This is a genomic window from Ralstonia sp. RL (assembly GCF_001683835.1).
In the GTDB taxonomy this organism is placed as follows: Bacteria; Pseudomonadota; Gammaproteobacteria; order Burkholderiales; family Burkholderiaceae; genus Ralstonia; species Ralstonia mannitolilytica.
Genome location: NZ_LWRX01000093.1, coordinates 1 through 56610, shown reverse-complemented (window position 1 = coordinate 56610; position 56610 = coordinate 1). Strand labels below are relative to the sequence as shown.

Sequence of the window (56610 nt, the reverse complement as noted above, 5' to 3'; positions counted from 1 at the left end):
CCGTGCCGCCGCGCGCAACGCCATGCAAGCCGGTTTTGACGGCGTCGAGCTGCATGGCGCCAACGGCTATCTCGTAAACCAGTTCATCGATTCGCAGGGCAACGCGCGCACCGATGCCTACGGCGGCTCGCTGCAAAACCGGCTGCGCTTTCTCGACGAAGTCACGCGTGCCCTCATCGAAGGCACGGGCGACGCCTCGCGTGTCGGCATCCGTCTTGCACCGCTGACCACCCTCAACGGCTGCGTGGACGACGACCCCGAGACAACGTACCTCGCCGCCGCCCGGCTGCTGGATGCGCTTGGCGTGGGCTACATCCACATTGCCGAAGCCGACTGGGACGATGCCCCGCTGATGCCCGTCGCCTTCAAGCAGCAACTGCGCGCGGCCTACGCCGGTGTGCTCATCTATGCCGGCAAGTACACCGCGGAACGCGCACGCGAAGCGATTGGCGCGGGCTGGGCAGACCTGATTGCGTTCGGGCGTCCGTTCGTCGCCAATCCGGATCTGCCGGCGCGCCTGCGCACCGGTGCGCCGCTCGCGCTGCACGATCGCGAGACGCTGTTTGGCGGTGGCGCGCGCGGCCTCACGGACTATCCGACGCTGCACGCTGCCTGACCGCAACGGCGCCCGGTGGTGACAAGCGCCCCTTTGGTGGTCTCGCCAAGGGGCGTTTCTGCTGCGTGGTGATCCGCCGGTCAGAACGTGTGCCGCAAGCCCACGCCGCCCAGGATGGTCTTCGCGCCCGGGGCCGTGCCGCCCGCGACGATCGACGTCTTCAGGCCTTCGAGCGGATCGGCCGTGCCCACCGCGCCCGCGTCGGCGTAGACCAGCTGCGCATACAGCGTCGTGCGCTTGGAGAACGCGTAGTCGTTGCTCAGCACGATCGACTTGGTCGAGCTGTCGTGCGCGCTGCTCTTGTACTTGCTGTAGTAGCCAGCGAGCGTGACGGTATTGGCGGCGCTCCACTTGTAGTCCAGGCCCACGCCGATCGATTGCACATCAGACACGCGCGCACCGCTGGGCGCGTTGTTCGTCACGTCCAGATAATTCACGCGGCCGGTGAAGGCGCCGACCGGAACGGCGATGCCAGCGTTCCACAGCCTGCTGAGCGTTTCGCCAGAGCCGCTGTCGGCGATCTGCTGATAGCCGAGGCCGACGGTGACCGGGCCGGTGTACGTGGCGCCCACCGAGAGCTCGTTGCCCTTCCTGAAGCTGCCGGCAGCCTCGCCCAGCGAATAGGCGACGCCGAGCCAGACCGGCCCGAAGTTGTTGGCGTACTGCACCGTGTTCCCCGTGAACACACCAACGTCGTTGCCCGGGTTCGTGCCGGCGCCGAGCGCGTTGCCGGGCGCGGCCAACTGGTTGTACGCCCAGCCGTACAGGTTCGAGAACTGCTCCTTGAAGCCGCGCGGCTCCGTGCCGATGGTGCCGAGCAGGGCCGGGCTGTACTGGCGGCCCAGCGTGATCGCGCCCCATTCGCCGTCGAGCCCGACGTTGGCTTGCCGGCGGAAGAGCTGCGAGCTGAAACCGGGGCCGCTGGTGAGCGTGCCCGTATCGCTGCTGTAGTGTCCTTCGAGGTTGAAGGTCGCCTTCAGCCCATGGCCAAGGTCTTCCACACCGCGCAGGCCCCAGATGCTCGGGCTGATGCCGCCGGTGTGCATCTCGGTGAGGCTCCCCGCGTTGTCGGCGCTGCGGTTGCGGTACTGCACGCCGGCATCGATGGTGCCGTAGATGGTGACGGACGACTGCGCGAAGGCGGCGCTGGCAGCGCAGCCCAGGGTGGCTGCCACGGCGTATCGTCGAAGGCTCTTGTTCTGCATGGTGTCTCCGTATCTTCTCGTTGTGATGGGCCCCGCGGATTGGGCGCGAGCCTGTTCAGGGGGCGGCGTCGGACACAAGGCCTGCGTTCGACGCCGGGCGGGCATTGCAATATGCGTACCACGCGCATCGCGCCGGTTTGCGCGACATTGCAAGGAGTTGCAGTGCGTTGAATAACGTTTGCGCGCGGTAGGTGGGTGTCACGCGTGTGACATCGCGAGACACTCGATGCAACACGTGTCTCGTTGCGTGTTCAGCCATGGAGCAGCGCCTAGCGCAGCGGCGCGTTCTGCGTCCAGCGGTCTTCGAGTTCACGCCAGGCGCGTGCGACATTCAGCGCATGCCGCGGATGGAAGTTGCGCCAATCGCGATACGCGCCGCCCGGTGCATAGGTGAGGGCATGCGCTGCGTCGCCGCCCGCATCGAGCGCATCGGCAATCGCGTCGTTGAGCGCGTCGAGATACGACAGCGTGGGCAGCAGTGTCTGCATCGGTGTGCCGACGGCCGTGCCGACGACGATGCCGGCATCCAGCCGCTCAAGGCCGCGCAGGGCCTGCCGCCACCCGAGCAGCGAGCCGTCCTGCAGTTCGGGCACGCGCTGCCGATACGCCAGGCCGCCCACACACAGCACGCGCTGCTGCGGGGCGTACAGCACCGTGTCGGAGGCGCTGTGCGCGGCGGTGTGGATGTGCACCTGCCACGCGGTCTTGCCGGTGTGCAGCCAGTCGCCGTCGCGCAGGGCCGGCTCGGGGTAGACGATGTGCGTGCCCCGCATGGCCTGCGTGCCGAGCATGGACGCCAGCCGTGCCAGGCAAGCCTGGCAGCGCTCGCGCATCAGGCTGGCCGTGGCCGCAGAAGCCAGGAAGGCTGGGCGAGGCTGCAGCCGTGCAAACGCTGCGTTGGCCAGCACATGCTCGGGGTGCGCGTGTGTGTTGACCACCCAGCGGACCGGCTCCGCCGTGATGTGCCGGATGGCGGTGATGAGCCGGTCGCCCCACGCCGCGTGCGGGCCGGGGTCCACCACGAGCACGCCGTTGCCCGTCACGTGCACGAGCGTGGGAACGACTTCCCCTGCGTTGGCGCGCGCGGCTTCGGCGTTGTTGGCGCGTGCGGCGTACAGGCCGTGCTGCAGCCGCAGGAGCCGCAGCGATACCGGGGGCTGCGGCGCCGCCAGCGTGGCCAACGGTGGTTCGAGCGCGAGTGCGAGCATCAGGCCCATCCAGCGTCGTCGGGCAGGCGTGGGCGCCGCCATGTCATGGCACCAGCGCCGCGCTTTCATAGCGGGGGTAGAAGTGCGTCACGTTGCGTACGTACTCGGCAGGCATGCCGGCCCAGTGGGCATACTCGTCGGCGGCCGGCATGGCCAGCACCTCGGCCAGGTCGCGGCCGTCTTCGGCGGCGCGGCGCAGGCGCGCATCGAGCCAGCGCAGGTACTGGCGCGTCTGCGCAATGGCGTCTGCGTGGTCGAGCGCGGGCCCGTGGCTGGGGATCAACACATACCCGTGGTGGCGTGCAACGATGGCTTGCAGGCGATCGAGGCTGGCGAGCCAGCGCGCGATGTCGGCGTGCGGTGTGGTGGGGATGCGGTTGCGGAAGACCAGACCTCCGGCAAAGATCACGCCGCTCGTGTGGTCGATGACGACGAGGTCATCGTCGGTATGCCCATCGAACCGGATCAGCTCGATGCGGTGACGGCCGAACGTGCGCTCGCCGGGCGCCACTGGCAGCGTGGGCGGCGTCGACACGGTGCTCTGCATCCAGTCGCCGCAGAGGCGGTAGAGGTTGTCGGCATATGCGGCGCCTTCACGCTGGGCGCCGGCCATCGTGCCCGGCAGCGCCTGCGCGCCAACATCGGCATACGCCTGGTTGCCGAAGAAGTAGTCTGGGTGCAGATTCAGGTTGAACACCCAGCGCACCGGCGCACGCGTGACGCGGCTGATGGCCTCACGCTGCTGCTCGCCGTACCGCAATGACGGCCCGGTGTTGATCACCATCACACCGTCGCCCGTATCGATGAAGCCCGTGTTGATGATGTTGCAGCCGTTGGCACGGGCGAAGTCGGCGTTGGCGCCTTGCAGCACCCAGACGTCCGGCGCGACCGGTCGCGGGGCGAGGCGATAGTCGAGGTCCTGAGCCTGTGCGCCACCGGCGAGCATTGCAAGGGCCAGCAGCGCGCCGTGCAGTCGTCTCATGGCGTCACCTGTGCGCGGATGCGGTTGCCGTTGTTGTCGACGCCGGCCACGGTGATGCCGCGCGCGGCCGGGCCGTCCAGATCGAACGAGAAGATCGGGTTTTCGGCCACGGGTTCGTACAGCGCAAGCCGCAGCAACGGCTGGCGCCTGCTGTCGAGCAGTTCGAGCCGTTCGATATGGAACGACGGAATGCCCGCCACCAGACCGGTGTCCATGGGATGCATGACGCGCAGGCGGATGCGGCTGCCTGCGCCGCTGAAGCCCGGGAACACGCGTGATTCCACGCGGTTCAGCGTGGTGCTCCAGGTGGCGTTCGCGCGCGTGGCGCCGGGCAGCGTGCAGCCGCCGCCGGTGGCATCGACGACGAGCGTCGCCACATGCCAGACACCATCCGTGGTGCGCGCAGCCACCCGCACGGGCGACGCCTCCTGAAGCTTGAAGCGGAACGAGAGCGCGGGGCGCGCCTGCATCGGCTCGAACTCCAGCACCTTGCGGATCGGGTTGCGATCGACCACGACGACGATGCGGTCCACCTTGCCCAGCGCCGACGCGTCGAAGGCGATGGGCACCTGCATCGGGTCTTCCGCAAACGCGGGGCCGGTGATCGTGATGCGGGTGTCGAAGGTTGCGGGCGCGGTGCCGAGCGCCTCCTGCCGGACCGTCGGCCAGAGCGGCGAGCCGGCAGGGTCGGCGTTGGCGTCGGCGGCCGCCGGCCATGGCAGGCAGGCGGCCATCAGCACGGCGATGCCTCGCGCGATGGCGCAGGCGTTGGCTTGGAGCCTTCTCATCGAGGGTCTGTCCGGTTCAGGTGAACCGGTGCTCCTGCGAAATGCATGCCATGCGCGAGGCGTGTTCGCACGGCACTGCCAGGCCGATGGCCGTTGCGGTTTGCAACAGCCGCTGTTGCATTCTGGAGCACTCCTGGCAGCGCGCAGCAGCGAGTGGGCGATCGCGGGCCGCGCAAACGTCATTCGCGCAACATGGCCCGGCTCTTGCAGAGAAGGCGCAGACACAGCGCAAGCCAAGACGCTGACGTCATCACTCATCCATCAGGAGACAACCCATGCGTTACGCTCATCCCGGCACGCCGGGCGCCATCGTTTCGTTCAAGTCGCGCTATGGCAACTACATCGGCGGCGAGTTTGTCGCGCCGGTCAAGGGCCAGTACTTCACCAACACCACGCCGGTCACGGGCGAGGTGATTGCCGAGTTCCCGCGTTCCACGGCCGAAGACATCGACCGCGCGCTCGACGCCGCGCATGCCGCAGCCGACGCGTGGGGCCGCACGTCGGTGCAGGACCGCTCGCTGATCCTGCTCAGGATTGCCGACCGCATCGAGCAGAACCTTGAAATGCTGGCCGTGACGGAGACGTGGGACAACGGCAAGCCCGTGCGCGAAACGCTGAACGCCGACATCCCGCTGGCGGCGGACCATTTCCGCTACTTCGCCGGCTGCATCCGCGCGCAGGAAGGTTCGGCGGCCGAAATCAACGAGCACACCGTGGCGTATCACATCCACGAGCCGCTGGGTGTGGTGGGCCAGATCATCCCGTGGAACTTTCCGCTGCTGATGGCCGCGTGGAAGCTGGCGCCCGCGCTGGCTGCCGGCAACTGCATCGTGCTCAAGCCCGCCGAGCAGACGCCGCTGGGCATCTGCGTGCTGCTGGAACTCATCGGCGATCTGCTGCCGCCCGGCGTGCTCAACGTCGTGCACGGCTACGGCAAGGAGGCCGGCGAGGCGCTCGCCACCAGCAAGCGCATCGCCAAGATCGCCTTTACGGGCTCGACGCCGGTCGGCTCGCACATCATGAAGTGCGCGGCGGAGAACATCATTCCGTCGACGGTGGAGCTGGGTGGCAAATCGCCCAACATCTACTTCGAAGACATCATGCAGGCCGAGCCGAGCTTCATCGAAAAGGCCGCCGAAGGCCTGGTGCTGGGCTTCTTCAACCAGGGCGAGGTGTGCACGTGCCCGTCGCGCGCGCTGGTGCAGGAATCGATCTACAGCCGCTTCATGGACGCAGTGATGACCAAGGTGGCCGCCATCAAGCGCGGCGACCCGCTCGACACCGAAACGATGGTCGGCGCGCAGGCTTCGGAGCAGCAGTTCTACAAGATCCGCAGCTACCTCGAGATCGCGCAGGAAGAGGGCGCCGAATGCCTGGTCGGCGGCGATGTGGAAGTGCTGCCCGGCAACCTCGCCAAGGGCTACTACATCAAGCCGACGCTGCTCAAGGGCGACAACAGCATGCGCGTGTTCCAGGAAGAGATCTTCGGCCCGGTGATTGCCGTGACGACCTTCAAGGACGAGGCGCAGGCCATCCACATCGCCAACGACACCGAGTACGGCCTGGGCGCCGGCGTGTGGACGCGCGACATCAACCGCGCCTACCGCGTGGGCCGCGCCATCAAGGCGGGGCGCGTGTGGACGAACTGCTACCACCTGTATCCCGCGCATGCGGCTTTTGGCGGCTACAAGAAGTCGGGCGTGGGCCGCGAGACCCACAAGATGATGCTCGACCACTATCAGCAGACCAAGAATCTGCTGGTGAGCTACGACACCAAGCCGCTGGGCTTCTTCTGATGGTCTAGCAGGACGGCTGGCGCACGGCCATCGACACCCGTGCGCCGGCCGCTGACCTGCCGGGCAACGACCCGCAGGCAGAGACAAGAGCAAGAGAAGAGGAGACACGGCCATGCGCCAACCCAACGCACTGTCGCGTCGCGTGCGCGCACAGGTGTCTGCCCCATCGCTACTGGTGCCTTGCCACCCATAACCCATGCCATGCCGGGTTGCCCGGTGCATCGTCCGCACACGGGGGCACGGCGACGGAACACTTCGGGAGACACACGGTGCATTCGCGTACCAGCCGCCTGTGCAAGGCCGCGCCCCGCCTGAGCGGTGTGGTGCTCGCGCTCGCTGCCGCGGGGCTTCACTCGGGAGCCTGGGCGGAAGACCAGCTTGTTGCGGTGGCATTGCCTGCGGCCGAGGTCGTGGGTGCCACGCCCATCGACAGCATTGGCGTGCCGCTCTCGCAGTTTCCCGCCAACGCCCAGCGCATCAGCGGCAAGGATGTCCGGGAGCAGCGCGCCTCGAACCTGGCGGACGTGCTGAACGAGAACCTCGGCCAGGTCAGCGTCAGCAACGGCTCCGGCAACCCGTACCAGAACGACGTCAACTACCGCGGCTTCCAGGTGTCGTCGCTGCTGGGCGTGCCGATCGGGCTATCGGTCTACTTTGACGGCGTGCGGGTGAACGAGCCGTTCGGCTCGATCGTGAACTGGGATCTCATTCCCATGAACGCCGTGTCGAGCGTCAACATCCTGCCCGGCTCCAACCCGATGTTCGGGCTCAACACACTGGGCGGGGCGCTCGTCGTCAACACCAAGACCGGCAAGGACCACCCAGGAACGTCGATCGACGTGCTGGGCGGCTCGTTCGGCCGCAAGGCCGTGAGCTTCGAGACAGGCGGTGTTGACGCGTCGCGTGGCGTCGACTATTTCGCAGCCGGCAACTTCGACAAGCAGAACGGCTTCCGCGACCACTCCGGCTCGGAAGTGAAGCAGCTGTACGGCAAGGTGCGATGGCGCGGCAACGAGGGCGCGACGCAGCTGGAGCTCTCCGCTGCGCTGGCCGATACGTCGCTGAGCGGCACGCAGTCGTTGCCGATGGACATGATGTCCAACCGCAGCGCCGCCTATACGTGGCCCGACACCATCTCGAACCGGATGGCGCTGCTGAACCTGAAAGGCAGCCACTGGCTGAACGACGACAACCAGATCGCGGGCAGCGCCTACTACCGCAAGGCAAGCCTGCGCAACGTCAACAGCAACGCCGAGCTGGACGACGGCTGCTTCAACGATGACGGATCGCTCGCCACATCCACCACGGCCGGCGTCACGGCCTACAGGTGTGCCAACAGGGCGCCCAACGGCACCGCCGCGAATGCCGTGACGGGTGCGAATGCGCTGGCACTCGGCTATGGGCGTTGGACCAGCGCGATCAACACCAGCGTGGTGGACTCGGCCACGCACGAAGACACGGTCGGCGCGTCCATCCAGTGGTCGAACTTCGACAAGCTGGCCGGGCACAAGAATGCGTTCACGCTGGGCGCGGCGTTCGACCATACGCGCATCACGTATGACCAGACCACGTACCTGGCCCGGCTGATCAACTACGAGACCGTGGTCACGCCCAACCAGCAGTACGGCTTCACGGGCAACGGGCTGGCACCGTCGGCATCGAACCCTGCGTCGTTTACGGGCAGCAACGTCATCGGCGCGGTCAACCTGTCGTCCAGCGTCAACAACTTCAGCGCGTACTTCACCGATACGTTCAGCGTGACGAAGCGGCTGAGCGTGACGGCCTCCGGCAGCTTCAACTACACCACGCTCAACCAGGGCGGCGCGAACCGGCGGTACCTGAACGAAGACGGCGGCTATGCGTGGACGGACGACGTATCGGGCGTGTCGTACTACAACCCCGATTACGCCAACGCCTACCGGTATGCCAACACGGGGTCTGGCAGCGCGTCCGCCCCGAACGGCATCCCCGACGGCGCGGTGGCGGGCCCGGAAACCAACAGCCTGGCCGGCTCGCACCACTATCACCGGTTTAACCCGGCGCTGGGCTTCAACTACGACCTCGGCGGGGGGCAGGGCATCTTCGGCAACTACAGCGAATCGATGCGCGCGCCCACCTCGATCGAACTGTCCTGCGCAGACCCGAACAGCCCATGTTCACTGCCCACCGGCTTCAACGGCGACCCGGACCTCAAGGCCGTCGTGGCCAAGACCATCGAACTGGGCGGACGCGGCAAGATCGGCCAGTCGACCTACTGGAGTGCCTCGTTCTACGACTCGCGCCTGAGCGACGACATCCAGTTCATCGCCACGTCCAACACGTACGGCTACTTCGCCAACGTCGGCAAGACGCAGCGCCGAGGGTTCGAACTGGGCGCCAGCACGAAGCTCGACAAATGGACGCTGTCGGCCAACTTCGGCTATGTCGACGCGGTCTACAAATCGGCATTCACGACGGCGACGGGCCAGCACGTCGTGAGCGGCAACCGGATCCCGGGCATCCCGGACAAGACGCTCAAGCTCGGCGCGTCGTATGCGTTCAGCCCGAGCCTGTCAGTGGGCGGCAGCTTGATCCTGGTCGGCAAGCAGGTGGCGCACGGCAACGAGAGCAACACCGACCCGAACGGCACGGTGGCCGGGTATGGCGTCGTCAACCTGAACCTGCACTACAAGCCGACCAAGCATCTCGAGATCTCGGCGTACATCAACAACCTGTTCAACAAGCGCTATTCCACCTACGGCCTGTCGGGCATCACGAGCATCTACACGCTGACCACGCAGCAGTTCGTGACGCCGGCGCCGCCGCGCGCGATCTGGATCGGCCTGACGTACTCGTTTGGCGGCAAGGCTTCCGGCGTCGACAAGGACTGACCCCACAGCACGAACGACCACCATGACTGCGTTGACCTACTACCTCCGCATCGCCACGCTGCTCGGCGTCGGCTGGGTGTCCATCCTGCAGGCGGGCGCCGAGGTGCCGGACCCCGTTGCCTATGTCACGAACCAGGGCGGGGGCGTCACGGTGCTGAACGCGCGCACGTTCAAGCCCCTGGCCGAGATTGCCGTCGGCAAGGACCCGCGCGGGCTTGCCGTCATGCCCGACGGGCGCTGGCTGCTGACCGCGAACCAGGGCAGTGCCGATGTCTCGGTGGTCGATACGGGCACGCGCAAGGAGGTCAAGCGCATCCCGGTCGGCCGGAACGTCGAGTTCATGCGCATGTCCCCCGATGGCCGGCGGGCCTTCGTGACGTACGAGCCTTCGTCCGGTGGCGGGCCGCCCGGCAAGAGTGCGCCCGCGCACAAGCCGGACGACGACGCACCCGCGGAAGTCGCCGTCATCGACGTCGGTCAATGGACGGTGGTCGGACGCATCAAGGCCGCGCGCGAGACCGAGGCCATCGAGTTCTCGCCCGACGGCAAGCGGCTGCTGGTGGCCAACGAGGGCGACGACACGGTCGGCATCTACAACCTCGCCACGCTCGAGAAGATGCAGTCGATCGACGTGTCGCCGTTCGGCAACCGGCCGCGCGGCATCAAGATCTCGCCCGACGCAAAGGCCTACGTGGTGACGCTCGAGAACTCGAACAACCTGTTGGTGCTCGACGCGGCGCTCAAGCCGGTCAAGACGATACCGACCGAGCGCGGCCCCTACGGTGTCGCGTTTGACCGTGCAGGCCGTTACCTGTGGGTGGCGGCAAGCCGCGCCGATCTGCTGCAGGTGTTCGACGCCCGCACGCTTGCACCCGTGGGCGCGATTCCCGTCGGCAAGCGCTGCTGGCATTTCAGCTTCACGCCGGACGACCGGGCGCTGCTGCTGGCGTGCGGACGCTCGAACAGCGTGCAGGTCATCGACCCGGGCCGGCGGGAGGTGGCCGAGACGCTACAAGGCTACAAGCTGCCCTGGGGCGTGGTGACGTTTCCGAGTTCCATGGGGAGCCTCGATGCGCCGCGCTGACAGACGGACCGGCATGCTGATGCGCGGCGTGACCGGCACCTACACGCACACGCAGATGGTCCTGCACTGGGTGAGCGCGTTGCTGCTGCTGTCCTTGTTTTCGCTCGGCTATTACATGACAGGCCTGCCCAAGGGCGCGCCGGGAAAAGGGCAGTGGGTCAACCTGCATAAATCGCTGGGGCTGACTGCCGCGCTGGTGATCGCATGGCGCGCGGTCGTGCGGCTTCACCGGCCCGCGCCGGCCCCGCTCGCGGGGCTGCGTTGCTGGGAGGCGGAGCTCGCGCGCATCACACATCGCCTGCTCTACATGTGCATGGTGGTCATGCCGCTCTCGGGCTACCTGGGGTCTTCGTTCAACCAGTATGGGACGCGCTTCTGGGGCATCCCGCTGCCGCGCTGGGGCCGGGTCGACAGTGCGTTGCAGCACCTGTTCTACACGCTGCACGGCATGACGGCCTATCTGCTGCTCGGCCTGGTCGTGTTGCACGTGGCGGCGGTGGTCAAGCACCAATGGTTCGACGCACAGCGATGCCTGCAACGCATGCTGCCGCGGCGGCACGAGCATGCGCCATAGGCGGCCGCAACGGTTGCACAGTTGCGCTGTTCCATTTCGCAACAGAACAAACCATGTGTTCAAGCGTGGCACGCAACAGCGCTGCGGCGCGGCTTGCAACACGCGGTTTCCCGGTGTTTCCCGATGGCACGGGATTTGCCCTGGGTTCTGCCGGTGTGACATCACACTGCCGGACCTGGACCACAAAGAAAGAGGTAGAGGAGATAAGAATGAGGACACTACGAGTGATCGCGCTTGCAGCTGCCGTGGTAGCGGCAAGCCTTGCGGCGCATGCGGCGACGCCCCCCGTCACGGACGCCATGATCGACAACGACGCCAAATCCCCCGGCGACGTGCTCAGCTGGGGCATGGGCCCGCAAGGGCAGCGCTACTCGACGCTGACCAAGATCAACACGAAGAACGTCAGCCAGCTCGTGCCGGCGTGGTCGTTCTCGTTTGGCGGCGAAAAGCAGCGCGGGCAGGAAGCGCAGCCGGTCATCCACAACGGCAAGATGTTCGTGACCGCGTCGTACTCGCGCATCTACGCCATTGACCTGAAGACCGGCCAGAAGCTGTGGAAGTACGAGCAGCGCCTGCCCGAGGGCATCATGCCGTGCTGTGACGTGGTCAACCGCGGTGCGGCGCTGTATGACAACCTCGTCATCTTCGGCACCCTCGATGCGCAGCTGATCGCGCTTGACCAGGACACCGGCAAGGTCGTGTGGAAGGAGAAGATCGACGATTATGCGGCCGGCTACTCCTACACCGCCGCCCCGCTCATCGTGAAAGGCATGGTGCTGACCGGCGTCTCGGGCGGCGAGTTCGGCGTGGTGGGCCGCGTGGAAGCGCGCGATGCCAAGACGGGCCGGTTGATCTGGACCCGCCCGACCGTCGAAGGCCACATGGGCTACAAGTACGACAAGGACGGCAACAAGGTCGAGAACGGCATGACCGGCACGCTCAACGCCAGTTGGCCGGGCGAGACCTGGAAGACCGGCGGCGCATCGACGTGGCTGGGCGGCACGTATGACCCGCAGACGGGGCTGGCCTACTTCGGCACCGGCAACCCCGGGCCGTGGAACAGCCACATCCGCAAGGGCGACAACCTGTATTCGTCTTCCACGCTGGCCATCGATCCCGACAGCGGCAAGATCGTCTGGCACTACCAGAACACCCCCAACGACGGCTGGGATTTCGACGGCGTGAACGAGTTCGTGACGTTCGACATGGACGGCCGCCGCGTGGGCGGCAAGGCCGACCGCAACGGCTTCTTCTACGTCAACGACGCGAAGACCGGCAAGCTGCTCAACGCCTTTCCGTTCGTGAAGGTGAACTGGGCCACCGGCATCGACCTCAAGACGGGGCGCCCGAACTACTCGCCCGACCATCGCCCTGGGGATCCGGCTGCCGCCACCGGTGAAGACAAGAAGGGCAAGTCGGTATTCGCCGCACCCGGCTTCCTCGGCGGCAAGAACCAGATGCCGATGGCCTACAGCCCGCAGACCGGCCTCTTCTACGTGCCGGCCAACGAATGGGGCATGGACATCTGGAACGAGCCGATCAGCTACAAGAAGGGCGCGGCGTACCTGGGTGCCGGCTTCACCATCAAGCCGCTCAATGACGATTACATCGGCGCGCTGCGGGCGATCAATCCGAAGACCGGCAAGGTCGAATGGCAGATCAAGAACGGCGCGCCGCTGTGGGGCGGGGTGATGACGACCGCCGGCGGCCTGGTGTTCTGGGGCACGCCCGAGGGCTACCTGAAGGCGGCGGACGCGAAGACCGGCAAGGAGCTGTGGAAATTCCAGACCGGCAGCGGCATCGTGGCGCCGCCCGTCACGTGGGAGGACAACGGCGAACAGTTCGTGGCCGTCGTCTCGGGTTGGGGTGGCGCAGTGCCGCTGTGGGGCGGGGAAGTGGCCAAGCGCGTGAACTTCCTGGAACAGGGCGGTTCGGTCTGGGTATTCAAGCTGCACAAGAGCTGACGTGCATTGCCGATTGCCGCGCGCCCGTAGCGGCGCGCGGCGTCTGCGGCTTCATGGAGTATTCGAACGTGATTACGCGCAATGGAGTGTTTTCGCTGCTCGCCCTCGCGGCTGCAGCCCTCGGTGCGGCGCCCGCGCATGCGGCGCCCGACATGCAGGCCCTGGCGGAGAAGAGCGGCTGCTTTTCGTGCCACAGCATGAACACCAAGGTGGTCGGCCCGGCGTTTGCCGACGTGGCCGCCAAGTACAAGGGCGATGCCGACGCGCCCGCCAAACTCGCGCAGAAAGTGCGTGAAGGCGGCAAGGGGGTGTGGGGCCGCATCCCCATGCCACCGCATCCGAACCTCAAGGACGACGAGGCCAGGCAGCTCGTGGCATGGATTCTGAGCGGGGGTTCCTGACCTGCGTTCGCCAGCACGCTGGGCCGGCGTCACCCGGCCCATTTTTTTCGCTATGCCCGTGTCAGGCGGCGCGAGTTGGCGTCGGTACGGAAGAGGATCGGGACTTCACCGGTGCGGGCGTCGCGCATCTGGCCGAAGCCGTTCACCGCGGCCATCCGGCCTTGCAGTACCACCTTCTGCAGCGCGCCGTGATCGGCGGATTTTCCGCACACCGGATCGGTGCGGGTCGCATCGCCCGTGAGCAGATAGCTCTGGCAGCGGCAGCCGCCGAAGTCTTCTTCGCGCGCGTCGCACGACTGGCAGGGCTCGGGCATCCAATGCGTGCCACGAAAGCGCTGGAAGGCATCGCTGGTCTGCCAGATCTCACGCAGCGGCTGCTGCAGAACGTTGGGCAGCGCGAGCCCCGGCAGCATGCGTGCCGAATGACAGGGCAATGCCACGCCATCAGGCGCAATCCCCAGGAACGTCGTGCCCCAGCCATTCATGCATTTCTTCGGGCGCTGCTCGAAGTAATCGGGCACCACGTAGAGCAACTGGCATCGGTTGCCGATGCGTGTGCGGTAGTCGTTGACCACGGCTTCCGCCTCCCGCAGCTGCTCGAGCGTGGGCATCAGCGCGAGGCGGTTTTCCCACGCCCAGCCGTAGTACTGCGTGTTCGCCAGCTCCAGGTATTCGGCGCCGATCTCCAGCGCCATGTCGATGATGGCGCCCACGTGCGGCAGGTTGTGCCGGTGCATCACGCAGTTCATCACCATCGGGTAGCCGTGCGCCTTGATGAGCCCGGCGATGCGGCGCTTGAGGTCAAACGTGCGCGTGCTCGACAGGAAGTCGTTGAGCTCCCGCGTGGAATCCTGGAACGACAGCTGGATGTGGTCGAGCCCCGCTGCGCGCAACGCACCAAGGCGCTGGTCCGTCAGGCCCACCCCCGAGGTGACGAGGTTCACGTAGAAGCCGAGGCCATGCGCGTGCGCCACCAGCGTCTCCAGGTCCTTGCGCAGGAGCGGCTCGCCGCCGGAGAGGCCCAGCTGCACCGCGCCCAGCGCCCGTGCCTGCGTGAGGACATCGCACCATTGCGCGGTACTCAGCTCAAGGTCGTGCCGCGTGTAGTCGACCGGGTTGGAACAGAACGCGCAATGCAGCGGGCAGCGATAGGTCAGCTCGGCCAGCAGCCACAGCGGCGGCCCCGGCATGGGAGGCGCAGCCGGCATCAGCAGCGATTCGGCCTCAAACGAGCCAGCCGCGTTCGAAGGCATGTTTGACAAAGGCGTGGACCTCCGGCGCGATGCCCTGCACCCCAAAGGCAGACTGCAGGTCATCGATGAGCATGTCGAGGGTGTGGGCGCCGTCGCAGCGCTGCAGGATTGCGGCGGCGCTGTCGTTCAGGGTCACCATGCCCTCGGGATACAGCAGCACCCAGCTCTGCTGCGCGTCTTCCCATTGCAGGCGGAAGGTGCGGTGCAGCGTCGGGCAGAGCGGGTCAGACACGGGCAGCGTCATGGGCGTGGGCTTGTTGAATGGCATCGAGCATCGACCACAGGATGTCGAGCTTGAATTGCAGGATGTCGAGTGCACGCTGCTGTTGCTCGGGCGTGCGGAAATACGCCAGCGTTACGCGCAGGCCATGTTCGACGTCGCGCGAGGCCAGCGGAATGCGCGATCGGAAGTACGCCAGCCCCTCGGGCTGCACCCACGGGTAGTGCTCCGGCCAGCCGGCCAGCCGCTCCTTGTGGATGTCGGGCGCGAACATCTCCGTGAGCGACGAGCACACGGCCTCCTGCCAGGGCGCGCGCCTGGCGAAATTGACGTACGCATCCACGGCAAAGCGCACACCGGGCAGCAGATGCCGGTGGTCCCACAGCGCCTCGCGCGTGAGGCCAACCGCCTCGCCCAGCCGCACCCAGCTCTCGATGCCGCCGGGCTGCGTGTCATTGCCGTCGTGGTCGTGGATGCGCACGATCCACTCGCGGCGCGTTGCGCGGTCGGGGCAGTTCGAGAGGATGGCCGCGTCCTTGAGCGGGATGTTGACCTGGTAGTAGAACCGGTTGGCCACCCAGGTGCGGATCTCTTCAGGCGTGCACTCGCCGCCGCGCATGCGGCGGTTGAACGGATGGTGGATGTGGTAGCCGGCCTGCTTGGCGCGCAGGCGCGCTTCAAATTCTTCGGCGGTCCACGCAACGGGGTGCGTCATAGCCGGATCTCCATGCCGTCGTAGGCCACCTCGATGCCATGCGCCTCCAGCTCGCGGCGTTGCGGCGAGTCTTCGTCGAGGATGGGGTTGGTGTTGTTGATGTGGATGAGGATCTTGCGCGTGGCCGGCAACGTGTCGAGCGTCTCGATCATGCCGCCAGGCCCCGATTGCGCCAGGTGTCCCATGTCGGCCGCCGTCTTGGTGGAGAAGCCGAGCATGCGCATCTCGTCGTCGGTCCAGCACGTGCCGTCCACGAGCACCACGTCGGCGGCGCCGAGTTCATCGAGCACGTGCGGTTCGATGCAGGCCAGGCCCGGCGCATAGAAGGCCCGCTTGCGGCTCTTGCGGTCGACGATGCGCAGGCCGATGTTGTCGCCGGTGCGGCGCGCGTTGCGGCCGGGCGAGTACGGCGGCGCCTTGCTCTGCAGCGGTATGGCGGTCAACGCGACGTCTTCCAGCGGCGGGATGGAGAACGCCGTGCCGTCCAGCGGCAGCACGCGCGTATCGAGCCCGCAGTAGTGCGACAGCATGCGCGTGAGCGGGAACGCGGTGGACAGGTCGCTCAGCACCGCGGCCGAGGCATACACGGGCAGCGCCTGCTGGTGCTCGCGCAGCATCAGCAGACCGGTCACGTGATCGATCTGGGCGTCCATCAGCACGACGCTGACGATGCCGGTGTCGCGCGGCGCGCGCGCCGGCTGCAGCGCGGGGCTGTCGCGCAGCTGCGCGAGGATGTCGGGCGACGCGTTCACCACGATCCAGTGGTGCGCATCGTCGCCGAGCGCGATGGACGATTGCGTGCGCGCCGTCGCGCGGATCGTGCCGCGCCGCACGCCGTCACAGTTGCGGCAGTTGCAGTTCCACTGCGGGAAACCGCCGCCGGCGGCCGAGCCAAGAACCCTGAGTGTCGTCATGATGCAGAACCTGCGTGATGGGCGGATCGAGCAAGAAGCCGGCCAAGTGATGGCGCAGAGAAAAGAAGCCCGCCGTGGAACGTCGGCGGGCCCGCAGAGCGCTGTGTCTTCAGTCGCCTTGCATCAGCGATTGGCGATGTACATCGTGATCTCGAAACCCAGTCGCAGTTCGGTGTAGGCGGGCGTCGTCCAGTTCATGTCTCCTCCTAGAGGGTTGGCATAGTTAGTGAATGCAAGGGCTTGCTGTGCGGCGGGCGCAGGCCTGTTGCCCGACGCCGCCGCAGCGTGTGAAAGGCAACATCCATGCCCGCTTCTGCCTGGCCCGACGAGACGATCCGGTTTGACCTGCGCACCCCGGATGCCCACCGCTTGCACGTGCGGCAATGCGGCCCGCAGCACGGCGAGCCGTGGCTCGTGCTGCATGGCGGGCCGGGCAGTGGCTGCCAGCCCGCCATGGCGGCGTGGTTCGACCCGCTGCGGCATCGCGTCGTGCTGCCGGACCAGCGCGGCGCAGGGCATTCGGCGCCCGCCGGCACGCGCCGCCGCAACACCGTCCCCGCGCTGCTCGCCGACCTGGAGCAGTTGCGCAAGACACTTGGCATCGAGCGCTGGGGCGTGGTCGGCGGGTCGTGGGGCGCGGCGCTTGCCGTGGCCTACGCCGATCGCTTTCCGCAGGCCGTGTCGGCGTTGGTTCTGCGCGGCACGTTCCTCACCGGCTTCGATGATGTGCAGGCGCTGTTCAACGCGCGCGGCGCGGGGCGGGCGCTGCTGCGCGGCACCCGCCGCATGGGGCAGGGCCTGCCGGGGGCGCGCGGGCGGCTCGTTGTTGCGTCCCGACTGTTGCAGCGTGGGACACCTGTTCAGAAATTGAACATTGCCGCGCAGTGGCAGCAGGCGGAGCGCCGTCTGCTGAGGTTGCCGCCCGCGCGGCGGGCCAGGCCGGCACAGCAGAAGCAGATGGACACGCTGCGCAAGTACCAGATCCAGGCGCACTACCTGATGCGCCGTGCCGGCTTGGGCAAACCAGCCCTGCTTGCGGCGGCGGCGCGCATCGGCGCACGCGGGCTTCCGGTGACGCTGCTGCATGGGCAGGACGACAACGTTTGCAGGCCGGCCAACGCGCGGCGCGTGCAGGCCGTCATACCGCAGGCAAGGCTGGTGTGGGTGCCGGGCGGACACCTGGCAGTCGGCAAGATGGTGCAGGCGCTGCGGGCGGCCATCCGCAGCGCGGGCGGTTCAGTCGCTGCGCGCCAAGCCGCCGGCCTCGTCGATCTTGCGGTAGACCGTGTTGCGTGAAATACCCAGCGCCTTGGCCGCCGCCGAGATATTGCCGTTGTGCGCCTTCACTGCCGCCAGGATCGCCATGGTTTCGACATCGGCCAGGCGCGTGGGCTGCGTGCCCGCTTCAGCGACAGGCGCGGGCGATGCCGGCGCCGCGGCGGCATTCGCAGGGGCCGCCGGTGTGCCGTGCCGCGCGTGCCAGTCTTCAAGAAAATCGTCGGGCAGGTGGTCTTCGGTAATTTCCGGCGCCCCCTCGGCCATCAGGCAGGCGGTGCGCAGCAGGTTGCTGAGCTGGCGGATGTTGCCGGGCCAGTGGTAGCTGCGGAACATCTGCGCCACTGATGCGCTGAGCGGCGGCGCGCCGGCCTGCTCCTGCTGCAGCAGCTTGTTGGCCACCGCGTCGAGGTCGCTGCGTTCGCGCAATGCCGGCAGGCGCACCACCAGGCCGTTGAGGCGGTAGTACAGGTCTTCGCGAAACTGTCCGCTGGCGACCATCTCGCGCATGTTGCGGTGGGTCGCGCACACGACCGCCACGTCCACCTGGACGAGCTTGCTGCTGCCCAGCGGCGATACCGCACGCTCCTGCAGCGCGCGCAGCAGCCGGGCCTGCAGGTGCAGCGGCATGTCGCCGATCTCATCGAGGAACAGCGTGCCGCCATTGGCCAGCACCATCTTGCCGATGCCGCCTTTCTTGCGTGCGCCGGTGAAGGCGCCTTCTTCGTAGCCGAACAGTTCCGACTCGATGAGCGCTTCCGGGATCGACGCGCAGTTGACGGCGACGAACGGGCCGGCGTGGCGCGGGCTGTCGGCGTGGATGGCGCGCGCCAGCAGCTCCTTGCCGGTGCCGGTCTCGCCCAGCACCATGATCGTGATGTCCTTGCCGATGACCTTGCGCAGCTTGCCGATGACGCTTTTGATCTGCGCGTCGCCCGTGTCCAGCGCGTCGAGGCTTGCCGCCTGGCGCGCTGGCTCGGCGTAGGCCCGGCGTGCCGAGGCGGTATCGCGCGCACCGGTGGCATCGTTCTCGAGGGCGCCCGTTGCGATCGGGCTGCCCGGCCGTTTCCATTCGACACGGGCGAACACCTTGACGCCGCTGGGCAGCTGCAATTGCACGACACCCGCCGGCGCGCGGCGCGCCGCGTCCATCAACTGCGACATCGACAGCCCGAACAGCGACGAGAAGGTATGCGCGTGCAATGACCGGATCGACAGCCCGAGCTGGAACTCCCCGCTGCGGTTGGCCGACAGGAACCGCCCCGCCGGCGTGAATGCCGCGATGCCCTCGACCAGCGTGCCGATGAACTCCGGACGCGAATGAAAGTGGATGCAGACGACGTCCTGGAACGCGTTGGCAAACAGGTGGTTCTCGATCATCTGGGCCGACATCCGCACCAGCGCCATGGTGTGCTTGTGGAAACCGCGATGGTCGCCCGTGACGTCGAGCGCACCCACCGTCTTGCCGTACGGGTCGAAGATCGGCGCGCACGAGCACGTCAGGAACCGGTTGGCTTCGAGGTAATGCTCGGCGCCGTGGACGAGCGTGGGCTTGCTCTCGGCCAGGGCGGTGCCGATGGCATTGGTGCCGCGGCTTTCTTCCGACCACGACGCGCCGGGCTGCAGGGCGACCTTGCTGGCCTTCGCGAGGAAGTCGTCGTCCCCGAGCGAATGCAGGATCAGGCCCGACGTATCGGTCAGGATCACCATGCTCTGCGTGTTCACGATCTGGCTGTAGAGCGTCTCCATGACCGGCAGCGCGTGCGTGAACAGCGATTGGCTGCGCTCGATCTGCGTCCTCAGCTCGCTTTGCTGGACCGGGCAGAAATCGGGCGATTCATACCGGCGCAGGCCATACGACTTCGAGCGCTCGTGCGCTTGGGCGATCAGCTCGGGCTGATCGTGTTCCGGCGTTTCACCGGGCGTGGCGGGGGCACTGTCGGAGGCGCGCTGGGCGGCTGCCGCGGGGTGGGTCATGGTTGTCTCCTTGAAGTCGCCCGCCATCTGTGAGCGGGTCGCCCGGCTTGCGGTGGTCGGCATGCCGGAAGTGTTGCGCCATGAAGCAAAACGCTTGCCAGCGTGTTGCATTCCTGAGCACCCGTGTCATGCCCGCTGTGGCGTCGGGCGCAAGCCCGTTTGCGATGCCGCCTGTGCGGATCGCCGCGTCAGCACCTTGGTATGGCTTTTGCAGAAATGTCTCCAAAACGCATTTCCACAACACACAGGAGACACTCTTGAAAACGCCACGCAACGTGTTCGCGCTGCTTTCCGCCTGCGCGCTTCTGGCCGGGGGACTGCCCGCCACCGCCACCGCCCACGGCGACGTGACACCGCAGGCCGTGGACACGCACACCTTACCGCAACTCGGCGCCGACTGGCGTCAGGACAATCCATACCGCACGGGGCCCGCGCACGACGAGGCGCAGCGCATCGGTTCGTCTGCGTACAACCAGAACTGCGCGCGCTGCCACGGTCTGGAGGCCATCTCCGGCGGCATCGCCCCCGACCTGCGCAAGCTCGATACCGACTGCATGTCGCTGGCCGACGCCAGGAAGAAGGAGGCCTGCTACGCCGAGGTTTCGCAGTACTTCACGGCGACGGTGCGCAAGGGGCGCACCCGCGACGGCCGCGTCTACATGCCGCCGTTTGAAGGCGTGCTGAGCCAGGAAGCCGTCTGGGCCATCAAGACGTATCTCGAATCGCGCCGCGTCAAAGACTGAGGCCTGGCCGCCCGCCGGCGTGCCCGGCGGTGCACCGGCGCCCACCTGCCAGGAGAAGCCCATGAGCCCCCGTCCGTTGCTGGACATAGGACGCGTCTGCCGCCGCCTTGTCGGCCTGTGCGTTGCCGTGGCCGCCGTTTTCGCGGCCGCCGCGCCGGCGCACGCCGACATGGCGAAGATCCTCGCGAGCGGCAGCCTGAAGGTCGCGCTGTACAAGGGGTTGCCGCCGTTCTCGGGCAACGTCGGCGACCAGTTCGAGGGGATCGACGTAGCGCTGGCCCGTGCGCTGAGCAGGCAGATGGGCTTGTCGACCGCCTTGCTGCCGTTTGACGCCAGCGACGACAGCATGTCGGACGATCTGCGCAACATGGTGTGGCGCGGACACTATCTCGGCTATGGCCCGGCCGACGTCATGCTGCACGTGCCGGTGGACCCCGCCTTCATCCGGGAGAACCCGCAGGTGCTGATCTTCGCGCCGTATCACCGCGAGGAGTTCGTGCTCGCGTACGACCGTGAACGCATCCCGCAGGTCAGCCGGTTCGACGATCTCGTGGGCCAGGCCACCGGTGCCGAGGGCGGCTCGGCCGGCGCCAATGCGTTGCTCTCCACCGGCCAGGGGCTGCTGCGCGACAAGGTGAAGATCTACGCCGACGCCGATGCGGCATTGCGTGCGTTGTTCTCGGGCGAGATCGTCGCAGCCATGGTGACACGCGCGCAGTATGAAAGCGCGCTCAAGGCACAGGGCCAGCCTGCCGCGCGTTTTGCCGTCACGCAGCTTCAGTCGCCGCTGCTGCCTGCGCGCGGGTGGGCGATCGGGATGGCGGTGAAGGCGGATCAGCGCACCCTGGCGCAGGCGCTGGAAGAGGCGCTGAACGCATTGCGCGCGAGTGGCGAACTACAGCGCATCTTTGCGCAGTACGGCGTGTCGATGGTCGCGCCATAGGCGGCACCATGTCGACGTATCCGGCCAATTGGCAGTGCGGACTGCAATCGGCGGCCAGTTCGCGCGCTACAGCTTCTCGGTTGCGGCGTGCTTGGACGGCAACGCACTCACGTTGTCGTCGAACGGGGAGTCGACTGGCAGTTTGGAGAAGTGGTGGATCTTGGGCGCATGCGAGTCGTCGGCCTGCGCGTCGTGCGGCTCGATGAACGACATGGCCGTGCGCCGCTTGATCGCGTGCGGCTCGCGTGCCTGCGATTCACGCCACAGCTCGGCAGTGAACTTCAGCCCTGCGCGCAGCGCATGCGCGCTTTCCTGCTTGCCCTTGCGCTGGTCCGATACGCGCTCGATGCCCTTCTTGACGACGTCTTCCAGGAACGTGATGCGCGCGCGGTAATAGTCGGCGTGCATCTGCGCGTCGAGCACGCGCTGCTCTGCCTGGTACAGCTCCATGCGCAACTCGCTCAGCGCGCGCTCGGCCTGCTTTTCGGGAGAGGGAGCATGGTTCAAGGCCCAGTTTGCAATCCACCGCAACATGGTCAAGCCCTCCTGTCTTGCGGGCGTCTGTCGGTTTCATGACGGACACCGCTCGCCGCCCACGCGCCGATCGGGTTGATCGCCGCTTGCAGAACAGACTATCAAAAAAGCGAGATCACTTGCGCTAGTCCAGGTGCATGCCTGTTGCGAAAAGGAAGCATGGTCCGTTTGGGTGAGATGCACGCTGCGCGACTTCTGGTGTGATGTCCGGATTGGCTCGCGTGAAACCGTTGCCGAGGCAAGCCGCGGCGTGCGTTGCGCAAGCGATTGCGCCGCGTGGGCGCACACGTGCGACGGGGAATTCAGCGGAAGCGGTACGTCAGCGACGCCATCGCCGTGGTCTGCTGGCGGCGCTGCGTGATGGGGCTGCCGGCCGCATCGCCGCGCAGCCGCGCAACCGTCACCGAGCCGTTGGCCGTCCAGCGGTCGTCGAGCTTGCAGCTGACGATGGCGTTGACGTGCAGGTCGCGCACGCCGGCATGCGTCACGAAGACGGGCAAGCCCGAACGCGCGCTCTGCCCATCGTCCACGCCAAAGAACGTGCGCATGTACTGGCCGTTCGTCCAGGACACGCCCGTGCCGAGGCTGAACAGCCAGCGGCCGACCGGCGCACTCGCGTAGGCATCGGCATTGGCGATCAACCCTTGGCGATTGCCAAGAATGTCCTGCTCCGCATCGGTGGACAGCGTGAGGAACGACACTGTGACCTGCGCGAACGCCTTCGCGCGCACCGTGGCGTTGACATTGCCGAGGCCATTCAGCCGCGCGTCGTCATGCGCATGGCGCCACGTCGGGTCGAACTGGAAGTTGCCGCCCACCTGCCACGTGTCGTTGTTGGCGAGGTACACGCCGGCAAAGTCCATCCCCTTGGAAAAGAACCGATGCTTGTACTCGATCTCCTGATCGATCCACGGAAACACGAAGCTCGATTTCGCGCCCGGATATCTGGGCGACACGTAGACCGCCGGGCCGACGGCCACGCTCCAGTCGGATGAAGGCGCATCCGCCACCGAGGCCCGCGCGGATGTCGCGCACAGCGATGCGGTCACGAGGCAGGCAGGCAACGCAGAGGATGCGAGACGACGCAGCATGGGAAGGGCGCGAGCAGAAGTGGAGGGCGCGCCATTGTAGAGCACCGATGCGGCCGCGCGCGCCAATGGAAAACGCCGGGCGAGCCCGGCGTTCCTGACGGCAAAGCGAGCCTTATTGCTTGGCCGGCTCGGCGGCCTTCGGGGCCGATGCTGCGTCGGTCTTGGCTTCCGACTTGGCGGCAGCCTTGGCCTTCTGGTGTGCGTGGTGCTTCTTCTTGGCGTGCTTGGTGTCGGCCTTCGGCGCGGAGGCCGTATCAGCTGCCGCAGCCGTGGCGGCCGGAGCCGAAGCAGGTGCGGCGGCCGGTGCGGACGCGGTGCCAGCTGCGAACACCGGGGCTGCGAAGGCACCGGCAACGATCAGGGCGGCCAGGGATTGAGCGACTTTCATGTGAGACTCCTTGAGCGGAACAAGCGGGATAGTGGCGGGACTCCAGATACATGGATCTCGTCCCATTTGCGATCCATGTCTCCAAAAACGCCCCGCATTGCGGCCGCGATGACCGCCGTTTGTAAGCGTTCTTCCCGCGGTGTAAGCGGGCGTAACGGCGCACTGGCCCTCGGTGCTGCGCAGCGCTTCTCCCGGCGGCCTGAAAATCGCGCTAAAGTGGCTTGACTTAGAGTGCGCTCTAACTCCTAAGCTGCGTTCATGACCACTTTCCTGACCATCGCCCAAGTTGCCGAGGCCACGGGCCTGTCGACGCACACGCTGCGCTATTACGAGCGCATCGGGCTGCTCGACACCGTGCAGCGGCGCGACAACGGCCATCGCGTGTTCCGTGCGCAAGACATGTCGTGGCTCGCGTTCGTGCTGCGCCTGCGCGACACCGGAATGCCGATTGCGCAGATGCGGCAGTACGCGGCGCTGCGGCGGCAGGGCGATACCCTGGAGAGTGTGTCGGCGCGCCGGCGCCTGCTGGAAGAGCATGCGGCGGCGCTGGAAGCGGAGCTGCGTGCCCGGGCCGAAACGTTGGCCGTGCTGCGCGCGAAGCTCGTCGTCTACGACGACATCCGGGCCCGGATCGAAGGCGCGGATGATGTGCGCGGCTCCCCTTCCCCATCTCGCCAACCTAAACGCCAATTGAGAGGAAGCGCATGACCCCGATCACCCGCATCGCAGACGCCGCACCGCAGGCCGCACACCAAGCCAACCCGCAGAACGACCGCTACGCCCGGGGCTGGCAAAAGCTCAAGGAGGTCGATGATGTGGCCGGCGAACGCGTGGTCGAGGCCATGGCCGACATCTCACCCGATCTCGGCCGCTATATCGTCGAATTCGGCTTTGGCGATATCTACAGCCGTGCCGGCCTGACGCTGCGCGAGCGCGAGATCGCCACCATCGCCGCGCTCACGGCGATGGGCAACGCGACGCCGCAGCTGAAGGTGCACATCGCGGCAGGGCTGAACGTGGGCCTCACGCGAAATGAGATCACTGAGACGATCCTGCAGATGGCGCTATATGCCGGCTTTCCGGCGGCGCTCAACGGCATGTTTGCCGCCAAGGAGGTGTTTGCCGATCACGATGCCGATGCCGCCGCGCCGGCGGGGGGGTCGATGCGGCGCGAGACGAGCAGCTGATCGATGCGGTGGTTGTCGATGTCGAGCACTTCAATGTGCAGCGGCCCGATGTCGACCGTCTCGCTCTTCTTCGGAATGCGCTTGAGCGCATAGATGACCAGCCCGGCAAGCGTTTCGACATGATGTTCGCCGGGCAGGTCGTCCAGGTCGAACGCGCGCTTGACGTCGCCCAGCGGCGTGACGCCGTCGATCAGGCACGAGCCGTCGTCGCGGCGCACGATCTGTTCGTCTTCGCCGAGGTAGAGGATGTCGCCCATCACCGCGCCGACGATGTCATCGAGCGTGACCACGCCCACCACCAGCCCGTATTCGTTCACCACCGCGCCAAAGCGCTCGTGCATCTCGCGAAAGCGCGTGAGCGCCTGCGACAGGTTCAGCGTGTCGGGCAGCACCAGCAGGTTCTTGTCATAGTGCTTGCCGAGGTTGCGGATCATGGCCGACGACTCTTCCGAGAGGATTTGCTGCAGGATGTCCTTGGACGCGATGAAGCCGAGCACGGAATCGATATCGTCGCGGCAGACGAGGTATTCCGCGTGCGGCTGCGCGATGATCTTCTTCTTGATGGATTCCAGCGGCTCGTCCACCGTGAAATAGACGACCTCGTCGCGCACCGTCATCACCGAGGTGATGGTGCGCGACTCCAGCTCGAACACGTTCTCGATCACGGCAAGCTCGTGCTTGCGCAGCACGCCAGCCTCGGCCCCCGCGCCCACCATGGCAGTGATGTCTTCCGTGGTGATCTGTTCCACCCGCTGCGTGGGCACCCCCAACAGCTTCAGGAACACGTCGGCCGTGCCGTTAAACAGCCAGACGATGGGCCGCAGCACCCGCAGGCATGTCTGCATGGGACCGATGATGCCCATGGCGCAGCGCTCGGGGTAGAGCACCGCCAGGCGCTTGGGCAGCAGGTCGGCAAACAGGATGAACAGCCCCGTGACGATGATGAAGCCGGCAATGTTGGCAATGCGTTCGGCGCGCCCGGCCGGCAGCCAGTCGCCCAGCCATGCCGCCAGCGGCGCGGACACCTGGCTGTCACCGATGATGCCGGCGAGGATGGCGACGGCATTCACGCCGATCTGCACCACTGTAAAGAAGTTTCCTGGCATGTCCTTCAGCTGCAGCACGCGCAGGGCGCGGTTGTCGCCGTCGTCGGCCAGGGTTTGCAGGCGCGTACGGCGCGAGGCCGTCAGGGCAATCTCGGAGGCAGAGAAGAAGGCGCTGATCAGCATCAGCGCAACAAGCGTGAAGGCAGACATGATGTGGGGGCGGGCGGCGCTGCAGCATGGCCCGCTCGGGCGGAATGTGGCTCCGGCTCATCATGGTGCAGCGCCGATTGGTTTGTCAAACCGCTCCCAACGATGCAGCGCTGGCGACAATGCAAACAATTGTCTATGTCAAAGAGGGGGGTGCGGTCAACAAAAAAGTGGTTTGCCCGGTGCCCGCACCATCGGCGATACTTGCGCTCTCGGACATACTGTCTCGATAAGCCTTGCGGGGCCTGCATCTTGGGCTGGCGGTCGAGAACTCAGCAGATGTTCCGGCAGGCGCAACCATAAGCGTCAATTTTCCGTGCCGGCGTAGACCGGCCCAACCGATGCACACAGTTGCATACCGGAGTCGCAGTTCATGGGGATTCTCAGCCGTCTACAACGGCGCACCGGGGGGAAACGGGGGAATGCAACAAGGATGCTCAAGCGGTGGGCCGTGCTTTGCGCGGCTGCGATCAGCCTGACGCCTTGCGTGTCGATTGCGCAGCAAGCGACCGCCACTTCCGGTTCCGGTGCGCTCAGCGCTGCGTCATCAGCGGTCGCCTCGCCGAATATCGCGTGGTATTACGGGGACAAGCCGCCTGTGGCGCAGCTGCGCGCCTTCGATGTGGTCGTGGTGGAGCCTGACCACGGCTTCGACCCCTCCCGCTGGAACACACCGCACACGCAGTGGTTCGCGTATGTCAGCGTGGGCGAGGTGACGCCGCAGCGGCAGTGGTACAAGGCATTGCCGAAGGCCTGGCTGCTGGGCGACAACGCCGCGTGGGCTTCGCGCGTGGTCGACCAGGCCCAGCCCGAGTGGCCGGCGTTCTATGTCGAGCATGTCATCAAGCCGCTGTGGGACAAGGGTTACCGGGGCTTCTTCCTCGATACCCTCGATTCGTACCAGCTCGTCGCCAAGGACGATGCCGCACGCGCTGCGCAGGAAGCCGGCATGGTGCGCACGATCCGCGCGATCAAGGCGCGCTATCCGGAGGCGAAGCTCATCTTCAACCGCGGCTTCGAGATCCTTCCGCAGGTGCATGGCCAGGCGTACGCCGTGGCGTTCGAGTCGCTGTATCGCGGGTGGGATCAAGGCGCCAAGCAGTACAGGAACGTGAGCGACGCCGACCGTGCATGGCTGATGGGCCAGGCGCGCACGATCCGCGACGAATACCACCTGCCGGTCATCTCCATCGACTATTGCCCCGCCGCCGACCGCGCCTGCGCACGCGAGACGGCCCAGCGCATCAAGGCACAGGGCTTGATTCCGTATGTGACCGATCCGGAGCTGTCGACCATTGGCGTGGGCCGCATCGAGGTACTGCCGCGCAAGGTGCTGATCCTGCAGGAGCGCGACCCCCGCAACACGATCGACACGAGCGAGGGCGTGCGCTTTGTCGCCATGCCGCTCAACTTCCTCGGCTACGACGTCGAATACGCCGACATCAACAAGCCGCTGCCCGCCGACGTGCCGCCCGACCACTACGCTGGCGTGGTCGTGTGGGTCAATACGAGCCCGATCAAGCAGGTGGGGGCGCTGACGTCATGGGTGCGGCAGCGCATCCGAGACGGCGTGCGCATCGCCTTCATGAACCAGTTCGGCATGCCGGCCGATGCGGGCATGGCCAGCCTGCTCAAGCTGCAGCTTGTCTCGGGGCGCGCCACCGGCCCGCTGACCGTGGTGTCGCAAGACAAGATGATCGGCTTCGAGATGGCCCCCCGCCCTGAGCGGCGCGAGGCTCAGCCGATCCAGGTGGGCGCGCATGGGCAGTCGCTGTTGCGCCTGAAGTCGGGCAATTTCGAGTTCGATGCCGCGGCCGTCACCGAGTGGGGCGGTTATGTGCTGAACCCGTACGCGGTGTTTTCGATGGACACCCTCGAGCAGGCGCGCTGGATCGTGCAGCCGCTCGAATTCTTGCGCCGCGCCCTGGCATTGCCCGACATGCCCATCCCCGACGTGACGAGCGAGAATGGCCGCCGGCTGATGCTCGTTCACGTGGATGGCGACGGGTTTGCTTCGCGCGCCGAGTTTCCTGGCCCGGAGTATTCGGGCGAGGTGCTGCTGCAGGACATCTGGGACAAGTACCGCATTCCGACCACGCTGTCGGTGATTGAAGGCGAGGTCGGCTCCACGGGCCTGTATCCGAAGCTCTCGCCGCGCCTGGAGGAGGTTGCGCGCAAGATGTTCGCGCTACCGTACGTCGAGCTCGGCTCGCATACCTACTCGCACCCGTTCGACTGGAGCCGCACGGTGCCGGGCGCTGCATCGGCGGGGCCGGGCAAGGATGCGGGCGGTGGCGACACGGCCTTCGCGCTGACCATTCCGGGCTACAAGTTCAGCCTGGAGCGCGAGATTGCCGGTTCCATCCGCTACATCGACGAACGCCTTGCGCCGCCGGGCAAGCGCGTGAAGATCCTGCAGTGGTCGGGCGACTGCCAGCCGCCGGACGTGGCGGTGCGCATGGCGTGGCAGGCCGGCGTGGTCAACATCAACGGCGGCGACACCGTCATCACGCGCAGCTCTCCGTCGTGGACGGAGATCGCGCCGCTCGGCATCGACAAGGGCGCGGGGGCCTACCAGGTGTTTGCGCCGAACCAGAACGAAAACGTTTACACGAACGACTGGACCGGTCCCTTCTACGGTTTCGACCGGCTGATCGAAACGCTGCAGATGACCGATACGCCGTATCGCTTCAAGCCCATCAACATCTACTACCACATGTATTCGGGCACCAAGCTGGCGTCGCTCAAGGCCTTGAAGAAGGTCTACGACTACGCGTTGTCGCAGCCCGTGCTGCCCCTGTACACCACCGAGTACGTCGCCAAGGTGCTCGACTTTCGCGACATGGCGATCGCGCGTGACGGCGACCAATGGGTCGTGCGCGGCAACGGTGACCTGCGCGAGCTGCGCTGGATGGCGCCCGGCACGCCGCGCCTGGCCGACGCACACGGCGTGACGGGCTATGACAAGGCCGCCGGCGGCCTCTACATCCACCTCGATGACGGTGCCGCGCGCTTTGCCATGACGTCCGCCGCCGAGCCCGCCCGCCTGCCTTACATTGCCGAGGCCGCCGCGTTTGTGCGCAGGTTCGAGCGCACCGGCAACGGCATCTCGTTCGAGGTGGGGGGCTATTACAAGCCGTTCGTGCGCGTTGCCAACGCCGGTGCATGCCGTGTGAAGGTCGACGGCGCACCCGCCCGCGCCGGCCGTGGCCAGGGTGACAGCCTGCGCATCGACTTGCCCGGTGGCGCCGCCCAATCCGTGACTTATCAGCGCGTCGATGTGGTCTGCTGACCTGCCCCCCCGTGAACGGCTGCTGCCGCCCTGGCTGATCGGTGCGCTCGGTGCGCTGATAGGGCTGGCGCTCGCGCTGATGTTCCCGCGCGAGCGGCTGGAGGCGCGCCTGCTGGAGGGCGGCAAGGTCGATGCCCTGTCGGTGGCGTATCTCGAAGCGTGGCTGCGTGTCCGCCCGAACGATGGCGAGTTCCTGAGCGTGCTGGCTGCGCAGTACGTCCGCACCGGGCGCCTGGACGAGGCTGAAGCCATGCTCGTCCGCATGCGTGCGCTGCACGACGCATCGGTCGACCGCGAAGCGCTCTTGCTCGAGATCGCCATCCGCGAACAGCGTGCGTATGCGCTGCAGCCGAACGATCCGCAGCGTCTTGCCATGCTAGATGCGTTGCGCGGGCTCCTGAAGCAGGCACAGGGGTTCCAGTGGACGGCGCCGGAACTGGAGGTACTCGCCGCCAAGGCTCGCGCGCTGGATCAGGGCGCGATCGCGGTGCAGTTCTATCAGCGTCTCGCCAGGCAGGACGTCGCCCGCGCGTCGCAATGGCAGGCGCGCACGGCGGAGATCGCGCTCGGCGTTGGCGAATATCGCGCCGCGGCGGAGGCCAACTTTGCCGCGCAGGCCCAGGCCAAGTCGATCGACGCGCAGCGCCGCTACTTCATCGCCGGCCTGCAGGCCCTGCAGGGCGGCAACCTGCTCGACGACGCCATGGCCGAAGCGCAGCGGCGCGCAGGTCCGCTGCTCGACGATGCCGAAACGCTGCGCTTTCTCACGCGCCTGGCCCTGGCCTGCAACCGGCCGGATCTGGCCGACCAGTACGCGCGACGCCTGCTGCATTTGTCGTGGCGCGGGGCAGAGGGGCAGCCCGCCCTGGTGGCGGGCACGGCGCCGCACGAGTGGACGTTTGCCGGCCGCCCGCAGCCGCTGCCGACGCTGGCGGACGTGGTGTTCATGGATGGCCCGCAAGGCCTCTCGCATCCGCAGCGCCATGCCGCGCGCATCCGCACCGTGGCCGAGAGCGCCGGTCCGGCGGGCGAGGCCATCGCACGTGGCATTGCCCCCTTCAATGCAGACGATTACGACCTCGCGTATCGCGTCTTCCTGAGCAGCGGGAACCTGCGCGACGCCTTGCGCGTGGCAGAAGCGGCCGTGCGCCAGCGCCCCGACCTGAAGATCTGGACCGAGCGCGCCGCGCAGGTGGCCGAATGGGATCGCCAGCCGATGGCGGCGCTCAAGTACTGGCTGGCCTACGCGCAATCGAGCGGCGACGATGCAGCCTGGCAGAACGTCCTGCGCCTGGCGCCGGCGCTCAATGAAGACCACGCCTATCTGGCCGCCCTGCGTTACGAGGCCAGCCGCCAGCCGGGCGACATGAAGCTGCTCGACCAGGTCATCGCGGCGTATGAGCGCTTGGGCGAGCCGGAGCAGGCGCTGGCCTATCTGACCGGCATCGCGCGCGGCGCGCATCGCCAGGCTGTGCTCGAGCGCTATGCCATGCTGGCCGAACGCGCCGGCAAGGACGACGTGGCCTACGATGCCTACGTGCGCCTGCAGAAGGAATTCGGCCCCAACGCCGGGTATGCGCTCAAGCTCGCGAACCTGCTCTACGTGCGGGTGCGGTTCGAGCAGGCGCTTGCCGCCATGCAGGCCGCGCGCAACGTGGCGTCGCCGACGGACGATCTCTACTGGCGCACATTCGCCCAGCTCGCGCGACTGAACCAGCGCGACGACCTCTCGCGCGAGGCCTATCGCCAGCTGCTGATTGGCGGCAACGTGCAGCCGGATGACCTGGCGACGATGATCGACTTCTACGACGGCAGCCCCATCGACGCCGGCCGTCTGGCCGAGCTCGCCTTCCGCAAGGACGGCACGATGACCCAGCTGCAGCAGGCCATCTACTACTACACGCGGGCGCGTGCGTTCCGCCGCATCGACGCGCTGCTGGCGTCGCTCAGGCCGGAACAGCGGCGCGCCGCCGAGCAGTCCGCGGGGGTGCTCGGAGCGCGCGCCGAGTATTACCGCCTGAGCGGCCGCTGGGATGCCGCCATGCGCGATCTGCGCCGCGGTGTTTCGCTGCCCGACGCCGGCAGCGACGTGAAGGCCGCCTACCTGTGGAGCCTGCTGGATTCCGGCCAGAACGGCGAGCTCAGGCGCGCCCTGGCGCGGTGGCGTGGCGAGGCCGAGAACGACTCCGCCTACTGGGCCGCCTATGCGGCAGCCGGCCTGCAGCTGTTCGATGCCAATCTTGCGCTGCATTTCCTGGGCCGCCAGGGCAGGTCGATGCAGACCGATCCGCTGTGGCTGCTAGCCTATGCCGACGCGCGCGACATGGCCGGTCAGGCCGATGCCGCCTGGGGCCTGCGTCGCGAGGCATGGTGGCTGCTGTGGAAGGCGGATGGCGCGCGCGCCGCCAAGCCGTCGGGCGCCGCGCCGGCCGCCCGCCGCACGGGCACGCGCGTCACGGTGGGCGAGGACGATGCCGTGCCGCTGGAACAGGACGCACGCACCGAGCTGCGGGCGCGCCGTGTTGCGCTGGCCCAGACGTTCGCGTCGGGCGACCTGTCGCAGCGTCTGCTGATCGAGCTGCTGCGTGACGATCGCCGCGCCACGAAGCAGGCGCGCGAAGGCGGCCGCTCCGCCATGGCCCAATCCGAACTGGGCGACATCGATACGCTGCCGCCCGAGCCGCCCGAAAGCCCGGCCGACAAGCGCAAGCGCGACACCGTGAGCGACCAGCTCGTTTCCGCCGTCGCCAAGGAGGCCGCGCTGGGCTGGGCACTGTCACAGGAAGCGAACGATCTGGCCCGCGCCTGGCTGCTGCAGCAATACGCCCGCCGCATGACGCGCCCGGCCTATGCCGAAATCTCCATCGCGCTGGCCGAGCGCGATCTGCAGACGCTCAATCGCCTGCTCGACGACACGCCCGATCGCATCCCGCTGTACAACCGTATCGACGCCAATGTGCTGACGGACCGCCTGGGCGAGGCCCAGCGCCTGTCGTTCGAAGGCTTGTCCACGGCACCCGACGACGAGCAGCTCCACCAGCGGGTGCGGGAAACGCTGCTGACCAACGCGCAGGCGCTGGAGCCGCGCGAGACCTGGTTCAAGCAGGCGCCGCTCACGTACTTCGAGACGAGCGCGGCCGCCGGCATCCGTCTGACCGACCACGCCAGCACGCTGCTGCGCGCGACCCAGCGCAACCAGCGCTCGACCGACGACACGCAGCTCACCGGGGTGCCGGCGCAGGACCGCAGCGTCGACTGGATCTCGCAGTACCAGACGCAAGACACGCAATGGAAGGGCACGGTCGGCTGGCGCCAGGGCCTGGCCTCGTTCTATGCATTCCGGGTGGACGGGCTGCTCGGGCAGGCCGGACCGTTCGGTACCGAGCTGTCGGCCGGCCGCAACCAGCCCGCCAACGAAACCACGCAACTGCGTGTGGGCGGCGTGAAAGACCTGGTGGCGATCGGCGGCAACTGGCGCCTCACGCAGCGCGAGTACATCCGCGCGCGTGTGGAGGGCAACCGGTTCTACGGCCAGGATCGCTCGTTCCTCGGCAGTGGCATGGTCTTCGACGCCGAAGCCGGTTACCGCTTCCGCATGGAGTATCCGGACTACACCGTCCGCGTGGTCGGCACCCACGCGCGCTACAACGCTTCGGGCACGCCCAGCGCGCTGCTCGGACGCCTGCTGCCGAGCGGGGCGACGCTGGAGGCCGATGCCTTCATGCCGCGCTCGTTCACGCAATTCGGACTGCTGTTCGGGTTTGGCACCGACTATCTTGAGCGCTATACGCGTGCGTGGCGGCCGTTCATGGACGTCGGGGTGCTGCGTGACAATCGCGAAGGGTGGGGGACGCAGGTGCAGCTCGGCGTGGCCGGCAGCGTCTTCGGCAACGACCATCTGGCGCTGGTGTTCAGCCATGCCTCCATCACGCGCGCGGGCACGTCGCCCATGACGGAGATCGGGCTGCGCTACCGCTGGCTTTACTGACACACAGGAACAGGCATACGGGGAAAGAACGACATGAAGCACACAACGGAGAAAGCAATGACACCCTGGCTCAACAAGATCAAGGCCGGCCGCCGGCGCTGGCTGGGTGCGGTTGCGGGCGTCGGGCTGGCGCTCGCGCTGTCGGCCTGCGCGGTCGTCGACAGCGGGCGCGCGCCGGCGACGAGCGCGTCCGATGCGTGGGTCGTGCTGCCCATCGCCAACTACACCGAAACGCCGCAGGCCGGGCTGCGCGCCGAGACCATCGTCGCCAGCCTGCTGAAGGCGCGCGGCTTCACCAACCTCAAGCAGTATCCGGCCAGCCTGAATAGCGAGTCCCTGTTCGAGCCGGCCGAGCGCGAGGCCGTGGCACGTGCGCTGGAATGGGCGCGTGGCGAAAAGGCCCGCTACGCCGTGACCGGCGCCGTGGACGAGTGGCGCTACAAGGTCGGCGTGGACGGCGAGCCCGCAGTGGGGATCACGCTGCAGGTGATCGACGTGCAGAGCGGCAACGTGATCTGGAGCGCCGCCGGCAGCCGCACGGGCTGGAGCCGCGACGCCGTGTCGGCCGTGGCGCAGAAGCTGCTGCGCGAGTTGCTGTCGCCGCTGGGCCGGAGCTGATGAAGACCGAAGCGGCACAACAGGCACGCGGGCAGGTCGGGTCTAACGAGCGCCGCCGCAACGCGCAGGGCATCGGCGCATCGACCTGGTATGGGCGGCTCATCGCACCGGCGGCTTCGAGCCCGACCGCCGTGCTCGAAACGCTGGGCGCCGCGGTGGCGGCCATCGGCCTGGTCTGGCTGTTCGTTCCGGACAACCCCTTGCTGCTCGGCTACGGTTTTCCGTGGATGTGGCTGGTGCCGCTCATCCTGGCGCTGCGCTACGGCACGCTGCTCGGCGCGATGGCCGCGCTGGTGGTGCTGGGCGCATGGTGGCTGTTCTACGGACACGCGGCCGCTGCCAGCGGCTTCCCGCGGATGTACTTCCTGGGCGGGCTGATGTTGGTGCTCATCGGCGGGCAGTTTGGCGACATCTGGGGCGCGCGGCTTTCGCGCGCACGCACCGTCAACGGTTATCTCAACGATCGGCTGGCCGCGCTCACGAAGAACCACTTCCTGCTGCGCCTGTCGCACGAGCGCCTGGAAAACGATTTGCTGGCCAAGCCCACCACGCTGCGCGACACGCTCACGCACCTGCGCAACATCGCATTGGCCGCGCGCGAGCATGGCGACGGCACAGCGCAGGCCGATGTCGCGCAACTGCCCGGTGCCGTGGCGTTCCTGCAATGGACGGCGCAGGCCTGCCAGCTGGAGGTTGCCGCCATGGCGCGCGTGACGGGCAACCGCATCGAGGCCGAACCGGTGGCGCGCGTGGGTGCACCATTCGAGATCGTGGCGGACGACCCGCTGATCCGCCACTGCATCGAGACGCATACGCTGGCGCATCCGCAGGCGCCCGAACTGCGCCACGAAGGCAGCTCGCGTTATGTGGCGTGCGCGCCCGTGCTCTCGGGCGCCGACGAGCTGATCGGCGTTGTGGTCGTGCAGCAGATGCCGTTCCTCTCGCTGTCGTACGAGAACCTGCAGTTCCTGATGGTGCTGCTCGGCTATTACGCCGATGGCGTGCGCCACCTCACCGTCAGCTCGGAGATTCTCGACCTCGTGCCCGATGCGCCGTACGAGTTTGCGCTCGACCTCGGCCGCCTGGCGCGGCTGCATCGCGATACCGGCATCGATTCGTCGGTGGTGGCGCTCATCTTTGACCAGGACGAAGCCAGCGATGCCTTGTTCGAGAGCGTCGTGCGCAGCCGCCGCGCGCTGGATGTCGTGTGGCAGGCCAGCGGCAAGGCGCGCCGCGCCATCATCACGCTGATGCCGCTGTCTGGCGCGGGCGCCGTGTCGGCGTACCTGGTGCGCATCGAAGACAGCCTGCGCGCGCAGTTCGGCGTGGATTTCGAAGGCGCGCATGTGAGCGTGCAGACGCTGCATGTGACCGGCGAGCACCCGGGCGAAGCGCTGCAGCGCTTCCTCACGCGCTGCCACCTCGACGGCTGAGCCAAGGGGCACATCGACATGTTCAAGCTCACGCTCGGCGGGATCGCGGCGCAGATCGCCGCGGTCACCATGGCACTGCGTGCCGGCAACAGCCTCGCGCTGCTGCTGTCGTGCCTGGTGCTGCAGGCGGGGGCGGCGGCGCTGATCGGGCTGGCTGCCTGGCGCCTGCTGCCGCGCCGCTATCGCGTGCCGTTCGTCTGGACGTACGGCTACCTGGCGGCCCTGTCCTTCTTCGTGCCGGTGGGCGGTGGCGTGGTCGTGCTGGGCGGCCTGCTGTTGGGCAAGCTGTTCCCACGGCCCGAAGACGACAAGGACATCGCCGAGGTGGGGCTGCCCGTTTTCGTGGCGCACCTGGTCTCGCGCGTGACGCACGGCGGCGGGGCCCGGCTGCGGGCCCAGCTCGGCAACGCACGCGCACCGGTGCAGAGCCGCATGACCGCCCTGGTGGCCATGCAGTCGATGCCCACGCGCACCGCCAGCCCCGTGCTGCGCGACCTGCTGGCCGACCCCGTGGACGACATCCGCCTGCTGGCCTACGGCATGCTCGACAACGCCGAGAAGGTGCTCACGCAGAAAATCCTGACCGAGCTGCCGCGCCTGGAAGAGGCCGCCACGCCCGAGGCCCGCTACGAGATCAACAAGCGCCTCGCTGACCTGTACTGGGAGCTGATCTACCAGAACCTCGTGCAGGGCGACGTGTACCGCTATACCGCCGAGCAGGTCGAGCGCTACGCCAGCGCCGCGCTCGACATCCAGCCCGACAACGCCGCGCTGTGGTACATGCGCGGCCGGCTGGCACTGTCGCGCCGCGAGCCGGACGTGGCCGAGGCTCACCTGCGCCGCGCCGAGGCGCTCGGCTTCCCGCGCGACCGCCTGCTGCCGCCCCTGGCCGAGGCCTGCTACCTGCGCCGCGATTACGCGGGCGCGCGCGCGGCGCTGGCGCAATTCTCCAGCCGGTCGCCGCTGCCGTTGCTGCGCCCGCTGTTGCGCTACTGGACATCATGAGCGACGACCAATTCCCACGCGCCCAGTCCGCCGACGTTGCGCTCCTGCTCGAAGGGACGTTCCCCTACGTCAGCGGCGGGGTGTCGAGCTGGGTCAACCAGATGATCCGGGCATTTCCAGACATCCGCTTCGCCGTTGTCTTCATCGGCAGCCGCCGCGAGGATTACGGCAAGCCCGTCTACGCCCTTCCCGACAACGTGGTGCACCTCGAGTGCCACTATCTGTACGACTTCCCGCCGCCGCCGCTGGTGCAGGCCAGCGGCGGCGATGCCGCTGCCTTCGAGCGCTCGCGCAAGCTGCACGATGCCTTGCGCCACGCCACCACTGCCGCGCACAGGGAAGAGACGGCCGAGCTGATCCGTGCCTCCATCGCCGACCTGCGCGACGGCGGACCGCTTGCCGAGGAGCAGTTCCTCTACAGCCACCGCGCCTGGGACATGATGACGGACTACTACCGGCGCTACTGCACCGACCCGTCGTTCACCGATTACTTCTGGACCGTGCGGATCATGCACAAGCCGCTGTGGCAGCTCGTGCGCATTGCCGAGAACCTCATCCCGGTGAAGGTGTTCCACACCGTTTCCACCGGCTATGCGGGCTTCCTGGGCGCGCTGCTGCGCTACCGGCGCGGGCGTCCGCTGCTGGTGTCGGAGCACGGTATCTACACCAAGGAACGCAAGATCGACCTGTTCCAGAGCCAGTGGATCCGCGACAACCGCAGCATCTTCGAAAAGGACATCGCGCAGATCAGCTATTTCCGCGACCTCTGGGTGCGCTTTTTCGAGACCATGGGCCGCGTCTGCTACGACGCCGCCGAAGAGATCGTCGCGCTGTATGAAGGCAACCGCCGGCGTCAGGTGCTCGACGGCGCGCCGGAAGAGAAGACGCGCAGCATCCCGAACGGCATCAACCTGCCGCGCCTGGCCGCGCTGCGCGAGAAGCGCCCGGCAAACGTGCCGCCTGTGATGTGCCTGATCGGCCGGGTGGTGCCCATCAAGGACGTGAAGACCTTCATTCGCGCGATGCTCACCATCACCCGCGAGATGCCCGATGCCGAAGGCTGGATCGCCGGCCCCGAAGACGAAGACCCGGAATACGCGCAGGAATGCCACAGCCTGGCCGAAAGCCTGGGCCTGGGCGATCGCATCAAGTTCCTGGGCTTCCAGAAGATCGACGACATCCTGCCCAAGGTCGGCGTACTGGTGCTGAGCTCCATCAGCGAGGCGCTGCCGCTGGTGGTGCTCGAGGGTTTTGCCGCGGGCGTGCCGGCCGTGACGACGGATGTCGGGTCGTGCCGGCAATTGCTGTTCGGCCTCGACGGCGAAGACGCGGCCCTGGGCGCCGCCGGCGCGGTCGTCCGCATTGCCGACCCCGCCGCATTGGCCGCTGAAGTCCTGACGCTGCTGCGTGATGAAACGCGCTGGCAGCAGGCGCAAGCCGCCGGCATCGCCCGCGTCGAGCGCTACTACACGCAAGAGATGATGGTGGGCGCCTACCGCGGGCTGTACGACCACCTGCGCACGCTGCCGGACCACACCGCAGACACGGGTGCCAAGGCCGCTTCTGCTGCCGCGGCGGCGTGCCCGCACCACGCCCGGCAGAACAAGCCGCACGAGGGAGCCCGCTGATGGCCGGCATTGGTTTCGAGCTGCGCAAGATGCTCAAGCGCGACAGCCTGCTCGGGCTGCTGCGCGCCTACACTTACGCCGGCATCATCAGTTCCGGGCCGTGGATCCTGTCCATCGTCGGAATCTTGCTGATCGGTATTCTCAGCCTGCCGTTCGTGATTCCGGGCTCGCTCATCACGCAGTTCCAGGTGTCGGTCACGTACCTGATTGCGGTGAGCCTGATCCTGACCGGGCCGCTGCAGCTTGCCTTCACGCGCTTCACGTCCGACCGGCTGTTCGAGAAGCGCGACGACCTGATCCTGCCGAACTACCACGCCGTGTCGCTGGTGATGACGCTGGTCGCGGGCGGGCTTGGGCTGTTGGTGATCCTGTTTGCGTTTGCGCAGCAGTCGGCCATCTACCGGCTGCTGATGCTGGCCGGTTTCGTGGTCATGGCCAACATCTGGATCGCGGTGATCTTCCTGTCGGGCATGAAGCAGTACAAGGCGATCGTCTGGATCTTCCTGCTCGGCTACACGCTCACGGTGCTGCTGGCGCTGCTGTTCAACCGGCTGGGGCTGGAAGGGCTGCTGCTGGGCTTCGTCACGGGGCAACTGTGCCTGCTGATCGGCATGGCCGCGCTCATCTACCGCAATTTCAGCGGCCGGCGCTTCCTGTCGTTCGAGGTGTTCGATCGGCGGTTCGCGTACCCGTCGCTCATGCTGATCGGGTTGCTGTACAACCTCGGCATCTGGCTCGACAAGTTCATGTTCTGGTATGCGCCGGGCACGGGGCAGCAGGTGATTGGCCCGCTGAATGCGTCGGTCATCTATGACATTCCGGTGTTCCTGGCGTACCTCGGCATCATTCCCGGCATGGCGGTGTTCCTCGTGCGCATCGAGACGGACTTCGTCGAGTACTACGACGCGTTCTACGACGCCGTGCGGGGCGGGGCATCGCTGGAGCACATCGAAGACATGCGCAACACGATGGTGCAGACCATCCGCGCGGGCCTGTACGAGATCGTGAAGATCCAGGCCATGGCCGCGCTGGTGCTGTTTGCGGTGGGCGCGTCGGTGCTGCGCGTGCTGCAGATTTCGGAGCTGTACCTGCCGCTGCTGTATGTCGACACCATTGCCGCGAGCTTGCAGGTCGTCTTTCTCGGCGTGGTGAACATCTTCTTCTACCTCGACCGGCGGCGCGTCGTGCTCGCCCTGACCGCGGCGTTTGTCGTGCTCAACGGCGTGCTGACGTGGATCACACTCCAGCTTGGGCCGGCCTGGTACGGGTATGGGTTTGCCGTGTCGCTGCTGCTGGTGGTGATGGCGAGCCTGGTGATGCTGGATCGGAAGCTTGGGCGGTTGGAGTACGAGACGTTTATGTTGCAGTGAGGGGATGAAACCGGGGATGCACCGAACACGCCCCGGAATCCCGAGGCAAAGACCCATAGCCGCACAACATCCCCCCCAACAACTCCGCATTTGCGCAACCCCGCCCACGCTCCTTAAGCTGCGCACCATCTCCTCAACTCGCAGCTCCTTCATGCACATCGCAGTCGTCGGCGCAGGCATCATCGGCATCAGCACAGCCTACGCCCTGGCTCAGGACGGCCATCAGGTCACCCTGGTCGAGCGTCATCCCGGGCCGGGCGAGGGCACCAGCTATGCCAATGGCGGCCAGCTGAGCTACAGCTACGTGGCGCCGCTGGCAGGCCCCGGCGTCCTGTCGCATGTGCCCGGCTGGCTGCTGCGCCGCGATTCGCCGTTGCGCCTGCGGCCCTCGCTCGACCCGGCGCTGCTGCGCTGGGGCCTGCGCTTCATTGCCGCGTGCAATCGTGAGCGTGCCGAGCGCACCACGCGCGAGCTGCTGGCCCTGTCGTTCTACAGCCGTACGCGCATGGAAGCGCTGCGCGAGGCGGCGCCGGACCTGGCGTTCAGCTTTGCGCGGCGGGGCAAGCTGGTGGTGCACCGCGATGCGGCGGCGTTTGAATCGGCCCGCGCGCAGGTCGGTTATCAGGCCACGTTGGGTTGTGAGCAGCACGCGCTGTCGCCCGACGAGACCATCGCTCACGAGCCAGCGCTTGCCGGCGTGCGCGACCAGATCGTCGGTGCCATCTACACGCCTGACGAAGATGTGGCCGATTGCCATCAACTCTGCGTCGGCCTGTTCAACCGGCTGCGTGAGATGCCGAACGTGACGCTGCGCTTCAATATCGGCGTGCAATCCTTGTGGACGGAAGGCCGCCGTGTGCGTGGTCTCAAGCTTGAGGATGGCGAACAGGTTGCTGCCGATGCGGTGGTGATGGCAGCGGGCGTGACGAGCGCAAGGCTGCTCAGTCCATTGCGCATCGACCCCGGCCTGTATCCGCTGAAGGGGTACAGCATCAGCCTGCCGTTGGAGGAAGGCGACGTTGCTCCGGTGATCAGCGTGACGGATGCCGCGCGCAAGATCGTCTATGCCCGTATCGGGCAGACGTTGCGTGTGGCGGGCATGGCCGATCTGGTGGGCTGGTCGACAGCGCTGGATACGCGCCGCGCCCGGACGCTGTATGACGAAACGCGCGCGCTGTTTCCGGGCGCCATGCGTGCCAATGACGCGGGTGCCGATGCGGCGCCGTGGGCGGGCATGCGGCCTGCAACGCCAACGGGGGTGCCCGTGGTGGGGGCGTCGCCGGTGGAAGGGTTGTGGTTGAACGTTGGTCACGGAGCGCTGGGCTTTACGCTGGCGCTGGGCAGTGCAGGCTTGTTGGCGGATCTGATTGCCGGCCGCAAGCCCGCGGTTTCCCCAGTGCCGTATGCGCTGGCGTCGTGACACAAGAGCGAGATTCAAAAGACCGAGCGCGCAGGCTCGATGATGCGTATCCGGCCCGCGCCAATTGGTAACCCAAGTAGTCTGGAGCGAACACACCCATAGGAGGGGAAGCATGAAGACCTTGCATTCGACCAAACGTATTCTGTCTGGCCTGACGCTGGTTGCGGCCGGTGCGCTGGCCGCGCTGTCCACCGGTGCGCAGGCGCAGTCGAGCGACACGCTGGCCAAGATCAAGCAATCGGGCGTGATCTCGGTCGGCTATCGCGAGTCGTCCATTCCGTTCTCGTACCAGGCTGACGCAAACACCATCACCGGCTATTCGCAGGAGATCTCCAACATGATCGTTGCCGGCGTGGAAAAGGCGGTGGGCAAGAAGCTGCAGGTCAAGCTCACGCCGATCACGTCGCAGAACCGCATCTCGCTGCTGCAGAACGGGACGATCGACTTTGAGTGCGGCTCGACCACCAACAACCTGGAGCGCCAGAAGCAGGTCGCGTTCTCGAACAACATCTTCATCTACGGCATGCTGATGCTGGTGAAGAAGGACTCGGGCATCAAGGACTTCCCCGACCTGAAGGGCAAGACCGTGGTGACCACCGCCGGCACCACCGAAGACCGCATCCTGCAGAAGATGAATGGCGAGGCCAAGGACGCCGACAAGATGAACCTGATCCTGGCGAAGGATCACGGCCAGGCGTTCCTGACGCTGGAATCGGGCCGCGCCGTGGCATTCGTGATGGACGAGCCGCTGCTGTACGGCGAGCGCACCAAGGCCAAGAACCAGAACGACTGGGTGGTCACGGGCACGCCGCTGCAGACCGAAACCTACGCCTGCATGATGCGCAAGGACGATCCGGCGTTCAAGAAAGTGGCCGACGACGTGATTGCCGACCTGATGAAGTCGGGCAAGGCGAATGACCTGTACAAGAAGTGGTTCCTGTCGCCGATTCCGCCGAAGGGCCTGAACCTGAACTACCCGATGACGGCCGGCATGAAGGAGCTGTACGCGCATCCGAACGACAAGGCCATCCAGTAAGCCTGCCCACGATCCTGCTGCGCGGCCTGTCTCCCGCTACGGATGGTGAACGGGTTTGAAGGCAACAAAAAACGGAGGACATCGTCCTCCGTTTTTCACTGGCCGGCGCGCCGGTTCAGGCGGGCACGTTCCACGGCGAGCGGATGTCGGCCAGGAAGCGCTGCGCACGCGGGTGCTGCGGCCGCAGGAAGAAGTCTTCCGGCGTGGCGCGCTCGAGTACCTGGCCCTGGTCCATGAACAACACGCGGTCGGCCACCTCGCGCGCGAAGCCCATTTCGTGCGTGACGCAGACCATGGTCATGCCGTCGCGGGCGAGGTCCTTCATCACCTGCAGCACCTCGTTGACCATCTCAGGGTCGAGGGCGGAAGTCGGTTCGTCAAACAGCATCACCGGCGGTTTCATCGCCAGCGCGCGGGCAATCGCCACACGCTGTTGCTGGCCGCCCGACAGTTCGCTCGGATAGGCGCCGGCCTTGTGCGGCAGGCCCACGCGCTCCAGCAGCCCCATCGCAAAGTCCTTGGCTTCCTGGGGCTGCATGCGCTTGAGCTGCACCGGGGCCAGCGTGCAGTTCTGCAGGACGGTCAGGTGCGGGAACAGGTTGAACTGCTGGAAGACGAAGCCGATGCCGCTGCGCAGTGCGTTCACGTTCACGCCATGCGCGTGCACGTCTTGCCCGTTGACGGTGATGCGGCCCTTCTGGATCGCTTCGAGCCGGTTCAGCGTGCGGATGAGCGTGGACTTGCCCGAGCCCGACGGCCCGCACACCACCACCACCACTTCGCCCTTGGCGACGGTTTCGTTGACGTCGACCAGGGCGTGGTAATCGCCGTACCACTTGTCGACGTGTTCGATCGTGATCATGTTCATGGTTTGGATGGAGCACGCGCTGCAAGCCGGCGCTCCAGGTAGAACGCCAAGCGCGTCAGGCTGAAGCACATGACGAAGTAGCTGATGCCGAGCAGGCCGTACACCTCGGCGGACTTGACCATCACGGCGGTGCTGATCTGCCCCGCCACGAACGATACCTCGGGCAGGCTGATGATGTAGCCCAGCGACGTCTCCTTGATGGTGGAGACAAGCTGGTTGACCAGCGACGGCAGCATGTTGCGCAGCGCCTGCGGCAGGATCACGAGCCGCATCGCCTGCATGTACGATAGGCCGAGGGAGCGCGCCGTTTCCATCTGGCCGCGCGGCAGGCCCTGGATGCCGGCGCGCACGATCTCCGCCAGGTAGGCGCCGTCGAAGATCACCAGCGCGGTAAGCATGGTGCTGAACTGGTCGGTACGGTGCCCGGTGACGGTGGGCAGCAGGAAGTACGCCCAGAAGATCACCATCAGCAGCGGGGTGCCGCGCACCACGTAGACCAGCGCCGTGGCCGGCACGCGCAGCGCGGCGATCGGGCTCACGCGGCACAGGCCCAGCACGATGCCCACCGGCAGCGCCAGCACGAGGCCGGCCGATGCCAGCAGGAACGTCAGCGCCAGCCCGCCCAGCGGCCCGTTCGGATACTGGCCGACGAGGTAATAGACGCCGTAGGTCTGGATGAGGTCGAGCATGGCTACAGCGTCCTCACCGGAAAGCGATGCTGGTACCAGGCCGAGAACACCGTGATCGCGATCGAGATGGTCAGATAGGCCGCGGTGGCAAACGCAAAGGCCTCGAAGCCGCGGAAGGTCGCGCTTTCCACCTGCTGCGCCTGGTACATCAGCTCCGCCACGCCGATGACCATGGCGATGCTCGAGTTCTTCCAGAGGTTCAGCGTCTGGTTGACCAGCGGCGGCACCGTCACGCGCAGTGATTGCGGCAGGATCACGAGCCGCATCGATTGCAGGAATCCGAGGCCGAGCGCACGGCTCGCCTCAAGCTGTTCCTTCGGGATCGAGCGGATGCCGCTGCGGATGTCCTCCGCCATGTAGGCCGCCGTATACAGCACCAGCGCGATGACGGCGCTCGCCGCCTCGTAGTTCATGCTGTAGAGCCAGTCCCGGATGAACTCCGGCAGGATCTGCGGCGCGCCGAAATACCAGAACAGCATGTGGGCGAGCAGCGGTACGTTGCGGATGGCCTCGACGAACGTCTGGCCGATGCCGCGCAAGGGCGCAACCGGCGCCAGCCGCAGCAGCGCCACGACGATGGCAAGCGGCAGCGCCAGCACGAAGGCCAGCACCGACAGCTTGATCGACAGGAAGAAACCGCTGACGAGCCACTGGTGATACTGCCCCGAGAGCAGCATCGACAAATCGAATTGGGGCATGGAATCTCATACCGCCCAGCGCAGCGTCTGGGCGGCCCGACGTGCAATTAATCGATCTTGTCGGTCGAGATCTTGAAGGCGCGCGGCGGGAAGTTCATCTTCGTGCCGGGCCCGAACCACTTGTCGTAGAGCTTCTGCGCTTCGCCGCTCTTCTCCATGCCGAGCAGCACGTCGTCCACTTGCTTCTTGAAGCCCGCCTCGCCCTTGCGGATGCCCAGCGCCATGTGCTCGGTCGACAGGCTCTGCGGCAGGATCGCGTAGTCCTTGGCCGTCGGGCCCATCTTGGCCATGTTGCCGACCAGCGTGGTCTCGTCGTTCACGTAAGCCACCCCCTTGCCTTGTTGCAGCGCCAGCAACGCCTGCGGGCTGTTGTCGAACGACACGACATCGGCATTCTTGATGGTCTTGGCGATGTTGGCTTCCATGGTGGAGCCCTTGACCGTCAGCAGCTTCTTGCCATCGAGCTGGGCGAGGGACGTGATGCCGCTGCTCTTCTTGACCATGGCTTTCTGGCCGGTGATGAAGGTCGACACCGAAAAGTCGATCTGTGCCTCCCGCTCGTGGTTGTGCGTGAGCGAGGCGGCCAGCAGGTCGACGCGGCCTTGCTGCAGCTCGGGCAGGCGCGCGGCCACGGCCAGTTGCTTGAGCACCGGCTTCACGCCGAGGCTCTTGGCCACGGCATCGCACATGTCGACGTCATAGCCGACGATCTCGCGGCTCATCGGGTCCTTCAGGAAGCTGAACGGCTCGTCGGTGCCGAGCACGCCGCAGACGAGTTCGCCTTTCTTCTTGATGTCGGCGAGCTGGTCGGCATGCGCCGTGGTGGCGACCAGCGTGGCAGCAGCGAGGACGGCGGCGCCGGCCAATTGCGTCAGACGTCGGTCTGTTTTCATCGTGTTTCCTCCTTGACGACTTGGGTGGGTGACAGCGTGCAGATCAAGATCGACCGCGAGCATACAGGCATGCAGCCGGGTTGGCTGCGCGAACTCCGGATAACCATATGACAGCTGTGGAACGCCCAACTATAGCCCAGGCGGCAGCACGAGAGGCGGGTTGGCAAGCGGGTCGGGACAGGGCGCACAAGCGGGTGTCGGGCGTGCGTGGATGGGCAGGGAGCGGCCTTCGCGAAAAGAACGGCCGGCGGGGCTGGCGCGGCAAAGGCGCAGGCACGACAGCCATGTTCTCCAGACAGGTTTGGCCGCCATTAATGACATGGCAGGCGATGCGGCTCCATCCGGGGATTCCCGGGGCAGACCGCCTGCCCTAGAGCGTGCCGCAGATCGATTCGTTGATCGGCACGTCGCCGACCATCTCGTGGTCGTTGCCGCGATAGCGGTAGATCAGGCTCAGCCCCAGGCGCGTCAGGATGCGCACGTCGCCGTTGTTGCAGATGTTCTTCTGCAGGATCGGTACAAAGTTCAGCCGGAAACCCTGCGACGCGGCGCTATGCGCGGCGTAGTTCGTCAGCGTGATGACGAAGACGAGATTCTTCTTCTGGGCCAGCGAGCACTGGGCCAGGGCGGTCTCGCGGTCGAGCGGGACGGGGGTGAAGCGGTTGATTTCGGTACAGGCCTGCGTGAGCGCCCGGTCGGCATTGCGCGCGGGGCCCGTGAGTGCGGGCACACCGGCGGCGGCGGTGCTGCGGCCTGTCGCGGCCCCGACCAGCATGCGGGCCAGCGGCGACAATTCGAGCAGACCACCGGCCGGCGGCGACTGCGCCCACAGCGGGCCGGCCGCGAACGGCAGGGCAAGCGTCAGGATGCGCGCAGCACAGGCTCGGCGGCGGCGACCTTTCACATCCAGACCGGTGCGAATGGCGGTGTGTTGAGTCACAGACATCCTCTTTGCCCACGGAGCCACAATTTTATTGAAAAACCAGCCCGGATGCGAGGCGCGCAGCGCACCTGGACGACTGTGTTCGCACTTCGCTCAGGTCCGCACACGCACCATCGCCGAAATACGCTCCGCCGCCTGCTGCAGCGGGCCGAGAAACTGCTTCGTCATCTGCCTGGCCGAGGTCCGGTTGGCCTGCCCGCTGATGTTCATGGCGGCGATGATGTCGCCTGCGCGGTTGCGGATCGGCGCCGACAGCGAGATCAGGCCTTCTTCAAGTTCCTGGTCCACCAGCGCCCAGCCTTGTTCGCGCACGCCGGCAATGACGGCCTTCAGGGCGTCGACCTCGGTGATGGTGCGCTGCGTGCGGGGGCGGCGGTCGGATTCGCGCAGGACGATGTCGAGCCGCTCTTCGGGCAGGCCCGACAGCAGCACCCGCCCCATCGACGTGCAGAATGCCGGCAGCCGGCTGCCGACCGACAGGTTCAGGGCGATGATCTTCTGCGTCGGCACGCGCAGCACGTAGACGATCTCGGTCCCGTCGAGCACCGACGCCGAGCAGCTTTCGTGCACGGTCTGCACGAGCTCTTCCATCACCGGCTCCGCCAGGTTCCAGAACGGCATCGAGGTCAGGTAGGCGAAGCCAAGGTCGAGGATCTTCGGGGTGAGGCGGAACAGGCGTCCCTCAAAGCTGACGTAGCCGAGGCTCACCAGCGTGAGCAGGATGCGCCGGGCGCCTGCGCGGGTCAGACCCGTGGCCTCCGCCACTTCGGAGAGCGTCTGCGTCGGGCGCTCCGCATTGAACGCGCGGATGACCGACAGCCCCCGCGCGAAGGACTGGACATAGGAGTCGCTGGGTTTTTCAGCGGGCAGTTCGGCAGCAGACATGCAACAAGGCGAAAGGGATTCAGTGCCTCCAAGCCTACTGGCATTGCGTGGATTTCGCCAGTCGAACAGGCGACCGGCATCCGTACGCCTTGACACGGCTCACGCAGCGGGCGTAGATTCGTTCTTGGATCGAACGTGAGTTCGTATAGCGAACACATCGACGGAAAAGAAGGCGCGGCCGGATAGCAAAGGCACGTGTCGATCCACTCAAACAGGAGATTCGCAAGCCGCGCGGTTGCGGTTGGGCCCATTCCGGCCCGGCGGTGCTCCAAGCGGTGCCACGCACGCAACGCGGGCACCCTTGCCGGAGAATGTCACGTGATCAACAAGCTCTGTCCGTCTGTGGAGGCCGCGCTGGCGGACATTCCCGACGGTGCCACCATCATGATCGGCGGGTTCGGAACCGCCGGCATGCCTGCCGAACTCATCGACGGGCTCATCGCGCAGGGCGCGCGCGAGCTGACCATCATCAACAACAACGCCGGCAATGGCGAGACGGGCCTGGCGGCGCTGCTCAAGGCGCGGCGCGTGCGCAAGATCGTGTGTTCGTTTCCGCGCCAGGCCGATTCGTACGTATTCGACGCGCTCTACCGCGCGGGTGAAATCGAGCTCGAACTGGTGCCGCAGGGCAACCTGGCCGAGCGCATCCGCGCGGCCGGGGCCGGCATCGGCGGGTTCTTCTGCCCGACCGCGTACGGCACGCAATTGGCCGAAGGCAAGGAGACGCGCATCATCGACGGCAAGCCGTACGTGTTCGAATTGCCGCTCACTGCCGATTACGCACTCATCAAGGCCCTGCGCGCCGATCGCTGGGGCAATCTCGTCTATCGCAAGACCGCGCGCAATTTCGGCCCGGTGATGGCCATGGCGGCCAAGTGCACCATCGCGCAAGTCAGCGAAACCGTGGAACTGGGCGAACTGGACCCGGAGCACATCGTCACGCCCGGCATTTTCGTCAAGCGCGTCGTGCAGATCGCTGCCGCCCAGCCCGCCAGGGAGGCCGCATGAGCACCGAAGCCACCGCCAAGATCCAGCGCTGGACGCGCGACCAGATCGCCGCTCGCGTCGCGCGCGACATTCCCGACGGCTCGGTCGTCAACCTGGGCATCGGGCTGCCGACGCTGGTGGCCAACCAGCTGCCGGCCGACCGGGAAATCATCCTGCACACCGAGAACGGCCTGCTCGGCATGGGCCCGGCGCCTACCCCCGGCGAGGAAGACGAAGACCTCATCAACGCGGGCAAGCAGCCGGTCACCATCAAGCCGGGGGCGTCGTTCTTCCATCATGCCGATTCGTTTGCCATGATGCGGGGCGGCCATCTCGACTACTGCGTGCTCGGCGCCTTCCAGGTGTCGGCCACTGGGGACCTGGCCAACTGGCACACCGGCGCACCGGACGCGATTCCGGCCGTGGGCGGGGCGATGGACCTGGCTATCGGCGCCAAGCGTGTCTTCGTGATGATGGAGCACCAGACCAAGCACGGCGAGAGCAAGATCGTGCCGTCGTGCACGTATCCGCTGACGGGCATCGGCTGCGTCGATACCATCTACACCGACCTCGCCGTGATCGACATCACGCCCGACGGACTGGTGGTGCGCGAGATGGCCGAGGGGCTGGAATTCGCGTCACTGCAGGCATTGACCGCGGCGCCGCTGCGTCAGGCATAACGATTGTTGGAGACAGACACATCATGACCGAAGCCTTTATCTGCGACGCCATCCGCACCCCCATCGGCCGTTACGGCGGCAGCCTCTCCGCCGTGCGTGCCGACGACCTGGGCGCCGTGCCGCTCAAGGCGCTGATGGCGCGCAACCCGCAGGTCGACTGGTCCGCGATCGACGACGTCATCTACGGCTGCGCCAACCAGGCAGGCGAAGACAACCGCAACGTGGCCCGCATGTCGCTGCTGCTGGCAGGCCTGCCGGACAGCGTGCCGGGCTCGACCATCAACCGCCTGTGCGGCTCCGGCATGGACGCCACGGGCACTGCCGCACGTGCCATCCGCGCGGGCGAAACCTCCCTGATGATCGCTGGCGGCGTGGAGAGCATGAGCCGCGCGCCGTTCGTGATGGGCAAGGCGACGAGCGCCTTCTCGCGCGACGCGGCCATCTACGACACCACCATCGGCTGGCGCTTCATCAACCCGCTGATGAAGGCGCAGTACGGCGTCGACTCGATGCCGGAGACTGCCGAGAACGTCGCCGCCGACTACAACATCGGCCGCGAAGACCAGGATCGCTTCGCCCTGCGCAGCCAGGCCAGCGCCGCACGTGCGCAGGAAGACGGCACGCTCGCGCAGGAAATCACGCCGGTGACGATTGCGCAGAAGAAGGGGGACCCCATCGTCGTCAGCCGTGACGAACACCCGCGTGCGACGAGCATGGAAGCGCTCGCCAAGCTCAAGGGCGTGGTGCGCCCGGACGGCACCGTCACCGCCGGCAACGCGTCGGGCGTGAACGACGGCGCCTGCGCACTGCTGCTCGCCAATGAGGCATCGGCCAAGCGCTTTGGCCTGACGCCGCGTGCGCGCATTGTGGGCATGGCGACCGCCGGTGTGCCGCCGCGCGTGATGGGCATCGGCCCGGCGCCGGCTTCGCAGAAGCTGCTCAAGCAGCTCGGCCTGACGATCGACCAGATGGACGTGATCGAGCTGAACGAGGCATTTGCCGCGCAGGGCCTGGCGGTGATGCGCCAGCTCGGCTTGCGTGACGACGACCCGCGCGTCAACCCGAACGGCGGCGCCATCGCGCTGGGTCATCCGCTCGGCATGAGCGGTGCGCGCCTGGTGACGACGGCGATGTATCAGCTGCAGCGCACCGGTGGCCGCTACGCGCTGTGCACGATGTGCATCGGCGTGGGCCAGGGCATCGCGCTGGTGATCGAACGCGTTTGAGCTGGCGGCAGCCATGACCAGCGGACTGCTCGATCGCGCGTTCTCCACGCCGGCCATGCTGGCGGTATGGTCCGATGCGGCCACTGTGCGTGCGATGCTCGATGTGGAAGCGGCGCTTGCGCAGGCCGAGGGCGCGGTGGGCGTGATTCCGGCGCATGCCGTCGCGCCGATCCGCGCGGTGTGCGCGAACGCGACGCTGGATCTCGAGGCGCTGGGCAATGCGGCTGTCAGCGCCGGCAATCTCGCGATTCCGCTGGTCAAGCAGCTCACGGCCGCAGTCGCGCAGCATGATGAAGACGCTGCGCGCTATGTCCATTGGGGCGCGACCAGCCAGGACATCATCGATACCGGCCTGATGCTGCAGTGGCGCGAGTCGGCCGAGCTGATCGAGGCAGATCTGCAAAAGCTTGCCGATGCGCTCGCCGCACTGGCGCAGCGCCATCGCAATACGCCGATGGTGGCGCGCACGTGGCTGCAGCAGGCCTTGCCGACGACCTTCGGCCGCAAGCTGGCCGGCTGGCTGGAGGCCGTGCATCGCACGCAGGACCGCTTTGCCGCGCTGCGTGCGCATGTGCCGGTGCTGCAGTTTGGCGGCGCGGCGGGCACGCTCGCGAGCCTCGGGGAGCACGGGCGCGCCGTGGCCCAGTCGCTGGCGCATGAACTGGACCTGCCGTTGCCCTCGCTCTCCTGGCACGGCGAGCAGGATCGCGTGGCCGACATTGGTACCACGCTCGCGTTGCTGGTCGGGACGTTGGGCCATTTCGCACGCGACCTCTCCTTGATGATGCAGACCGAAGTAGGCGAGTCGGCCGAGCCATCAGGCGCGGGCAAGGGCGGGTCTTCCACCATGCCGCACAAGCGCAACCCGGTCGGCTGTGCCACGGTGCTGGCCGCGGCCACGCGCATGCCCGGGCTGGCGAGTACGCTGCTGTCGGCATTGCCGCAGGAACACGAACGTGCACTCGGCGGCTGGCAGGCCCAGTGGGCGACGCTGCGCGAGATGGCATGTCTGGCCGCCGGCGCGCTCGACCGCATGCGGGACATCATCGAAGGCCTGCAGGTCGATACGGCGCGCATGCGCGCGAACCTCGACCTGACGCAGGGCCTGATCCTCGGTGAAGCGGTGATGCTTGCGCTGGGCGCAGACCTTGGCCGCCTGCAGGCCCATCACGTGGTCGAAGCGGCCAGCCGCAAGGCGGTACAGAACCACACAACGCTGCGCGACGTGCTGGCCGAAGACGCCGACGTGCAGCGCATCTGGGGCGGGGCAGCGCCGCAGCGGCTCGATGCGCTGCTCGACCCCGCACACTATCTTGGCGACGCGGGCGCGGCCGTTGACCGCGTGCTGGCGGAACACGCTCGCCGCCACCCGTAATACGCATCCACGGAGACACCATGCCCTGGCTCGAACACGACAACGTCCGCCTGTATCACGAACTCGACGACACGCACGAGGCGGGCAAGCCGGTGCTGGTGCTGTCCAATTCGCTCGGCACCAGCCTCGGGATGTGGGCGCCGCAGCTCGACGCGCTGCGCCAGCACTTCCGCCTGCTGCGCTATGACCAGCGCGGCCATGGCCAGACCAGCGTGCCCGATGCGCCGTTCGGCGTGGCGCAGCTTGGCGGCGATGTGCTGGCGCTGCTCGATCACTACGACATCGACCTCGCGCTGTTCTGTGGCCTGTCGATGGGCGGTCTCACGGGTTTGTGGCTGGCCGCGCATCACGGCGAGCGCTTCCCGCGCATGGTCGTGAGCAACACCGCGCCGCTCATCGGTTCGCAGCAAGGCTGGAACGACCGCATCGCGCTGGTCGAGCGCGGCGGCATGGCGGCCATCACCGACAAGCTGATGAGCTGGTTTTCTCCGGGCTACCCCGAGGCCCATCCGGCGGCCATCGACGGCTTCATGAAGGTGTTCCTCGCCACGCCCACGGCGGGTTACAACGGCTGCTGCGCAGCGATCCGGGATGCGGATCTGCGCGCGCAACTACCGAACATCCGTGTGCCGCTGCTGGTGATCGGAGGCACGCACGATGTGTCGACGCCTCCGGCACAGACCCAGGCCATCGCCGATGGCGTCCCGGGCGCGCAATACGTTCAGCTCGCCGCCGGGCATCTCTCCAACTGGGAGCAGGCCGACGGCTATACCGAAGCGCTTGTCAGCTTCCTGACAACCGGCGTGGTGCGCGAGGTGGCCCATGGATGACCGCGAACGCTACGCCGCCGGCATGCAGGTGCGCCGCGCCGTGCTGGGCGACACGCACGTCGACCGCGCGAGCGCTGCCCAGACCGAGCTCACCGCACCGTTCCAGGACCTCATCACGCGCTATGCCTGGGGCGAGATCTGGACGCGCCCAGGCCTGCCGCGCCATACACGCAGCCTGCTGACGATCGCCATGATGGTGGCGCTGGGCCGCGACGGCGAGCTGCGCCTGCACCTGCGTGCCGCCGCCAACAACGGCGTGACGCGCGACGAGATCCAGGAGACGCTGCTGCAGACCGCCATCTACTGCGGCGTGCCGGCCGCCAACCATGCCTTCCAGCTCGCGCAGACGGTGTTTGCCGAGATGGATGCTGAAGCCGCCGGCAAGGCGTAACGGCAATCGTCTCCGGAGAGACGCCACGACACACCGGGCAAACTGGCCGCTGAGCCGGAAACGCCCAAGGAGGAGGCCCATGCTGAGCGCATTGGGTGTGTTATTCGACGGGCTGGCCTACGGCAGCCTGCTGTTCCTGATCAGCATCGGCCTGTCGGTCACGATGGGCCTGATGCACTTCATCAACCTTGCGCACGGCGCATTTGCCATGGCGGGCGGCTATGTCTGCGTGGTTCTGATGAACCGCCTCGGCGTGCCGTTCCTGGCGACGCTGCCCATCGCTTTCCTCGTCACCGCGGCCTTCGGGTTCGTGCTGGAGCGCACGCTGTACCGGCGGCTCTATCGCGCGAGCCCGCTCGACCAGGTGCTGTTCTCCATCGCGCTCGTGTTCATGGCGATGGCCGGCGCGACCTACGTGTGGGGCCCTGCCCAGCAGCCGGTGGAACTGCCGGAGATGCTGCGCGGGCAGCTGCGCGTATTGGACAGCGGGCTGGAAGTTGGGCGCTATCGGCTCTTTCTGATCGGTGTGGTCATCGTGCTGACGGCGTTGCTGGCGTGGCTCATTGAGCGCACACGCTTCGGCGCGCAGGTGAGGGCGTCGGTGGACAATCAGCAGGCGTCGGCGGGGCTCGGGATCAATGTGAGCCTGGTGTTTTCGGTCACGTTTGCGCTCGGCTCGGGGCTCGCGGGCCTGGGCGGCGGGCTGGGCATCGACGTGCTCGGGCTCGATCCGGCATTCCCGATCAAGTACATGGTGTACTTCCTGCTCGTGGTGGCGGTGGGCGGTGCGGGCTCCATCAAGGGGACGTTGCTGGCGGCGCTGGTGCTCGGCGTCTTCGACGTGGCGGGCAAGTACTACGTGCCGGAGGTGGGCGCGTTCGTCATCTACGGGCTGATGGTGGTGCTGCTCGTGGCGTTTCCGAATGGCCTGCTGGGGAGGCGCGCATGAACGTGCTGCAGCAACTGATGCGCTCCGCGCAGCCGGCGCCGGCCGCACCGGCCCATGGTTTGCCAGATGCGCGCTGGTCGCCGTTCGAGCTGGCGTTCTGGTGTGTGCCCGTCGCAGTGTTCTTCCTGCTTCCGGATTACCTCGTCTTTGGCAGCCAGGTGCTGATCGTCGGGCTGTTCGCGTTGTCGCTGGACCTGGTGCTCGGCTATGCGGGCATCGTGTCACTCGGGCATGCGGGGTTCTTTGGGCTTGGCGCGTATACGGCGGGCTTGCTGGCGGCGCACGATTGGGGCGAACCCCTGACCGGGCTGGCCGCCGGTGCCGCCGTGGCCGCGCTGGCGGGCTTCTGCGTGAGCTTCCTCGTGGTGCGCGGGCACGACCTGACACGGCTGATGGTTACGCTCGGCATTGGGTTGATGCTGTATGAGGCCGCCAACAAGATGGCGTTTCTCACGGGCGGTGTCGACGGCCTTTCGGGGGTGACGATGAACAGGGTGCTCGGCGCCTTCGAGTTCGACCTGCAGGGTCGTACGGCGTACGTCTACAGCCTGGCCGTGCTGTTCCTGGTGTTCGTGTTCCTGCGGCGGCTGGTGCGGTCGCCGTTCGGGCTGTCGCTGCGGGGCATTCAGCAGGGGCCCAAGCGCATGCCGGCAATCGGCGCCAACGTCCGCATGCGGCTGGTGGCCGCCTTCACCGTGAGCGCCGCGATTGCCGGTGTGGCTGGCGGCCTGCTCGCGCAGACGACGCAGTTCGTGGGGCTCGATTCGCTGGGCTTTTCGCGGTCGGCGGAACTGCTGATCATGCTGGTGCTCGGCGGCGCGGGCCGGCTGTATGGCGCGCTGATCGGCGCGGCGGTGTTCATGGTGGCGCAGGATGTGCTGGCCGGCATGAACCCCGTCTATTGGCAGTTCTGGATCGGGCTCCTGCTGATGGTGATCGTGCTGTTTGCGCGTGGCGGCATCCTGGGCGGGCTGGACACGATCGCCAAAGCATGGCGCGCCCGCAAGGCAGGCGCCGCATGAGCCCACCGATGATGCAGCGCGCGCCGACGCTCAGCACACGCGGCCTCTCCAAACGCTGGGGCGCCTTCCAGGCCAATGCCGACATTTCGCTCACGTTCGCCCCCGGCGCGCGCCACGCGTTGATCGGACCGAACGGTGCCGGCAAGACCACCTTCATCAACCTGTTGACCGGCACGCTGGCGCCCACGGCGGGGCAGGTTCTGCTCGACAACGAAGACATCACGCGCCTGCCCGCACACCAGCGCGTCAAGCGCGGCCTGACGCGCACGTTCCAGATCAACACCCTGTTTCCGGGGCTGACGGTGCTGGAGTCGGTGATGCTCGCCATCTTCGAGCGCAGCGGGGCGTCGTGGCACGGCTATCGCACCGTCGCTTCGCACAAGGAGGCGCGTGATGAGGCGATGGCCTTGCTGTGCCGCCTTCAGCTGGGCGCCGATGCGCTGTCGCCCACGCAGGCGTTGCCGTACGGCAAGCAGCGGCTCGTGGAGATCGCCCTGGCGCTGGCCACGCAGCCGCGCATCCTGCTGCTCGACGAGCCCGCCGCGGGCATCCCTGCAGGCGAAAGCGCCGAACTGTTCGAAGTGATCGCCAGCCTGCCGCGCGACATCACCATCCTCTTCATCGAGCACGACATGAACCTTGTCTTCCGTTTTGCCGAGCGGATCACCGTGCTGGTGGGTGGCCGTGTGCTGACCGAAGGCACGCCGCAAGAGATTGCCGCCGACTCGCGTGTGCGCGAGGTCTACCTGGGGGAGGCCGGGCATGACTGAACTGCTCGCGTTCGAGAATGTGAGCGCCGGCTACGGCAACGCCGTCGTGCTCGACGATGTGTCGTTCACGCTGCAAGCCGGCGGCAGTCTCGCGCTGCTGGGTCGCAACGGCGTCGGCAAGACCACGCTGCTCGCCACGCTGATGGGCTTCACGCGCCTGCACGCGGGGCGCATCCGTTGGCAGGGCGCGGACATCGCCAAGGTCGCACCGCACAAGCGTGCCCGGGCGGGGCTTGGCTGGGTGCCGCAGGAGCGCTGGATGTTTCCATCGCTCACCGTGGAGGAGCATCTGACCGCCGTCGCACGCCCCGGTGCATGGGATGTGGCGCGCATCTACACGATGTTTCCGCGCCTGCAGGAACGACGGCGCAATCTGGGTAACCAGCTCTCGGGCGGCGAGCAGCAGATGGTGGCCATCGCGCGCGCACTGGTGACGAATCCGGCGTTGCTGTTGCTTGATGAGCCGATGGAAGGTCTTGCGCCGATCATCGTGCAGGAACTTGGCCGCGCCATCCGCACGCTGGTCGACGAAGGCGGCATGGCGGTGATCGTGGTGGAGCAGCACGCCCGCCTGGCGCTGGAACTCACGCAGCGCGCGCTGGTGCTCGACCGCGGGCGCATCGTGCACGCATCGGCCAGCGCGGAACTGCTGGCCGACGCGCAGTTGCTGCAACGGCTCGTGTCGGTGGCGTAGCGTTACTTGCCCGGGTCCTTCACGTCGGCGAACTTGTCGAATTCGACGTTGTAGAGCTCGTTGCCGACCTTTTCGACCTTGCGGATGTAGACCGTCTGCACGACGTCGCGCGTGGCGGGGTCAATGGTGATGGGCCCGCGCGGGCTGTCGATCTTCATGCCCTTGAAGGCGGCCATGGCCTTTTCCCCCTCGATCTTGCCGCCCAGCTTGTTGATGACGTTGTAGATCGCGCCGATGCCGTCATACGCGGCCACCGCCATGAAGTTCGGCCGGCCGGCGCCCGGGTTCGCGTCGGCGAAGGCCTTCAGGAACGTCTTATTCTGCGCGGAATCGTGTGCCGCGGAGTAGTGGAACGACGTGATGACGCCCAGCGTCGAGTCGCCCATGGCGGGCAGCACGTGGTCGTCCGTCAGGTCGCCGGTGGCGATGACCTTGATGCCGGCCTGCGCGAGCCCGCGTTCGCGAAAGCCCTTCATGAAGGCCACGCCCTGCTCGCCCGCGGGCAGGAACACGAACACGGCCTGCGGCTTCGTATCCTTCACGCGCTGGATGAACGGCGCGAATTCCGGATTGCGCAGCGGCACGCGCACGGCTTCCACGACCTGACCGCCGCCCGCGGTGAAGGTCTGCCTGAAGGCCGTCTCTGCGTCGATGCCGGGCGCGTAATCGGCCACCACGGTGGCGACCTGCTTAATGCCGTTCTTCAGCGCCCACGAGGCGATCGGCGTGGAGATCTGCGGCAGCGTCATCGACACGCGCGTCACGTAGTCCGACTTGGTCGTGATCGACGACGACGCTGCGTTGAAGATGACCATCGGCTTCTTGGCCTGCTGCGCGATGGGAGCCACCGCGAGCGCTTCCGGCGTGAGGCCGAAGCCGGCAAGAAAGTCCACCTTGTCGCGCACCACCAGTTCCTGCGCGAGCCGTTTGGCCACATCG

Annotated in this window: 52 protein-coding genes (1 of these 52 only partly in view); 31 read left to right on the top strand and 21 right to left on the bottom strand. The window is 66.9% G+C overall.

Going from position 1 to position 56610, the window contains the following annotated elements:
* Positions 1-616 carry the 3' portion of an alkene reductase gene (locus A6M56_RS08825; protein WP_102080020.1) on the top strand. 494 nt of this gene lie to the left of the window's left edge, so only the last 616 of its 1110 coding nucleotides appear in the window; the start codon falls outside the window, past its left edge; its stop codon occupies positions 614-616.
* 80 nt (positions 617-696) lie between these two features.
* On the opposite strand, the gene A6M56_RS08820 is transcribed toward A6M56_RS08825, so the two are convergent.
* The 4 genes from A6M56_RS08820 to A6M56_RS08805 all read right to left on the bottom strand — a co-directional run bounded on the left by A6M56_RS08820 (position 697) and on the right by A6M56_RS08805 (position 4745).
* Positions 697-1821, bottom strand: coding sequence for a porin (locus tag A6M56_RS08820; protein ID WP_102080019.1), 1125 nt, complete (start codon positions 1819-1821; stop codon positions 697-699).
* Positions 1822-2090: 269 nt separating this feature from the next.
* On the bottom strand, positions 2091-3038 hold the full coding sequence (locus tag A6M56_RS08815) for an MBL fold metallo-hydrolase (RefSeq protein WP_045787913.1): 948 nt from the start codon (positions 3036-3038) through the stop codon (positions 2091-2093).
* Between the two features lie 34 nt (positions 3039-3072).
* Positions 3073-4011 (bottom strand): quinoprotein relay system zinc metallohydrolase 1, encoded by a 939-nt coding sequence (locus A6M56_RS08810; protein ID WP_102080018.1) that lies wholly within the window; start codon positions 4009-4011, stop codon positions 3073-3075.
* Positions 4008-4745 carry a quinoprotein dehydrogenase-associated SoxYZ-like carrier gene (locus A6M56_RS08805; protein WP_099050677.1) on the bottom strand — a complete coding sequence of 246 codons (738 nt, stop codon included), beginning with the start codon at positions 4743-4745 and terminating at the stop codon, positions 4008-4010. Before A6M56_RS08805 ends, A6M56_RS08810 begins: the two co-directional genes overlap by 4 nt.
* 329 nt (positions 4746-5074) lie before the next feature.
* Between A6M56_RS08805 and exaC the strand changes: the two genes are divergently transcribed.
* The 6 genes from exaC to A6M56_RS08775 all read left to right on the top strand — a co-directional run bounded on the left by exaC (position 5075) and on the right by A6M56_RS08775 (position 13488).
* Positions 5075-6595, top strand: a complete 1521-nt coding sequence (gene exaC / locus A6M56_RS08800; protein ID WP_045787399.1) for an acetaldehyde dehydrogenase ExaC — start codon at positions 5075-5077, stop codon at positions 6593-6595.
* Between the two features lie 269 nt (positions 6596-6864).
* Positions 6865-9465, top strand: coding sequence for a TonB-dependent receptor domain-containing protein (locus A6M56_RS08795; RefSeq protein ID WP_102080017.1), 2601 nt, complete (start codon positions 6865-6867; stop codon positions 9463-9465).
* Between the two features lie 22 nt (positions 9466-9487).
* The gene (locus tag A6M56_RS08790) at positions 9488-10549 is read left to right on the top strand and encodes a beta-propeller fold lactonase family protein (RefSeq protein ID WP_102080016.1); all 1062 of its coding nucleotides are present in this window, start codon (positions 9488-9490) and stop codon (positions 10547-10549) included.
* Positions 10536-11123 (top strand): cytochrome b, encoded by a 588-nt coding sequence (locus A6M56_RS08785; RefSeq protein ID WP_257984050.1) that lies wholly within the window; start codon positions 10536-10538, stop codon positions 11121-11123. The genes A6M56_RS08790 and A6M56_RS08785 overlap by 14 nt, the downstream gene beginning before the upstream one ends.
* Positions 11124-11332: 209 nt before the next feature.
* Complete coding sequence (locus A6M56_RS08780) at positions 11333-13087, top strand: PQQ-dependent methanol/ethanol family dehydrogenase (protein ID WP_045787395.1); 1755 nt, start codon at positions 11333-11335, stop codon at positions 13085-13087.
* A 53-nt stretch (positions 13088-13140) separates the two neighbouring features.
* Positions 13141-13488: a c-type cytochrome gene (locus A6M56_RS08775; RefSeq protein WP_254171148.1), complete on the top strand. Its 348-nt coding sequence runs from the start codon at positions 13141-13143 to the stop codon at positions 13486-13488.
* 50 nt (positions 13489-13538) lie between these two features.
* Here A6M56_RS08775 and pqqE read toward each other — a convergent pair whose 3' ends face one another.
* From pqqE to pqqA, 5 genes are all read right to left on the bottom strand, one after another.
* Positions 13539-14741 (bottom strand): pyrroloquinoline quinone biosynthesis protein PqqE, encoded by a 1203-nt coding sequence (gene pqqE, locus A6M56_RS08770; RefSeq protein ID WP_045787394.1) that lies wholly within the window; start codon positions 14739-14741, stop codon positions 13539-13541.
* Positions 14713-14985 (bottom strand): pyrroloquinoline quinone biosynthesis peptide chaperone PqqD, encoded by a 273-nt coding sequence (pqqD, locus tag A6M56_RS08765; protein ID WP_045787393.1) that lies wholly within the window; start codon positions 14983-14985, stop codon positions 14713-14715. Before pqqD ends, pqqE begins: the two co-directional genes overlap by 29 nt.
* A complete protein-coding gene (gene pqqC, locus A6M56_RS08760) occupies positions 14966-15676 on the bottom strand; it encodes a pyrroloquinoline-quinone synthase PqqC (protein ID WP_102080014.1) in 711 nt (236 codons plus the stop codon). Before pqqC ends, pqqD begins: the two co-directional genes overlap by 20 nt.
* Positions 15673-16590 (bottom strand): pyrroloquinoline quinone biosynthesis protein PqqB, encoded by a 918-nt coding sequence (gene pqqB, locus A6M56_RS08755; protein ID WP_102080013.1) that lies wholly within the window; start codon positions 16588-16590, stop codon positions 15673-15675. The genes pqqC and pqqB overlap by 4 nt, the downstream gene beginning before the upstream one ends.
* Positions 16591-16713: 123 nt before the next feature.
* A complete protein-coding gene (gene pqqA / locus A6M56_RS08750; protein ID WP_009277446.1) occupies positions 16714-16788 on the bottom strand; it encodes a pyrroloquinoline quinone precursor peptide PqqA in 75 nt (24 codons plus the stop codon).
* 105 nt (positions 16789-16893) lie between these two features.
* Between pqqA and A6M56_RS08745 the strand changes: the two genes are divergently transcribed.
* Positions 16894-17886: an alpha/beta fold hydrolase gene (locus tag A6M56_RS08745; RefSeq protein ID WP_045787389.1), complete on the top strand. Its 993-nt coding sequence runs from the start codon at positions 16894-16896 to the stop codon at positions 17884-17886.
* Here A6M56_RS08745 and A6M56_RS08740 read toward each other — a convergent pair.
* The gene (locus A6M56_RS08740) at positions 17827-19842 is read right to left on the bottom strand and encodes a sigma-54-dependent Fis family transcriptional regulator (RefSeq protein WP_102080270.1); all 2016 of its coding nucleotides are present in this window, start codon (positions 19840-19842) and stop codon (positions 17827-17829) included. The two genes, A6M56_RS08745 and A6M56_RS08740, sit on opposite strands and share 60 nt — an antisense overlap.
* Before the next feature lie 257 nt (positions 19843-20099).
* Here A6M56_RS08740 and pedF point away from each other — a divergent pair, with 257 nt between their 5' ends.
* Positions 20100-20585 (top strand): cytochrome c-550 PedF, encoded by a 486-nt coding sequence (pedF, locus tag A6M56_RS08735; RefSeq protein ID WP_102080012.1) that lies wholly within the window; start codon positions 20100-20102, stop codon positions 20583-20585.
* Positions 20586-20646: 61 nt separating this feature from the next.
* Positions 20647-21528, top strand: a complete 882-nt coding sequence (locus tag A6M56_RS08730) for a substrate-binding periplasmic protein (protein ID WP_102080011.1) — start codon at positions 20647-20649, stop codon at positions 21526-21528.
* Between the two features lie 66 nt (positions 21529-21594).
* Here A6M56_RS08730 and A6M56_RS08725 read toward each other — a convergent pair whose 3' ends face one another.
* From A6M56_RS08725 to A6M56_RS08715, 3 genes are all read right to left on the bottom strand, one after another.
* Complete coding sequence (locus A6M56_RS08725; RefSeq protein ID WP_257984049.1) at positions 21595-22035, bottom strand: hypothetical protein; 441 nt, start codon at positions 22033-22035, stop codon at positions 21595-21597.
* 329 nt (positions 22036-22364) lie between these two features.
* On the bottom strand, positions 22365-23153 hold the full coding sequence (locus A6M56_RS08720; protein WP_045787385.1) for a MipA/OmpV family protein: 789 nt from the start codon (positions 23151-23153) through the stop codon (positions 22365-22367).
* A gap of 112 nt (positions 23154-23265) precedes the next feature.
* Positions 23266-23541, bottom strand: a complete 276-nt coding sequence (locus A6M56_RS08715) for a hypothetical protein (protein ID WP_102080009.1) — start codon at positions 23539-23541, stop codon at positions 23266-23268.
* A 258-nt stretch (positions 23542-23799) separates the two neighbouring features.
* Between A6M56_RS08715 and A6M56_RS08710 the strand changes: the two genes are divergently transcribed.
* Positions 23800-24249 (top strand): MerR family transcriptional regulator, encoded by a 450-nt coding sequence (locus A6M56_RS08710; RefSeq protein ID WP_233902586.1) that lies wholly within the window; start codon positions 23800-23802, stop codon positions 24247-24249.
* The gene (locus tag A6M56_RS08705) at positions 24246-24728 is read left to right on the top strand and encodes a carboxymuconolactone decarboxylase family protein (RefSeq protein ID WP_045787382.1); all 483 of its coding nucleotides are present in this window, start codon (positions 24246-24248) and stop codon (positions 24726-24728) included. Before A6M56_RS08710 ends, A6M56_RS08705 begins: the two co-directional genes overlap by 4 nt.
* On the opposite strand, the gene paeA is transcribed toward A6M56_RS08705, so the two are convergent.
* A complete protein-coding gene (paeA, locus tag A6M56_RS08700; protein ID WP_102080008.1) occupies positions 24668-25984 on the bottom strand; it encodes a polyamine export protein PaeA in 1317 nt (438 codons plus the stop codon). The two genes, A6M56_RS08705 and paeA, sit on opposite strands and share 61 nt — an antisense overlap.
* A gap of 430 nt (positions 25985-26414) precedes the next feature.
* On the opposite strand from paeA, the gene A6M56_RS08695 reads away from it, so the two are divergent.
* The 9 genes from A6M56_RS08695 to A6M56_RS08655 all read left to right on the top strand — a co-directional run bounded on the left by A6M56_RS08695 (position 26415) and on the right by A6M56_RS08655 (position 41771).
* A complete protein-coding gene (locus A6M56_RS08695; protein WP_257984048.1) occupies positions 26415-29273 on the top strand; it encodes a bifunctional glycoside hydrolase/polysaccharide deacetylase family protein in 2859 nt (952 codons plus the stop codon).
* Complete coding sequence (locus tag A6M56_RS08690) at positions 29260-33261, top strand: tetratricopeptide repeat protein (RefSeq protein ID WP_102080005.1); 4002 nt, start codon at positions 29260-29262, stop codon at positions 33259-33261. The genes A6M56_RS08695 and A6M56_RS08690 overlap by 14 nt, the downstream gene beginning before the upstream one ends.
* Positions 33262-33318: 57 nt before the next feature.
* Positions 33319-33879, top strand: a complete 561-nt coding sequence (locus tag A6M56_RS08685; RefSeq protein WP_045787379.1) for a transporter — start codon at positions 33319-33321, stop codon at positions 33877-33879.
* A complete protein-coding gene (locus A6M56_RS08680; protein WP_062738298.1) occupies positions 33879-35312 on the top strand; it encodes a PelD GGDEF domain-containing protein in 1434 nt (477 codons plus the stop codon). The genes A6M56_RS08685 and A6M56_RS08680 overlap by 1 nt, the downstream gene beginning before the upstream one ends.
* Before the next feature lie 18 nt (positions 35313-35330).
* Positions 35331-36317, top strand: a complete 987-nt coding sequence (locus A6M56_RS08675; protein WP_045787377.1) for a tetratricopeptide repeat protein — start codon at positions 35331-35333, stop codon at positions 36315-36317.
* Positions 36314-37945 (top strand): GT4 family glycosyltransferase PelF, encoded by a 1632-nt coding sequence (gene pelF / locus A6M56_RS08670; protein ID WP_102080004.1) that lies wholly within the window; start codon positions 36314-36316, stop codon positions 37943-37945. Before A6M56_RS08675 ends, pelF begins: the two co-directional genes overlap by 4 nt.
* The gene (pelG, locus tag A6M56_RS08665; RefSeq protein WP_045787375.1) at positions 37945-39315 is read left to right on the top strand and encodes an exopolysaccharide Pel transporter PelG; all 1371 of its coding nucleotides are present in this window, start codon (positions 37945-37947) and stop codon (positions 39313-39315) included. The genes pelF and pelG overlap by 1 nt, the downstream gene beginning before the upstream one ends.
* Before the next feature lie 151 nt (positions 39316-39466).
* Entirely contained in the window at positions 39467-40735 is a 1269-nt protein-coding gene (locus A6M56_RS08660) for a D-amino acid dehydrogenase (RefSeq protein WP_102080003.1), read from the top strand.
* A 112-nt stretch (positions 40736-40847) separates the two neighbouring features.
* The gene (locus A6M56_RS08655) at positions 40848-41771 is read left to right on the top strand and encodes a glutamate/aspartate ABC transporter substrate-binding protein (RefSeq protein WP_045787373.1); all 924 of its coding nucleotides are present in this window, start codon (positions 40848-40850) and stop codon (positions 41769-41771) included.
* Between the two features lie 115 nt (positions 41772-41886).
* Here the strand turns inward: A6M56_RS08655 and A6M56_RS08650 are convergent, their stop codons facing one another.
* The 6 genes from A6M56_RS08650 to A6M56_RS08625 form a co-directional block, all read right to left on the bottom strand.
* Entirely contained in the window at positions 41887-42639 is a 753-nt protein-coding gene (locus tag A6M56_RS08650) for an amino acid ABC transporter ATP-binding protein (protein WP_286758076.1), read from the bottom strand.
* Positions 42636-43328, bottom strand: a complete 693-nt coding sequence (locus tag A6M56_RS08645; RefSeq protein WP_102080002.1) for an amino acid ABC transporter permease — start codon at positions 43326-43328, stop codon at positions 42636-42638. Before A6M56_RS08645 ends, A6M56_RS08650 begins: the two co-directional genes overlap by 4 nt.
* A 2-nt stretch (positions 43329-43330) precedes the next feature.
* Positions 43331-44026, bottom strand: coding sequence for an amino acid ABC transporter permease (locus A6M56_RS08640; protein ID WP_102080001.1), 696 nt, complete (start codon positions 44024-44026; stop codon positions 43331-43333).
* Between the two features lie 47 nt (positions 44027-44073).
* Entirely contained in the window at positions 44074-44919 is an 846-nt protein-coding gene (locus tag A6M56_RS08635; RefSeq protein ID WP_045787370.1) for an ABC transporter substrate-binding protein, read from the bottom strand.
* Positions 44920-45289: 370 nt separating this feature from the next.
* On the bottom strand, positions 45290-45865 hold the full coding sequence (locus A6M56_RS08630; RefSeq protein WP_102080000.1) for a hypothetical protein: 576 nt from the start codon (positions 45863-45865) through the stop codon (positions 45290-45292).
* Positions 45866-45955: 90 nt separating this feature from the next.
* On the bottom strand, positions 45956-46747 hold the full coding sequence (locus A6M56_RS08625) for an IclR family transcriptional regulator (RefSeq protein ID WP_102079999.1): 792 nt from the start codon (positions 46745-46747) through the stop codon (positions 45956-45958).
* 318 nt (positions 46748-47065) lie between these two features.
* Between A6M56_RS08625 and A6M56_RS08620 the strand changes: the two genes are divergently transcribed.
* The 10 genes from A6M56_RS08620 to A6M56_RS08575 all read left to right on the top strand — a co-directional run bounded on the left by A6M56_RS08620 (position 47066) and on the right by A6M56_RS08575 (position 55671).
* Complete coding sequence (locus A6M56_RS08620) at positions 47066-47755, top strand: 3-oxoacid CoA-transferase subunit A (RefSeq protein WP_045787367.1); 690 nt, start codon at positions 47066-47068, stop codon at positions 47753-47755.
* A complete protein-coding gene (locus A6M56_RS08615) occupies positions 47752-48414 on the top strand; it encodes a CoA transferase subunit B (protein WP_102079998.1) in 663 nt (220 codons plus the stop codon). Before A6M56_RS08620 ends, A6M56_RS08615 begins: the two co-directional genes overlap by 4 nt.
* A 23-nt stretch (positions 48415-48437) precedes the next feature.
* Positions 48438-49640, top strand: coding sequence for a 3-oxoadipyl-CoA thiolase (gene pcaF, locus A6M56_RS08610; protein ID WP_102079997.1), 1203 nt, complete (start codon positions 48438-48440; stop codon positions 49638-49640).
* A gap of 13 nt (positions 49641-49653) precedes the next feature.
* A complete protein-coding gene (locus A6M56_RS08605) occupies positions 49654-51015 on the top strand; it encodes a 3-carboxy-cis,cis-muconate cycloisomerase (RefSeq protein WP_045787364.1) in 1362 nt (453 codons plus the stop codon).
* Between the two features lie 20 nt (positions 51016-51035).
* The gene (pcaD, locus tag A6M56_RS08600) at positions 51036-51845 is read left to right on the top strand and encodes a 3-oxoadipate enol-lactonase (protein ID WP_102079996.1); all 810 of its coding nucleotides are present in this window, start codon (positions 51036-51038) and stop codon (positions 51843-51845) included.
* A complete protein-coding gene (gene pcaC, locus A6M56_RS08595) occupies positions 51838-52236 on the top strand; it encodes a 4-carboxymuconolactone decarboxylase (protein WP_102079995.1) in 399 nt (132 codons plus the stop codon). Before pcaD ends, pcaC begins: the two co-directional genes overlap by 8 nt.
* A gap of 79 nt (positions 52237-52315) precedes the next feature.
* Positions 52316-53185, top strand: a complete 870-nt coding sequence (locus tag A6M56_RS08590; protein ID WP_045787361.1) for a branched-chain amino acid ABC transporter permease — start codon at positions 52316-52318, stop codon at positions 53183-53185.
* Positions 53182-54207, top strand: a complete 1026-nt coding sequence (locus A6M56_RS08585) for a branched-chain amino acid ABC transporter permease (RefSeq protein ID WP_102079994.1) — start codon at positions 53182-53184, stop codon at positions 54205-54207. Before A6M56_RS08590 ends, A6M56_RS08585 begins: the two co-directional genes overlap by 4 nt.
* Positions 54204-54977: an ABC transporter ATP-binding protein gene (locus A6M56_RS08580; protein ID WP_102080268.1), complete on the top strand. Its 774-nt coding sequence runs from the start codon at positions 54204-54206 to the stop codon at positions 54975-54977. Before A6M56_RS08585 ends, A6M56_RS08580 begins: the two co-directional genes overlap by 4 nt.
* Entirely contained in the window at positions 54970-55671 is a 702-nt protein-coding gene (locus A6M56_RS08575; protein ID WP_045787359.1) for an ABC transporter ATP-binding protein, read from the top strand. Before A6M56_RS08580 ends, A6M56_RS08575 begins: the two co-directional genes overlap by 8 nt.
* Positions 55672-55673: 2 nt before the next feature.
* Here the strand turns inward: A6M56_RS08575 and A6M56_RS08570 are convergent.
* Positions 55674-56610 (bottom strand): ABC transporter substrate-binding protein (locus A6M56_RS08570; RefSeq protein ID WP_286758075.1); only part of this gene is annotated, 937 nt, incomplete at its 5' end.

Bases quoted from the DNA above. Each gene is read 5' to 3' on its own strand.
- A6M56_RS08785 (WP_257984050.1), top strand. From the start codon at position 10,536: ATGCGCCGCGCTGACAGACGGACCGGCATGCTGATGCGCGGCGTGACC.
- A6M56_RS08590 (WP_045787361.1), top strand. From the start codon at position 52,316: ATGCTGAGCGCATTGGGTGTGTTATTCGACGGGCTGGCCTACGGCAGC.
- A6M56_RS08660 (WP_102080003.1), top strand. From the start codon at position 39,467: ATGCACATCGCAGTCGTCGGCGCAGGCATCATCGGCATCAGCACAGCC.
- A6M56_RS08780 (WP_045787395.1), top strand. From the start codon at position 11,333: ATGAGGACACTACGAGTGATCGCGCTTGCAGCTGCCGTGGTAGCGGCA.
- paeA (WP_102080008.1), bottom strand. From the start codon at position 25,984: ATGTCTGCCTTCACGCTTGTTGCGCTGATGCTGATCAGCGCCTTCTTC.
- A6M56_RS08690 (WP_102080005.1), top strand. From the start codon at position 29,260: ATGTGGTCTGCTGACCTGCCCCCCCGTGAACGGCTGCTGCCGCCCTGG.
- A6M56_RS08695 (WP_257984048.1), top strand. From the start codon at position 26,415: ATGCTCAAGCGGTGGGCCGTGCTTTGCGCGGCTGCGATCAGCCTGACG.
- pelF (WP_102080004.1), top strand. From the start codon at position 36,314: ATGAGCGACGACCAATTCCCACGCGCCCAGTCCGCCGACGTTGCGCTC.
- pqqB (WP_102080013.1), bottom strand. From the start codon at position 16,590: ATGACGACACTCAGGGTTCTTGGCTCGGCCGCCGGCGGCGGTTTCCCG.
- A6M56_RS08730 (WP_102080011.1), top strand. From the start codon at position 20,647: ATGAGCCCCCGTCCGTTGCTGGACATAGGACGCGTCTGCCGCCGCCTT.
- exaC (WP_045787399.1), top strand. From the start codon at position 5,075: ATGCGTTACGCTCATCCCGGCACGCCGGGCGCCATCGTTTCGTTCAAG.
- A6M56_RS08655 (WP_045787373.1), top strand. From the start codon at position 40,848: ATGAAGACCTTGCATTCGACCAAACGTATTCTGTCTGGCCTGACGCTG.
- A6M56_RS08820 (WP_102080019.1), bottom strand. From the start codon at position 1,821: ATGCAGAACAAGAGCCTTCGACGATACGCCGTGGCAGCCACCCTGGGC.
- A6M56_RS08815 (WP_045787913.1), bottom strand. From the start codon at position 3,038: ATGGGCCTGATGCTCGCACTCGCGCTCGAACCACCGTTGGCCACGCTG.
- A6M56_RS08745 (WP_045787389.1), top strand. From the start codon at position 16,894: ATGCCCGCTTCTGCCTGGCCCGACGAGACGATCCGGTTTGACCTGCGC.
- A6M56_RS08740 (WP_102080270.1), bottom strand. From the start codon at position 19,842: ATGACCCACCCCGCGGCAGCCGCCCAGCGCGCCTCCGACAGTGCCCCC.
- A6M56_RS08615 (WP_102079998.1), top strand. From the start codon at position 47,752: ATGAGCACCGAAGCCACCGCCAAGATCCAGCGCTGGACGCGCGACCAG.
- A6M56_RS08585 (WP_102079994.1), top strand. From the start codon at position 53,182: ATGAACGTGCTGCAGCAACTGATGCGCTCCGCGCAGCCGGCGCCGGCC.
- A6M56_RS08805 (WP_099050677.1), bottom strand. From the start codon at position 4,745: ATGGCCGCCTGCCTGCCATGGCCGGCGGCCGCCGACGCCAACGCCGAC.
- A6M56_RS08630 (WP_102080000.1), bottom strand. From the start codon at position 45,865: ATGTCTGTGACTCAACACACCGCCATTCGCACCGGTCTGGATGTGAAA.
- pqqD (WP_045787393.1), bottom strand. From the start codon at position 14,985: ATGACGCTGCCCGTGTCTGACCCGCTCTGCCCGACGCTGCACCGCACC.
- A6M56_RS08625 (WP_102079999.1), bottom strand. From the start codon at position 46,747: ATGTCTGCTGCCGAACTGCCCGCTGAAAAACCCAGCGACTCCTATGTC.
- pcaF (WP_102079997.1), top strand. From the start codon at position 48,438: ATGACCGAAGCCTTTATCTGCGACGCCATCCGCACCCCCATCGGCCGT.
- A6M56_RS08720 (WP_045787385.1), bottom strand. From the start codon at position 23,153: ATGCTGCGTCGTCTCGCATCCTCTGCGTTGCCTGCCTGCCTCGTGACC.
- A6M56_RS08605 (WP_045787364.1), top strand. From the start codon at position 49,654: ATGACCAGCGGACTGCTCGATCGCGCGTTCTCCACGCCGGCCATGCTG.
- A6M56_RS08775 (WP_254171148.1), top strand. From the start codon at position 13,141: ATGGAGTATTCGAACGTGATTACGCGCAATGGAGTGTTTTCGCTGCTC.
- A6M56_RS08715 (WP_102080009.1), bottom strand. From the start codon at position 23,541: ATGAAAGTCGCTCAATCCCTGGCCGCCCTGATCGTTGCCGGTGCCTTC.
- A6M56_RS08810 (WP_102080018.1), bottom strand. From the start codon at position 4,011: ATGAGACGACTGCACGGCGCGCTGCTGGCCCTTGCAATGCTCGCCGGT.
- A6M56_RS08685 (WP_045787379.1), top strand. From the start codon at position 33,319: ATGACACCCTGGCTCAACAAGATCAAGGCCGGCCGCCGGCGCTGGCTG.
- pqqC (WP_102080014.1), bottom strand. From the start codon at position 15,676: ATGACGCACCCCGTTGCGTGGACCGCCGAAGAATTTGAAGCGCGCCTG.
- pcaC (WP_102079995.1), top strand. From the start codon at position 51,838: ATGGATGACCGCGAACGCTACGCCGCCGGCATGCAGGTGCGCCGCGCC.
- A6M56_RS08705 (WP_045787382.1), top strand. From the start codon at position 24,246: ATGACCCCGATCACCCGCATCGCAGACGCCGCACCGCAGGCCGCACAC.
- A6M56_RS08640 (WP_102080001.1), bottom strand. From the start codon at position 44,026: ATGCCCCAATTCGATTTGTCGATGCTGCTCTCGGGGCAGTATCACCAG.
- A6M56_RS08645 (WP_102080002.1), bottom strand. From the start codon at position 43,328: ATGCTCGACCTCATCCAGACCTACGGCGTCTATTACCTCGTCGGCCAG.
- A6M56_RS08710 (WP_233902586.1), top strand. From the start codon at position 23,800: ATGACCACTTTCCTGACCATCGCCCAAGTTGCCGAGGCCACGGGCCTG.
- pqqE (WP_045787394.1), bottom strand. From the start codon at position 14,741: ATGCCTTCGAACGCGGCTGGCTCGTTTGAGGCCGAATCGCTGCTGATG.
- A6M56_RS08675 (WP_045787377.1), top strand. From the start codon at position 35,331: ATGTTCAAGCTCACGCTCGGCGGGATCGCGGCGCAGATCGCCGCGGTC.
- A6M56_RS08680 (WP_062738298.1), top strand. From the start codon at position 33,879: ATGAAGACCGAAGCGGCACAACAGGCACGCGGGCAGGTCGGGTCTAAC.
- A6M56_RS08650 (WP_286758076.1), bottom strand. From the start codon at position 42,639: ATGAACATGATCACGATCGAACACGTCGACAAGTGGTACGGCGATTAC.
- pelG (WP_045787375.1), top strand. From the start codon at position 37,945: ATGGCCGGCATTGGTTTCGAGCTGCGCAAGATGCTCAAGCGCGACAGC.
- A6M56_RS08575 (WP_045787359.1), top strand. From the start codon at position 54,970: ATGACTGAACTGCTCGCGTTCGAGAATGTGAGCGCCGGCTACGGCAAC.
- pcaD (WP_102079996.1), top strand. From the start codon at position 51,036: ATGCCCTGGCTCGAACACGACAACGTCCGCCTGTATCACGAACTCGAC.
- A6M56_RS08580 (WP_102080268.1), top strand. From the start codon at position 54,204: ATGAGCCCACCGATGATGCAGCGCGCGCCGACGCTCAGCACACGCGGC.
- A6M56_RS08635 (WP_045787370.1), bottom strand. From the start codon at position 44,919: ATGAAAACAGACCGACGTCTGACGCAATTGGCCGGCGCCGCCGTCCTC.
- A6M56_RS08790 (WP_102080016.1), top strand. From the start codon at position 9,488: ATGACTGCGTTGACCTACTACCTCCGCATCGCCACGCTGCTCGGCGTC.